The following is a 56054-nucleotide window of genomic DNA, read 5'->3' as shown; positions in this document are numbered from 1 at the left end:
GGCGGCTTTGGGCACGTTGGCAGCAGCGGGGCGGGGCTGCGGGCGAACAGCGGGGGCGGCCTCGGGAGCCGGCGCGTTGGGGCGCGGCTCGTTGCGCCGATTGGCTTTGGGCTCGTTCGGGCGGTTAGCCGAGGGGCCGGCGGGAGGGGTTTTATAACGATTATCGGCCATTCGACGGGTGCAGAAAGGTCAAATTTACACAATGCGGGCGGGATGTGAGAGAACGGGAATAGACGAATTGGGGGCAGCTGTCATCCTTCGCTGCGCTCAGGATGACACTTCCATTCCCTTATTCCCTATTCCTCGCCTCCCCCACCCCATCAACTACGCGGATGAAACTCGGTAATCACCTGCCGCAGGAAGTCCCGGTCCAGGTGGGTATAAATCTCGGTGGTAGTAATGCTGGCGTGGCCCAGCATCTCCTGCACGGCGCGCAGGTCGGCCCCGCCCTCAATCAGGTGCGTGGCGAAGGAATGGCGAAGGGTGTGCGGGCTGATGGTTTTGCGCAGGCCCGCCTGCTCGGCCAGCTTTTTGAGCGTGGTGAACACGGTGATGCGCGAGAGCGGCCGGCCACGCTGGCTCAGAAAGGTAAAGTCCTCACTACCGGGTTTGATGTCGAGATGCCCGCGCACGCCACTGAGATAGAAATTGAGCTGCTTGAGGGCCTCGCCCCCCACGGGCACCAACCGCTCCTTATTGCCCTTGCCCACCACTTTCATAAATCCCTCGTCGGCGTAGATGTTGCTCAGGCGCAGGTCGCAGAGCTCGCTCACGCGCAGGCCGGACGAGTACAGCACTTCGAGTAGGGCGCGGGTGCGCAGGCCTTCATCGGTGCTCAGGTCGATGGCGGCGAGGAGCTGCTCCACCTCGGGGTAGCTGAGGGTGTCGGGCAGGTGGCGGCCGGTTTTGGGGGCTTCGAGGGTGTCAGTGGGGTCAACTTTCAGCAAGTCTTCCATGATGAGGAAGCTGAAAAACGCCTTCAGGCCCGAGAGCGTGCGGGCCTGGGAGGTGGCGCTCAGGCCCAGGCCTTGCAGGGTGCTGAGGAATTCGCGCAGTACCTCGGTGCTCACCTGGGTGGGGCCAAGATGCAGCTTTTGGATGATTAGAAACTGCTGGAGCTTACTGATGTCGCGCACGTAGGCCTCCACCGAGTTCGGCGAGAGCGACTTTTCGAGGCGCAGGTAGCCGTCGAACTGTTTGAGGGCTTGGGGCCAGGTCATGGGTTGGGGGAAGAATTTCGGAGTTCAAAGAACGTCATGCAGAGCGCAGCGAAGCATCTTGCCCGCCACCAGCAATCCAATCGGATGAGTTAGTTATTACGGGCAAGATGCTTCGCTGCGCTCTGCATGACGTTCTTTTGTACCCCACCTCATTCCCTCACCGCCTCTCCAACATGGACATTCTCATTCTCAACGGCCCCAACCTCAACCTGCTCGGCCGCCGCGAGCCCGGCATCTACGGCAACCGCTCATTCGAAGACTTTTTCCCCGAGCTCGAAGAAGCCTTCCCGCAGCTGAAGCTCACGCAGTTCCAATCGAACCACGAAGGCGCAATTATGGATAAGCTGCACGAAATCGGCTTCACGCACCACGGCATCGTGCTCAACGCCGGCGGCTACACGCACACCAGTATAGCCCTGGCCGATGCCGTGGCCGCCATCAACACGCCCGTGGTGGAAGTGCACCTGAGCAACCTGCACGCCCGCGAAGACTTCCGCCAGAAAAGCCTATTTGGGCGGCACTGCGCGGGCAGCATTAGCGGCTTCGGGCTGGAAAGCTACCGGCTGGCCGTGCAGTGGTTCGTAAACCAGACGCCCAAGCGGGTCGGATTTCGAGTGTAGGCCGAGCCACTGATGCAGCGGATTCGGCCGATTAGTCGGATTCAGTGGGTGACGCTGCCTGGTGGAGTACTTCCGGCCATTTATTGATGGGGCGAAAGGATGACGGCGGCGATGAATAAACGGCCGTGCAATACGACCTTTGCCGCGACCGTTCCCCCAGGAGCCGTCCCCAAAATCCGATAAATCCGATAAATCCGCGGTTCAGATAAATGTATACTTTCAATCCCGGGCCTTCGGCCATATATCCCGCCGTTCGGCAGTACCTCACCGATGCATTTGACGAGGGCTGGCTCTCGGCCCCGCACCGCTCCGAAAAGGTGACCGCCCTGGTGCGCCAGACCGTGACCGACCTCAAAACCAAGCTCAACGTGCCGCAGGACTATACCATCCTGTTCACCGGCTCGGCTACCGAGTGCTGGGAAATTCTGGCCCAGAGCCTCACCCCGCGCCGCTCGTTACACATCTACAACGGCGACTTCGGCGAGAAGTGGTATAAGTACGCCAAGGCCATTCGGCCGGCCAGTACGGGCCTGAGCTTCGGGCTCGATGAGCTGCCCGACATTGCCAGCCTACCCTTCGCCCCCGACGATACCGACCTGGTGTGCATCACCCAGAACGAAACCAGCACCGCCACCCAGCTCCGCGAAGGCTTCATCCTGAACCTGTACAACCGCCTCGGCGGGGCCCTGCTGGCCGTGGATGCCACCAGCTCGCTGGCCGGCCTGAACCTGAAGTACATCAAAGCCGACATCTGGTACGGCTCGGTGCAGAAGTGCTTCGGACTGCCCGCCGGGCTGGGCGTGATGATTTTGTCGCCCCGCGCCGTGGCCCAGGCCAAGCTGGTGAACGACCGCAGCCACTACAACGGCCTGCCCGCCATGCTGAGCCAGATGCTCAACCACCAAACCAACTACACGCCCAACGTGCTGGGCATCTACCTCCTGAGCCGCGTGCTGGCCGACCGCGAGCCCATCAAAACCGTGCACCAGCACCTCGCCGACCGCGCCGAAAAGCTCTATGCTTTCTTCGAGCAGGCCACCCCGCTCACGCCCCTCATCAACAACTACGAAACCCGCTCCACCACCGTCATCGGCCTGCGCGGCGATGCCGGATTAATTGATGCAATCAAAGCCAAAGCCCGGGAAGCCGGCCTGCAGCTGGGCAGCGGCTACGGCCCGCTCAAAAACACCACCATCCGCATCGCCAACTTCCCCGCTGTGCCCGATGCCGCCATGGAGGCGCTGGTGCAGTTCTTCGCCAAAGAGTTTCCGGGATAATGCGCCGTAGGATGCGGGGCTTGCCCCCGCCCGCCGCCCGCGCCGCGCCAACGATTTGGTTCAATGGCGGGCGGGGGCAAGCCCCGCACCCTACCCTTAAGTCCTTCTCCGTATGCTCAATCTCCAGCAAATATTCTCCGTCACGCTCACACTCTTCGCCGTGATTGACATTATCGGCTCCATTCCCATTATTATTCAGATTCGGCAGCGCGAGGGACAGATTAAAGCCGAGCTGGCTACCATTGTAGCCGGCTGTCTGATGGTGGCGTTTCTCTTTCTGGGCCAGAGCATTCTGCATCTTTTTGGGGTCGATAACGAAAGCTTTGCGCTGGCCGGCGCGGTCATCATCTTCCTCATCGGGCTCGAGATGATTCTCGGCGTCGAGCTTTTCAAGTCCGACCTCACGGCCAGCACCGGCTCCATTGTGCCGCTGGCGTTTCCGCTCATCACCGGGGCCGGCACCATGACCACGCTACTCTCGCTCCGCGCCGCATACACGCTGCCCAACATCCTGGTCGGCATTATGCTCAACCTCGTGTTCGTGTACGCCGTGCTCAAAACCAGCCCCTGGATTGAGCGCAAGCTCGGCAAAGCCGGCGAGGACGTGCTGCGCCGCGTGTTCGGCGTGATTCTGCTGGCCATTGCCATCAAGCTGTTTAAAGCTAATTTTTAAATTAGATGTAAAAAATATGGAAATGTGGTAGGTGTGATAATGAAGTTGTTTAGAGAGTCACAAAAGGTACTCAAGCGGTCATGCAGCGCGCTGCATGACCGTTCGGGGACTTTCTAAACAACTCCAATAGAAACCTTCCGTAGTCGCTGCATTTTCACATTTCGCATATTCGTCACATTTCTCACATCATCCCCTTGATTCACCTGTTCACCGACGGCTCGGCACGCGGCAACCCCGGCCCGGGCGGCTACGGCGCCATTTTGCGCTACGGCCCGCACGAAAAAGAGCTCACCCAGGGCTTCCGCCACACCACCAACAACCGCATGGAGCTGCTGGCCGTGATAGTCGGCCTCGAAGCCGTGACCCGCCCCGACCTGCCCATCCGCGTCGTCTCCGACTCCAAATACGTGGTCGATTCCGTGGAAAAAAAGTGGGTTTTCGGCTGGGAGAAAAAGGCCGATTTCGGTAAAAAAGCCAACGAGGACCTGTGGCGGCGCTTCCTGCGCATCTACAAGCAGCGCAAAGTCACCTTCCACTGGATAAAAGGCCACGCCGGCCACGCCGAAAATGAGCGCTGCGACGTGCTGGCCGTGCAAAGCGCCCTGGGCAAAGGCCTGCTGGTGGATGAAGGGTATGAGAAAGGAGTTTTGAATGCTGGGGGTTGAATGTTGAGTTAAAAAGTATCATTCAACCCCCAGCATTTAAAAATCAACACTTCCAAGTTGCCCAACGACTACTTCCAGTTCCAGCAGTTCCGCATCGAGCAAAGCGCCTGCGCCATGAAGGTGAGCACCGATGCCTGCCTGCTCGGCGCGGCCGCCGACCTCACCGGGGCCACGCGCCTGCTCGATATCGGCACGGGCACCGGTCTACTGGCCCTCATGGCCGCCCAGCGCCACGCTACCGTCGCAATCGAAGCGGTAGAGATTGATGCCGCCGCCGCCGCTCAGGCAGCGGCCAATGCGGCAGCCTGCCCGTGGGCCGGGCGCATTCGGGTGCGGGCGCTAAGCCTGGCTGAGTACGCGGCGACGGCCCCTACCCCGTTGGCTGACGCCGACTTTAAGTTCAGTCACATTATCTGCAACCCGCCGTTTTTTCGGCAATCGCTGCGCTCGCCCAATGCGGCGCGCACCACCGCGCGCCACGAAGATGCCGGTTCGCTTTCCTTTGCAGCACTAGCGGCTTTCGCGGCGAATTTTCTGGCCGTGGCTGGTTTACTCACGGTGCTTCTGCCACCACCCGAAATGCGGGCATTTGAGGCCGTTGCGGCGCAAGTCGGACTATATCCGGCTACGCGGCTGGTGGTACGGCATCGGCCCGGCAGCCGGCCACTGCGGCACATCACGGGTTTCCGGCCAGGGGCATCAGCAACACACGAAACCGAGCTAACGATTCGGACAGCGGAGAATGAGACAGAATACTCGGCCGCGTTCGAGGCATTGCTGGCCGGGTTTTACCTGGCGCTGTAGCCCCCTGTGCTACAACGGGCTACACCAGCCCCGCCAGCAGGCCCAGCTTCTCACGGTGCAGGCTATCGAGCAGGTCGGCCTCCAGCGTACCGAATTCCGCCGCCAGATAATGGCGCTGTACACGCCCATCCACCAGCACCGAGATTTCATTGCAGGTTTCGATGAGCGCACCCAGGATGTGCGAGGTGAGCAGCATGCCCGTACCCCGGTCGCGCAGCCGCTTCAGGATTTCCTTCAGCAGCAGGTTGGCTTCCAAGTCGAGGCCGTTGAAGGGCTCATCGAGAATGAGGTAGCTGAACTGCTGCACCAGCAACGCAATCAGGGCCAGCTTCTTGCGCATGCCGGCCGAGTATTCGTCGGCATACTGGTCGAGGGGCAGCTCCAGGATTTGGTTCCAACCCGCAAAATCCATGATGGCGCGGCCCCGAGCCTGCAGGCAGAATTCCAGGTACTCGCGCCCGGTGAGGCGCGGGTAGAAATACGGCTCGTAAGGCAGCAGCCCGCAATGCTCGCGCACAGTCGCCCCGGCTGTATCGCGGATGGTACCGGCAAAGTCGCTTTCCAGCCCATAAAGGCAATTAATAAGCGTAGTCTTTCCCGCACCATTGGCTCCTACCAGCCCGTGAATAGTGCCGGGAAGCAAGTTCAGGCTCACATCGTGCAGCACAACGTGCGGGCCGTAAGCCTTGCGCAGATTAAGAATTTCGAGCATTCTATAATTCAGTTAAAAGTTGAAGTTGGAATGAATTTTTAACTTTTAACTTTTAACTCCCGATTCCCTTCCCCCAACACTGCCCGCAGCCGCCGCTGGCTCTGCCAGATTAAGCCGCCCACCGCTACCAGCAGCAGCACCGGGTACACCGGATGCGCCATCAGGGCGAGCGCTACGCCCACCACCAGCGCCTGCGTGGTGCGGATGTGCACGGCATTGGGGTAGAACGCATACTTGGTAAGAATGAGCAGCGCTACCAGCGCCAGCCAGAACGCGGCCACGGCCACGGCCCCGCCCCTACCGGCCGGCCCCGCTGCCAGCAACCAGAAAAACGGGGCGGCCGAGAGCGGCCGCGTAGCCCACGCCCAGCCCCAGCCGCCGCCGCAGAAACTGCTTTGGCGTGCGCGTTGCCAGCACCAGCATCGTCACCGGCTCGGGAGTGCCGGACAGGCCAGCAAAATAAATAGCCACCCCACCAGGGCCACGCCCGCCCGCCCCCCCGGCCCGCAGCCCGCTCACCCATTCAAACGCTTCGCTCCGAAACAGGCTGCGGGCGCGGTGCCGCACGCGCTGGCTTTCGCGGCGCGCGGGCAGCCACGCCGCCAGGCAGGACAGGGCCAGCGTGAGCATGGCCGCGCCCCAGTCGTGAAAGCTGGCCAGGGCCCCTGCTACGGGCAGTACCAGCAGCAGGTATTCCACGGCCAGCCAGCGCCGGAAGCGCGGCGCGCTGGTGGCCAGAAAACGCCAATCGGCCCGCTGCCGGTGGGCCGATGCCAGCAGCAGGAAACTAAACGACTATGGACTGTAAGTCCATAGGTTTGGATTGCGAATGAAATTCGCGGGTTTCGGCTCAAGCCGACTGAAAGACAACCACTGTAAGTGGGCTATTCCAGAATGAAATTCTCGTCCCCATTGGGCTGGTCCTTGTGATGATTCAAATACGCTTCGAGTAGCTCGTCTGTGATGTTACCGACACTCCAGGCCCCGTAGCCAATGCCCCAGAAATGACCGCCCCAATACCGCCGCTTCAACTCGGGAAACTCTTGCAAGAGCAACTTGGCGCTGCGTCCCTTCAAGCGACGCATTAATTCGCTCACAGCCAAGGCGGGCGGATACGAGACCTGCAAATGGATATGGTCTTTGCTCACTACCCCTTTCAAGATGCCCACATCCAGCGTGTTACACGTCTGACGCAGCAAGTCCCGGCAGCGCAGTTGCACATCCCCCGTCAGCACCTGGTAGCGATATTTTGTGCTCCACACCAGATGCACTTCCAGCTTGTGAACCGAATGGCTGCCTGTTCGCTGCTTCATCTCACAAAGGTACCCGACGCCTGGAAGTGAGTAGCAACTAAAGTCTTGCCCTAAAGGGCATAGCTTTAACTAGCGTGCTTAAAAAGTCAAAAAAGGCACCGCCCACTGGCCCGCCGGGTGCGTGCCGGCCAGCACCAGCCCACGGCCCACGGCCGCCAGCAGCACCGGGGCCAGCAGCGCCAGCCGCAGCCCGCTAACTTCGCGCAGCAGCCGGAGCAGCAGCGTGAGGCGCATTTTCAAATAAGCCCGGAGTGCCTTCATGCCGCGCCCCAACGCCCTATTACGGCCGCGTATTGTCCGGCCGCTCCCACTATGCTTCTTCTTCGTGGAAGCGGATGCCGTAATCGGCGGCCAGCTCGTCCAGAATGGGCTCGTGTAAGTCGGCTCCCACCGGAATCAGCACGCCGCGCTGGGGCACTTCGCCGCGCAGCAGGCGGCGCACGGCCATGCCCAGGGGCAGGCCCACGGTTTTGGCCATGCCGGTATGGGTGGCGTCGTCGCCCTCCACGGCCAGCGACGACGTGAGGCGGTGCGTGGTGCCGTTCAGCTCAAACTCGAAGAGGTGCTGCATCACAATCAGGTCCTGGTCGTGAGGTTGCAGCTGCCACTTTTCGGCCAGCAGGCGCTCCAGCAATTGGGCCGGCGTGGCGTGAGCATGGCCCACGGGCCGGTCCGAAAACAAGCCCAGCCAGTGCAGGCGGCCCATTTCTTCGCCGGTGGGGTTCAGGCCAAGGTAGGCCGCCACCCGCGCCGCCAGGTCGAGGTGCAAAATGAGTGATGCGGGTAGATAGGCCACCACCAGCTCGGCCCAGGTCATGGTGGCGGGGTTGTCGAGGTTCACCGAGTCATCGGTCAGGCCGAGGCGCACGAGGGCTTGCCAGGCGGCGCAGTAGCCCGGCCGCCGCAGCGTACCGCGCAGGATGGTCGGAATATCCTCCAGCCCATACGGCGCGCGGTAGCTCAGCGAATCCCGGTTGGCGTAGCCTTCAAACTCGCCGTATTCGGGCAATGTCAACGTCTCAATCCGACTAAAAAGCTGCTGGTACGGGATGAAGCGCGGCAACCCGTTCTCTAGAAATTTAGCCGTACTCTGGCCCGCCAGCACCACGTTGCGCGGGTTCCAGGTGAACTTGTATTTCCAGGGATTATCGCCCTCCGCCGCCGGAGCCAGCAGGCCCCCGCAATAGCTTTTGAAGCTGGTAATGACCCCGCCCCGCCCCCGGATGTGCGCAATGGCCCGCATCGCCGACATGTGGTCGAGGCCGGGGTCCAGGCCGCACTCCATGAGCAGCGTCACGCCGGCGGCCTCAGCCTCGTCGTGCAGCGCTCGAATCTCAGGGCTCACGTAGCTGGCCGTGGCCAAGTGGCGGCCCTGGCGCACGCAGGCCCGTGCCACCACTGGGTGCAGGGCGGCCGGCAGCATCGAAATCACGGCATCGGCCTGGCTCACCAGCTCCTCTAGCTGGGCCTCATTGGCCAGGTCGAAGGGTACGGCGCGGGCGTACTCGGTGTGGGCCGCCAGCACCGGCACCAGATGCGCCGGGTTCACGTCGGCCACGGTCAGATACCAGTTTTCGGTAGGCGCGTGGCGCAATAAGTACTGGATAAGGGACGAGGCCGAGCGGCCGGCCCCAAGGAGCAAAAGGCGGGAAGTCATGCGGCAAAAGTAGAACGCTGCGCTTAATGAGGGATGAGGCATTGCCGCTGGCCGCAGTTTAGCGCGCAGCGCGTAATTGCTGGCTAACCCGTAACGCGAGTTTGCAACTCGCTGCCTCAAAGCGGCAATCCCGGTAGGCGAGTCGCAAACTAGCATCACCAATCAGCCAGCAGTTACGCGCTGCGCGCTAAACTGCAGCCAACGGCAAGTGCGGCCCGCAACCACGCCAAATCAGAATCTGCAAAAAATCCATTCCCATTTCTCAATTATTAATTCTTCATTAAGCCCAACGTATTACCTTCGCCGCCCCCTAATCCCATCCACATGGCCCGCAATTCCCGCCAGCAGCTTATTACCTTCGAAGAGCTGGACGCCGCTACCGACCTCACGCCGGCCGAGCAAACCACCTGGCAGGCCGCCCGCGATGCCACCACGCACGCCTACGCGCCTTATTCCGGCTTCCACGTTGGGGCCGCGCTGCTCCTCGCCGATGGCACCATTTTCACGGGCACCAACCAGGAAAACGCCGCCTACCCCTCCGGCCTGTGCGCCGAGCGCACGGCTTTGTTTGGCCTCGCCGCCGCGCAGCCCGGCCACGCGCCCATTGTGGGCATGGCCGTGGCTGCCCGCCCCAATCACGGCGATTTTGGCCCCGCCATGCCCTGCGGGGCTTGCCGCCAAGTGATGCTGGAATACGAAACGCGCCAGGGCCAGCCCATTCCGCTGCTGCTCCCCAGTCGCGATGGCACTATTCTGCGCTTCAGCGCCCTCAGCGCCCTCATGCCCTTCTGCTTCTCGGCCGATGACCTGCCGCCCGCCGGGTAGCCGGCCCCCTCGGTCTTTATGGAACACCACCTCACCGTTGCCCGCACGGCCCGCTACCAGCAGCTGGGCAAATTATCGACCCAAACGCGCCATGTGTGGTTTGTCTGCCACGGCTACGGGCAGCTGGCCGCGTACTTTATCCGGCACTTTGCTTTTTTAGTCGAAGCCGACCCCAGCACCGTCATCATCGCGCCCGAGGGTCTGTCCCGCTTCTACCTCAGCGGCAACGGCGGCCGCATGGGCGCCAGCTGGATGACCCGCGACGACCGCCTACACGAAATCAACGACCATATCGGCTTCCTCAACCAGCTGGCCGAAAGGGTACTCGCTGAGTGCCCACCCTATGTGCAAGTTACCGTGCTGGGCTTTTCCCAAGGCACCGCCACGGTCAGCCGCTGGCTGACGCAAGCGCGTTTCAGACCCGCTCACCTTGTCCTATGGGCCGGCAGCTTTCCCGATGATATAGATGCCACCGTGGCACAAAGCCTCCTGCACGCCCTTAAGCTAACTATTGTTATCGGTTCTGATGACGAATACATCACCCTCACCCAGGCAGAACAGCAGTTCCAATATCTTGAACAATTCGCCGCTTTAACGCACCTCGTCACATTCCCCGGCAAGCACGAATTGAGCCGCGCCATCCTGAAAAAGTTAGCGGCTTCGAATCAATAAAAAAGCCCCGCCGGCTGCGCAAATGCACAGCCAGCGGGGCTCGTTTGTTCAAAACAACTACTTCCGGTTAATCGTAGTGGCCGCGCCCTGCGCGCCGGCCAGCACCAACACTTCGGCAATGGTTACGTGCGGCGGGCGCGTCACCATAAACACAATTACCTCGGCAATATCCTCCGGCTTCAGCGGCTCAAATCCTTCGTACACCTTAGCGGCCCGCGCCTCATCGCCCTTGAAGCGTACCTGCGAGAACTCGGTTTCCACTGCTCCAGGGTTCACCTCGGCTACCCGCACACCGGTGGGCAGCAGGTCGAGGCGCATGGTTTTGGTGAGCATCTGCACGGCGGCCTTGGTGGCGCAATACACGTTGCCGTTGGCATACGCTTCCTGCCCGGCAATGGAGCCAATGTTCAGGATGAAGCCCGTTTGGCGGGCCGTCATGCCCGGCAGCAGAGCGTGGGTCACGTTCAGCAGGCCGCGCACGTTGGCATCCAGCATCTGGTCCCAGTCGGCGGGGTCGCCGGCCTGAATGGGGCTCAGGCCGTGTGCGCCGCCGGCGTTGTTCACCAGCACATCGGGAGCACGCAGGGCCTCGGGCAAGCTCGCCACGGCCGCATCCACCGCCGCGCGGTCGCGCACGTCGAACGTGAGCACGTGTACCGGCACCGGAGCCAGCTCTGCCACCAGCTCATCGAGCCGCTCACGGCGCCGCCCGGTCACCACCAGCTGGTAGCCGGCCTTAGCCAGTGCCACGGCCGTAGCCCGGCCAATGCCCGACGATGCGCCGGTTACGAAAGCAGTTTTCATTTTGTTGAAATAAGAAATCGGTATTAGGAAATCAGCAGTCAGACATATTTTTCCAACTACCGGCTCCCCAATACCGACTACTGAAAAATTAGTTTTGAATATTGATGTACAGCGTCACCGAATTGGTGCTCATGTACTGCAAGCTGTTGCTGAACACGTCGTTGTGCCCCACCAGCAGGTTTTTCAGGCCGTGCGAAAACCGCAGCTCTGGTGCCAGCTTAAACAACGGGTAAAACAGGTCCAGGCCCACGCCATACTCCAGCGTCAGGTCGCTGTTGAGCGCCTGCAGCTGGTTGCGCAACGGGTCGCTACGACGGTTGCTGGCCGTGATGCTCGGGCTGATACCGGCAATCATATACATCCGCGCATTGCGCCGCCGGTCCGACTGGTATTTAATCAGCAGCGGAAACTGCACCACCGTCGAGGTCACTTCCTGCGTCACAATCGAGTCTGGCACCGGGTAGTTGCGCGGCGTGAATTCCACTTTCCGCGTCAGGAAATTTATCCCGGGCGCAAAGCGAAAGATAAACGGTGAGCGGGGCCCGCCAAGCCGCGCATCGCCAATAAAACCTACCCCCAGACTCGGGCTGTAGATGGAATTGGCCGTCACGTACTGGCTGGAGATGTAGGCGCTCGATTGCTCAATCACAAACCGCGAAGCCGAGCCGCTGATGTACATGCCCGGGTGAAACCACCGGTCATCGTAGCCAGGAAGGTTCTGCACCGTGATGGATTTGATAGTGCCATTTTTGCCCCGGTTGGCCCGCGACTGAGCTTTGCGCTGTGCCATTGCGGCCGTGGGCAGCAGCAGCGCCAGCAAACCAAGCAGCAGCAGGCGCTTTATTTCTGCGCGGTGTAGATGGAGCTTATTCCGAAGGTGAGTGGTTGCCATGCAGGTTCTTTGAAGCCGACCTTAGCGAGAATAGCTAGGAAATCGGGACCGTCGGGGAAGGCCTGCACCGAGGCCGGCAGATAAGTATACGCCGACTGGTCTTTGGAAATCATCTTACCAAAGACCGGCAGTACCCGACTAAAATAAAAATTATACGCTTGCTTAAGGGGAAATGCACTGGGCTTACTGAATTCCAGGATAACAAGCTTACCCCCCGGCCGCAGCACCCGCCGCATTTCGGAAAGGCCGGCTTCGAGATGCGCAAAGTTGCGCACCCCAAAAGAGGCCGTCACCGCGTCAAACTCACCGTCCTCAAACGGCAGGTTCTCCGAGTCACCGAGTTCCAGCTGAATGCGGTGGCCCAGGCCTTTGGCGGCCAGCTTGCGCCGCCCAACTTCCAGCATTCCTTCCGAGATGTCGACGCCCGTTATCCGGGCATCGGGAGCGGCGGCCCGCAGGGTTTCAATGGCGAAATCGGCGGTGCCGGTCGCAATATCCAGAATGCGGGCCGGGCGCAACGCTTTCAACTCATCTACCGCTTTGCGCCGCCAGTAAATGTCGGTGCCTGCGCTGAGAAAATGATTGAGAAAATCGTACTTGCCCGCGATGGAGTTAAACATCTGGGCAACCTGCGATTTCTTATCGGCGGAATTGTCTTTGTAGGGTACGACGGCCATGTGCGGGCGCAAAGAACGTTAATGAAGCGGGAAAATTGTTCTCCCCCAACGCCCAATCGGGCTGGTTTGTTAGCGGGCACTACCATAAAAGAACAGCAGCGCTCCCGAACGCATGATAATAAAAAGCGGGCCGGACAAACTGCCCGGCCCGCTTCCCAATTTAACTGCCTGAACGATAATTAGTTCTTGGCTTTCACTTTGGTTTTTTTGCCGTTGGCGTCTTTGGCTTTGGCATCGAGCTCACCGTTTTTAGTCACGGTCTTCGACTTCTCACCAGCGCTGCCTTTGGTTTTAACCTTCACTTTATCCGAATCCTCGTCCACCTTGGTTTTCACCTTGGTGCCATCGGCCAGTTTCACCTTGCTCTTGCCGGGGCTCAGCGGAGCAGCTGTTGTGGTCGTGGTGGTCGTCGAACCGCTCATGCCAGTGTCGGTAGCGCTGGTCGGAGCCGTCATGGTCGGCATGGCTTCGCCTTCCTTCAGCACCACTTTAAACTCGTCGCGGCGGTTGAGCTGCATGTTCTCGGGCGAATCGTTCGGCGCGGCCGGACGACGCTCGCCGTAGCTCACGGTCGTCATGCGAGCCTCGGCAATGCCCTGCTTCTTCAGGTAGTTGAAGGCGGCGTTGGCGCGGTTCTGGCCGAGTACCATGTTGTACTCGTCGGTGTTACGCGAGTCGCAATGGCCTTCTACCGAGATGTTGATGCCGGGGTTAGCCATCAGCACCTGGCTGATTTCCGTCAGGGTCGTAATCGACTCCGGACGCAGCTTATACTTGTCGGTATCGAAGTAGATATTCTTGGTAGCAAACATGTTCGTTTGCGTCGTATCTACATAGTTGATGTAGAAATTCTTCGTGATGGTCGTCGAATCATTCGTCGAAACCGGCACGGCAAATTCCTGCGTCTCAATCGGCTTACCGTCCTTGCTCACAGCCACCTGGTAGGTACGGCCCGAAAGCACAGCTACCTGATAAGCGCCATCGGGCTTGGTTACGTCGCGGAAGCTCAGTGCCGTTTTATCAGCCTGCGAACCGCTGAACACCAGCTCCACACCCGGAATTACTGTGGTGCTGTCTTTCGACGAGAATACCTTACCAACGATGTTGGCGTTCTTGATGTAGTTGATGGTGTAGATGTCCTTCTCACCGTAGCCGCCAATGCGGTACGAGCTCAGGTAAGCGTAGGAGCCATCGGGGCTCAGGCGGTAGTAGGAGTCATCGTCCGGCGTGTTCACGGGGTAGCCCATGTTCTGGGCCGGGCCCCACTTGCGGCCGGCTTCGTCGTAATCCGACTTGAAGATGTCGTAGCCGCCCATCGTGTTGTGGCCGCGCGACGAGAAGTACAGCGTCTTGCCGTCCTTGCTCAGGTAAGGGCTGTCGTCGTCGTACTTGGTATTGATGTTGGCACCCAGCGAACGGGCCGTACCCCAGTCCGAACCCGTCGAAGTGCGGGTAGAGGTGTACAGGTCCAGCGTACCATCTTCCGAGTATTTACCGGTCGAGAAGTAGATGGTCAGGCCGTCTGGCGTAATGAAGGCATCCGACTCGAATGCTTTCGAGTTGATGTTGCCATCCAAAGCCTTAGGAGCCGTCCAGTCGCCGCCGCTTTTGTCAGTTACGAAGATGTCGCCGTTGTTATCGTTGCGGTACATCAACATCTTGGTATCGTTGTCGAACAGCTGGATGGAGGCATCGTGGCCTTTACCGTTCAGCACGCCGCTCAGCGAGCGGGGCTTCTGCCAATTCTCGTCATCCACGCGGGCGGCTTCGAAGATGTCTTCGTAGTATTCGCCATCGGCAGCTACGCTCTTGTTCTTTTTGTCCGAAACCTTGCCAGTGGCACCGGTCACGTTCTCACCCCGCGAGGTGAAAATGAGCATTTTGTTATCCGACGAAATTACGGGGCTGTGCTCCGAGAACTGCGTGTTGATGGTGGGGCCCAGGTTCTTCACGAAGATGTCCTTGGGCGAGTTGAACTGCACCTTGGCATTCTTGCTGTGCTGAATGAGCTGTGCCAGCTCTTCTTTGCGCTGGTCGTTCTTCTTCAGGGTAGCGTTGTAGGCCTGAAAGTGGGCCACGGCCTCGTCGAAGTTGTAGTTGAGGTGGTCAACCCGGCCGAGCCAGTATTCCACGTCCTTCGAAACTTTCGGCTTCAGCTTCTGCGCTTTGTAGATGTAGTCGCTGGCCTTCTCCTTGTCGAAAGACATGTAGGAAATGCCGGCATTAAACAGCGCTTTGGCGTTGTTCGGGTCTTTGGCCAATACCTTTTCGTAGTAAGGAAGGGCAGCGCGGTAGTTTTCCTGCTCGAAGAACTTGTTGCCGGTTTTAAGGTCCTTACGCGTGCTTTGCGCCTGTGCCGGGGAGGCAATTGCGGCGGTGAGGGCAACGGCGCACGACGCTTGCAGTAACCTTCTGGATAAGTTGTCCATTTGAGGAGAGATTTGAAAAAAAGAAATTTCTGAAGGGATTGTAAGGAAAGAGTGCGCCGCCGGAGCAGCGGCAGAAAACTATATTTTGGGCTTATACTGAAAAAACGCGATAGGGTTAGGCTTTAATGCGCATTTGCGCAGAAGGTAACCGACTATCGGGCCAAAAAGCCCACACGAAACCACGCCATGGCAAAGCCAATGACGGGCAAAGATAGGCTGTTTGGATGCGAAAAGCGGTTTTCGGCAAAATTTCGGCCATTCAGGTGTGGTCGAGTTCGGCGGCAGTGGCTGGCTGGCTGGCTTGACTGGCATGCCGCGCAAATATAGAAGCACTAATTAAATAGCCATCCCCTGACGCATTTTTATTTATTCGGCGTTAGGTGGCATTCCGGCGTAATTTTACGGCTTGTTAATTCCCCGTTTATTCTCCGCCTTATCTATGGTTATTCACGACGCGCGCTTTCTGATGAGTAATTCACGGGCCGACTTATGCCCCGCTCCTACGCTGCCCGAATACGCTTTCATCGGCCGCTCCAACGTGGGAAAGTCGTCGCTTATCAATATGCTGACGGAGCGCAAGGGGCTGGCCAAAACGTCATCTTCGCCGGGCAAGACGCAATTAATTAATCATTTCGTTATTAATGACACTTGGTTTCTGGTCGATTTGCCGGGCTACGGCTACGCCAAAGTGAGCAAAACCTCGCGCGCCGAATGGGCCAAGATGATTAACTACTACCTGCGCAACCGGGCCAACCTGATGTGCGTGTGCGTGCTGATTGACTCGCGCCACGCGCCGCAGACCGCCGATTTGGAATTCATGGAAAAGCTGGGCGAAGAGGGCATTCCCTTCGTGATGATTTTCACAAAGGCCGACAAGCAGTCGACGGCCCAGACCAAGGCCCTGCTGACCGAGTACCTGCGCAAGATGAGCGAAATCTGGGACGAGCTGCCGCGCTACTTCCTGACCTCGGCCGAAACCGGCCTGGGCCGCGACGAAGTCCTGGATTTTATTACTGACGTGAACGAACAATGGGTGGCCGAGGCCGCCGCCAATGCGTAGATTGGCCCCGAAATTGCCAACCACCCACTGGCCCGCATGGGCTGCATTCCCCCCCTGTTTTCCTCCGCCCTTTATGAACATCATGACCAAAAATATTTCTATACCGCAGCTGGCCCTGGGCCTGCTGCTGCTGGCCGCCGCGCCAGCCGCCGCCCAAACCACTCCCAATATTGCGCCGCCCAAGTCGCAGGCCGAGAAGGGCACAGGCATTGGGTCGGCCGGCAAGGTGATTCCGGTGGCTGAATACTACGAAGGTGGCCAGGCGGCCATGTACGACTTCATTGGCAAGGAACTCAAATACCCACTAATGGCTAAGCGCAACCGCATTCAGGGCCAGTGCATTGTGAGCTTTATCCTGAATCCTGACGGCACCATGTCGGGGGTGAAGCTGGTGAAGCAGGTGGGCGGCGGCACGGGCGAGGAAGCCCTGCGCGTGGTGCGCCTGCTGAAGTTCAAGGCCCCGGAATATCCGATTCTGACCAGCCTGCCCATCGTGTTCAAGCTCGGCGTGACGGGCTCGAACGCGACGGAAGGACAATAATCCGTAGTTTTGCGCTGAAGAAGGAGGAATGAGGAATGAAGTTGGTGAAATGGCCCCACGGCGTTTCTTGCTTCATTCCTCATTCTTTCTTCCTCGTTCTTCATTCTCAATATTCCCAAAAATGCCCTACGAATTGCAAGAATTGGCCGCTATCAGCGGCATGCCCGGCCTGTACCGCCTGGTGCGCGCCGCCCGCCACGGCGTATTGGTCGAAAGCCTCGACGAAAAAGCAACCCGCACGTTGGCCCCGGCCCGCAACAAAGTGTCGCTGCTGTCGGAGATTTCCATCTATACCCAGGACCCCGAAGAGACGGTGCCGCTGACGGAAGTATTCGAGCGTATCTACCAGAAGCATGGCGCGGCATCGCCCGTGACGGCCAAGTCGAGCGAGGATGAGCTAACCAGTTTCCTGGCCGGCGTGATTCCCGACTACGACCGCGACCGGGTGTATCTGTCCGATATCAAGAAGCTGGCCAGCTGGTACGGCATCGTGAGCAAGCACCGCCCCTACCAGGAGGCAGCCGCTGCCGAAGCCATCGAAGAAGCACCAGCAACGACAGAAGAAGCACCGAAGCCCAAAGCCAAATCGGCCAAAGCCACCAAAGCCGACACCGAGCCCAGCGCCGATGAGCCCCTGAGCACCGGCGGCGTAATTGGCGCAGCCGACGAAGCGCCGACCGCCGAAGGCAACCCGGAGGCTACCGCCCCGGCCAAGAAAAGCCGCAAGAAGGCCGAGTAGTTCGACCTTTTTACAACAAAAAAGCCGTTCCTGATATCAGGAACGGCTTTTTTATTATCGAACAGGAACGGTCATGCCCATCTGGCGTCCGCGTAGCCGAAGCATCTCTACCGCTTCGTTGATTCAGCATTGATTACTAAAGCATGCGAGATACTTCGGCTACGCGGACGCCAGATGGGCATGACAAGGTGCTTATTTAGCATCGGCTTTGATTTTGGACTCTTTGGCGGGCTGCTCTTTGGCCTGCTGATACTGAGCAATCAGGGCTTCGGCCTGCTCCACGAGGTCTTTGCTGCCGATGAAAACGGGGCAACGCTCGTGCGGCGTCTGGGGCTCGATTTCCATGGTGCGGCGTTGGCCGTTGCTACTCTTGCCGCCGGCCTGCTCCACGATGAACGCCAGTGGGTTGCACTCATACATGAGGCGCAGCTTGCCGTTGGGGCTTTTGGCGGTGGCGGGGTAAATGTAGATGCCGCCCTTGAGCAGGTTGCGGTGAAAATCGGCCACGAGCGAGCCGATGTAGCGGGCTGAAAAGTGCTGGTCTTTGCACTGCTTCACGAAGGCCGCTACGCCGGGGGCGAACGATTCGGAGCTGCCCTCGTTGATGGAGTAGACGGTGCCGGTTTTGGGCGTCTGAATGTCGGGGTGCGAGAGGAAGAACTCGCCCAACGAATGCTCGTAGGTGAAGCCATTCACGCCGTTGCCGGTCGTGTAGACCATCATGGTGCTGGAGCCGTAGATGACGTAGCCAGCGGCCACCTGGTGGGTGCCGGGCTGCTGGCAGTCGGCCACGGTGCCCTCGCGGCCGGTGGGCGATACGCGGCGGTAGATGCTGAAAATGGTGCCGATGCTCACGTTTACATCGATGTTGCTCGACCCGTCGAGCGGGTCGATGGCCACCACGTACTTACCCTGGTTGTTGCCGGTCTGAATCATCTCATCGTCCTCCTCGGAGATGATGGTGCAGACTTCGCCCCCGTTGCGCAGGGCGCGGATGAAGCGGATGTTGGCAATAACGTCGAGCTTCTGCTGGTCTTCGCCCTGGATGTTCTGGCTGCCGTAGGCACCGGCAATATCGATGAGGCCGGAGCGGTTAATTTCGCGGTTTACAATCTTGGCAGCCAGGGCGATATCGCGCAGTAGCTGGGAGAGCTCACCCGTGGCGTAGGGGAAATCTTCCTGCTTGCGCATGATGAAACGGTCGAGGGTAGTGCCGACGGGTAGGGCCAGTTTATTGTGGTCCATAAGCGAGTTGGGAGTCGAAATGAGGTAGTGGGAATGCTCAACAAAGCTACTCTAGCGGGGGCGAAGTGCAATCGGTTGCGTTTGCGGCGGCCTCTGGAGGAGCGGTAAAAATTGCTCACGGTACGGTATTCTGCAAGGATGGCAGCACCCGATAAAACCGTAGTGAAGCGCCTGAAAAACCGCATTTACGGCCGGCGGCGCTACTTTTGGGGCCTATGGATACAGCACAGGGACTTCAGGTGTACAAATTTGGCGGGGCGTCGGTGAAGGACGCGGCGGCTATTCTCAACCTCTGCCGCATTGTGCAGGATTTTGGGCCAAAAGGGCCGCTGGTGATTGTGGTGTCGGCGATGGGCAAGACGACCAATGCGCTGGAGGAGATTTATGATTTGGCGTATGCTGGACAGGCTTACACTGAGAAGCTACGGACCTTGGACCAGTTTCACTGCGGGGTAGCCGATGCCATGGCTTCCGAGCCCGACGACAAGTTTGGGGTGCCGGGCCTGGGCTACGGTGCGGTCACTCTGGGCACCCTGCTGGAAGAATTGCTGGAGCGGCTGGGCGGCGTGATGCCCGGTGACTATGACCAGCAGTACGACCAGATTGTAGGCTACGGCGAGTTGCTGTCGTCGCTCATCATGGCAAAAGCCTTAGGGGCGCAGTGGCTCGACTGCCGGTCCCTCATCTGCACAGACGACAACTGGCGCGAGGCCCGTGTGGACTGGGCCGCCACCGAGCGCAACATCGGCGCGGCTCTGCCCCCACTCCTGGCAAGGGGCTTAGTAGTGACCCAAGGCTTCCTGGGCGGCACCGCCGATGGCCGCACCACCACCCTCGGCCGCGAGGGCTCCGACTATACGGCCGCCATCCTGGCCTACTGCCTGCGGGCCGAGTCGGTGACCATCTGGAAAGACGTGACGGGCCTGCTGAACGCGGACCCCAAAATCTTCCCCGACACGGTGCGCTACCCCGAAATCAGCTACCGCGAAACCATTGAGATGGCATATTACGGCGCGTCCGTCATCCACCCCAAAACGCTGAAACCGCTGGCCGACCGCAACATTCCGTTGCGCGTGAAGTCGTTTCTGGACCCCGAGGCGGCAGGCACGCTCATTCACGACTGCCAGCATGCTGCGCTGGCCCCGGCCTTTATCCGGAAGACGGACCAGGCGCTGCTGTCCTTTGCGAGCAAGGATTTTTCGTTTATCTCGGAGGAGAATATGGCGGTGATTTTCGGGGCGCTGGCGCAGGCCAAGCTCAAGATTAACGTGATGCAGAACTCGGCCATCAGCTTCTCGGTGTGCGTCGATTTTTCGGAGCGGCGGGTGCACCAGCTGCTCGATTTACTACGCGAGCAATTCACGCTGCACTACAATACCGGGCTCACGCTGTTCACCATAAAGAACTACGATACGGCCAGCATTGCGCGCCTCACGGCCGGCAAGCGGCTGCTGCTGGAGCAGCGCACGCGCCATACGTTTCAGTTTGTGTGCCAGGGCTGAGAGCACAACCTCCGCACCGCAGATGCAGTAAAGCGCAGGCCCGGCTGATGGCGGTGGCTGAGCGAATTTTCCATCAATATGGGAGCGAAGCGCCGCTTCGCTCCTACTTACACATCCTGACATGGCAGTTCTCGTGGGCAAGCGCGCCCCTTCCTTCAAGGCCACAGCCGTGATTGGCGGCAAGACCGAAGAAGAATTTTCGCTCGACCGCTACCTGGGCAAGAAGCACGTATTATTCTACTTCTACCCGGCCGATTTCAGCCGGGTATGCCCCACCGAAATCCTGGCATTTCAGGACCGACTGGCAGAGTTTGAGCGCCGGGGCGTGGCCGTGGTGGGCTGCTCTACCGACTCGCACTACGTCCACCTGGCCTGGCAGGAAACGCCCCGCGACCAGGGCGGCATTGCCGGCGTGGCCTACCCGCTGGTGGCCGATGCCACCAAAACCATTTCGGCCAACTACGACGTGCTGGGCGGCCACTACGACTACACCGAGCAGGGCGAAATGACCTTCGTGGGCTCGCCAATGGCCTATCGGGGCCTGTTTTTGATTGACCGCGACGGCATTGTGCGACACCAGCTGGTGAACGACCGGCCGCTGGGCCGTAGCCTTGGCGAAGCCCTGCGCATGATTGATGCCCTGCAATTCTACGAGAACAACGGCGAGGCCTGCCCCGTGGATTGGGAAGCCAATAAGGATATTTAACCGTGGCCCGAAACATCGACTGGGCGCGTAGTGCGTAATTTTGGGCCTTGCTTTTCCTCTACGATACCGCCCTTGGCCTGTATGGCCTGTTGCTCCGGCTGTTAGCGCCGTTTGTGCCCAAGGCCGCCGCCTGGGTGGCGGGCCGGCGCGGGCTGCTGGCCCACATTCGCCAAACCATTGGGGCCGATGCCGCGCCCCGCGTGTGGTTTCACTGCGCCTCGCTGGGCGAGTTTGAGCAGGGCCGCCCGCTGATAGAAGCCTACCGGCAGGCGCACCCCGGCACCAAGGTGGTGCTCACGTTTTTCTCGCCCTCGGGCTACGAAATCCGCAAAAGCTGGCCGGGCGCCGACTACATTTTCTACCTCCCCCTGGATACCCGCGCCAATGCCCGGGCTTTTCTGGATGCGGTGCAGCCCCGCCTAGTGGTGTTTGTGAAGTACGAGTTCTGGTATCATTTCCTGGATGAGGCGTTTCAGCGCCACATTCCGGCCATCGTGGTGTCGGCTATTTTCCGGTCCGAGCAGGTGTTTTTCAAGCCCTGGGGCGGCTTTTTTCGAAAAATCCTCGGACGCTTCACGCATATTTTCACGCAGAACGAAGCATCGGCCCAGCTGCTGCGTGGCGCGGGGATTAAACAGGTGAGCGTGGCCGGCGATACCCGTTTCGATACCGTGGTGGCCACTGCGCTGGCCCCGGCCCGCTCGCTGCCGCTGGTTGATGCCTTTGTGGCCGACGGCGCACCCGTGCTGGTAGTGGGCAGCAGCTGGGCCGAAGACCTGCCCGTACTGCGCCCGCTGCTGGCACGCTACGGTCCGGAGCTGCGCGTGCTCATCGCCCCGCACGAAGTGACGGAAACCAACCTGCGCCTAGTTGAAACCACGCTGCCGGGGCCGGTGCAGCGCTACTCGCTGGCCGACATGGCTACCGTAGCCCAGGCCCGGGTGCTGCTGTTTGATAACGTGGGCTTGCTCAGTCAGCTCTATCGGTTTGGCGAATACGCCTACGTGGGCGGCGCGTTCGGCAAAGGCCTGCACAACACGCTGGAGGCGGCCGCGTTCGGCCTGCCGCTGTTTTTTGGGCCTACATACGGCAAGTTTCAGGAGGCCGTGGAGCTGGTGGCGATGAAAGGCGCGTTCCCCGTGCACAGCGGCGCCGAGCTGGAAGCTGCCTTCACTTACCTCTGGAACACCGACGAGGCCCGCCTGCGCCTTCAGGATACCATTCTCGATTACGTGCACGACCAGGCCGGGGCCACGCGCACCATCATGGCGGCCCTGCGCACCATCACTCCCGCATGACAACGACAACCACCGCCGATACCTACCTCCCCGATGGCCCCACCGGCCTGCTGCACGGCATCGTGGTGAAGTCCACGGGCTCGTGGTACATTGTGCGCGGCCTTGGCACCGGGCAGCTCTACCGCTGCCGCCTACGCGGCAAGTTCAAGATTAAGGGCCTGAAAGCCAGCAACCCGCTGGCCGTGGGCGACCTGGTCGATTTCAGCATTGAGGCCCAGACCGAGGGCGCGGGCGTTATCTCGCACATCGCCCCGCGCCGCAACTATATCGTGCGCCGCTCGGTGCACAAAACCGGCCACGTTCACATCGTAGCGGCCAACCTCGACCAGGCGCTACTGGTAGTTACGCTGGTGTCGCCAGCTACTTCGTTCGGATTTATCGACCGGTTTCTGGTGACGGCCGAGGCCTACCACATTCCCGTCACGCTGCTCTTCAACAAAACCGATTTGTACGACGAGGACGGCTTCGAGTACCAGGCCCAGATTGCGGGCATGTATGCCAGCCTGGGCTATCCCAGCCGCACCTGCGCCGCCACTACGGGCGAGGGCGTACCCGAAATCGACCACCTGCTCGATGGCAAAGTGAGCTTGCTGGCCGGCCACTCTGGCGTGGGCAAAAGCACGCTCATCAATGCCCTGGTGCCCGACCTCGACCTGAAAACCGCCGAAATCAGCGAATTCTCCGATAAAGGCGTGCACACTACTACTTTCGCCGAAATGCTGGAAGTGCGCCCCGGCACCTTTATCATCGACACGCCCGGCATAAAGGAGCTGGGCCTCGTGGATTTGCCGCCCGCCGAGCTGGCCGGCTACTTCCCCGAGTTCCGCGCCCTGCTGGGCCAGTGCCGCTACCACAACTGCCAGCACACCCACGAGCCCGGCTGCGCCGTGCGCGAAGCCGTGGACCAGGGCCGCATTGCCCTGCCCCGCTATGACAGCTACCTGAGCATGCTGGCCGGCGAGGATAACCGGCACTAGCGCTTGCGCCTCAATAAAAAGGAGGAGTGATGAACGAGGAATTACCAGCTGGCAATTCCTCGTTCATCACTCCTCCTTTTTATTGAGGCGCAAGCGCCGTCGTATTACTTGGCAACAGGCAGCACGACAGTGTCAATTACGTGGGTCACGCCGTTGCTCGAAATTACGTCGGCGATTTGTACGGTAGCGGGGGCATCTTTGCCATTGCCAACCATAACCTGGCCGTTTTTCACCGTAACGTACAGCTTTTCGCCGTTCACGGTGGTCAGCTCCTGACCGTCTTTCAGGTCGGCAGCCACGAGGCGGCCGGGGATGACGTGGTAGGTGAGCACAGCAGCCAGCTTGGCTTTGCTGGCGGGGTCCATCAGGCCGGCTACGGCACCTTTGGGCAGTTTGTCGAAGGCAGCGTTGGTGGGGGCAAACACGGTGAAGGGACCCGTACCGCTCAGGGTTTCAGCCAGGCCAGCCTGCTTCACAGCGGCAACCAGCGTGCTTACGCTCTTGGCACCGGCAGCATTCTCCACGATGTTTTTATCAGCCGTCATGGCCACGCCGTCTACCATCACGCCCTCGGGCTTGGCCATGCGGGCCGAATCGCCGGCCATCGATGCGATAGAATCAGCTGGATTCACGGTGCTAACAGTTTTGGTTTCGGTGGTGGCGGACTTGTCATTGCCGCAGCTAGCCAGCATGAGGGAGGTAGCCAGGGCAACCAGCAGGGGAGCAAAAGATTTTTTCATGAAACAGGTTGGTGTGAAAGAAGAAAAACAGGTAGGCAAAAAATAATTCTTGCCGTAAACGAATCTACGACTGTTAGCTTACGAAGCAATAGCCTACCCCGGATGTTTCGTAAGCCCATCAAATTATTACCTTCGCCGGCCGAAAGCAGTGTCTGCTTTCGGCAAAATTGTTTAATCCGCTAAAAAAACGCGATTCATGAAAACTGCCGCAATCCACACCAAAAAGGGTGTAATGAAAGTTGAGTTCTACGAGCAAGATGCTCCGAACACCGTTAAAAACTTCACCGACCTCGCCGAGAAAGGCTACTACGACGGCCTAAAATTTCACCGCGTCCTCCCGAATTTCGTTATTCAGGGCGGTTGCCCCAACACCCGCGAAGGTGCTAAGGGCCAGCCCGGCACCGGCGGCCCCGGCTACAAAATCGACTGCGAAACCAGCGGTGGCCACCAATACCACGAGCGCGGCGCGCTGAGCATGGCCCACGCCGGCAAAAACACGGGCGGCTCGCAATTCTTCATCGTGCACTCGCGCGACAACACCGCCCACCTCGACCGCGTGCACACCGTGTTCGGTAAAGTGGTAGAGGGCCTGGACGTTATCGACCAGATTTCGCCCAATGATGAGATTGAGAAAATCGTGGTGACGGAGGCGTAAACAGCCTCCTGAACAAGAAAGAACGTCAGGCTGAGCGTAGCCGAAGCATCTCTACTGCAACACTAATCCAATCAAGAGGAATAGTTGCGCGGCAGAGATGCTTCGACTACGCTCAGCCTGACGTTCTTTTTTTCGGATGCTCCGCCCAGCCCTATTTCTTCCCCTCCGGCGTCGGGTTCTCAATTTCCTGCACCAGCTGCCCGTACCAGCCCTCGCCGTACTTGCGAATGAGCGGCTCCTTGAGAAACTGGTACACTTTCACGCCCAGCTTGCCGCCGAAGTCACAGGCCGGATTGCAGATATTCCACCGGTCGTAGTTCAGCGCGTCGAAGCCTTCGTACTTCGTGATGCGAATGGGGTACAGGTGGCAGCTGATGGGCTTTTTGAAAGTGGTTGCGCCGGCCAGATAGGCCTGCTCGATGCCACATTTCAGGATGCCGCGCTCGTCCCAGAGGGCGTAGGCGCACTCCTTGTCCTCAATGGTAGTGGTGCTGAAATCGCCCTCCCAGTCCTTGATATACAGGCCCTGGGCTTCGATAGCAGCCTGCCCGGCCTCGGTGAGGAAGGGCTTGATGTTGGCGTATTCCTGCTCCAGAATCCGTAGCTCGGGCTCTTCGAGCGGCGCGCCGAGGTCGCCCTCCACGCAGCAGGCTCCTTTGCAGGCGTCGAGGTTGCAGACGAAAAAGTTGTCGGCGATGTCATCGGAAATGACCGTTTCCTGGATAATAATCATTCACAAAGATAACCCCGGCGGCGCGCGCCCGAAATGATGCCCATCCCCTGCCCGGACCTCCGTACCTTTGTAGACCCACTCAAAAAGTGGCTTATTCGCACATGGCACTAGATTATCTTTCCCTCCTCAATCCGTCGCAAGCCGCTGCGGTGATGCAAACCGAAGGCCCTTGCATGATTATCGCCGGGGCTGGCTCGGGCAAAACCCGGGTGCTCACCTATCGCATCGCCAATCTGCTCGAAAAAGGCGTCGACCCGTTCAACATCCTCGCCCTCACTTTTACCAACAAGGCCGCCAAGGAAATGCGCGCCCGCGTAGAAAAGGTAGTGGGCCCGGCGGCCCGTAGCCTGTGGATGGGCACATTTCACTCGGTTTTTGCCAAAATCCTGCGCTCTGAGGCCGATAAAATCGGTTATCCGCGCAGCTTCACCATCTACGACTCGCAGGATTCGAAAACCCTGATTGGCCAGATTGTAAAGGAGTTGGAGCTCGACGACAAGCTCTATAAATCCAGCCTAGTGCTGGGCCGCATTTCGGCCGCCAAAAACAAGCTGATTTCGCACAACCAGTACCTGAACGATGCCGCCATCAAGGCCGACGACGAGGCGACGATGCGGCCCAAAATCGGGATTCTGTACCAGCAGTACCAGCAGCGCTGTTTCAAGGCCGGCGCCATGGATTTTGATGACCTGCTGTTTAATACCAACGTGCTGTTTCGCGACCACGCCGACATTCTGAATAAATACCAGAATATGTTCAAGTTCGTGATGGTGGACGAGTATCAGGACACCAACTATTCGCAGTATTTAATTACCCGCAAGCTCGCGGCAAAAGAACGAAATATCTGCGTGGTGGGCGACGATGCGCAGAGCATTTACGCTTTCCGGGGGGCGGATATCACCAATATTCTCAATTTTGAGAAAGACTATCCCGAATTGCAGGTATTTAAGCTGGAGCAGAATTACCGCTCCACGAAAAACATTGTGTGGGCCGCCAATTCCGTCATTAAAAACAACCAGGCGCAATTACGCAAAGATGTATTTTCGGAAAATGAGGAAGGCACGCTGATTGAGGTACTAAAAGCTGCTTCGGACAACGAGGAGGGCAAATTAGTGGCCAATTCTATCTTCGAGGATAAGATGAACGGGCATTTGTCGTACGACAATTTTGCTATTCTTTACCGCACCAATGCGCAAAGCCGCGCGATGGAAGAATCGTTGCGGAAGTTAAATATCAAATACAAAATTGTTGGGGGCCTGTCGTTTTATCAGCGCAAGGAAATCAAGGATTTGGTGGCCTATTTACGGCTTACCGTTAACCAGAACGATGAGCAGGCTATTCGCCGGGTAATTAATTACCCGAAGCGCGGAATTGGTGATACCACCATCAGCAAACTGATTACGACGGCCGACGAAGCCAACCATACGCTGTGGGAAGTAGTGGCCCACGCCGACCAGTTTATGGCGGCGCGGGTGAGCAACCCCGTAGTAGGCTTCGCCGAAAAAATCAAGAGCTACATCGTGGTTGCCGAGAAAGAGGATGCTTTTGAAGCGGCCAAATTCATCGCCAAAAACTCCGGCATGCTGGAGGAGCTTTACGCCGACAAAAGCATCGAAGGCCTCTCGCGTTACGAGAACATTCAAGAGCTGCTGAACGGCATCAAAGAGTACGTAGACGACCCCGAGCGCGAAGACAAAAGCCTCGGCGCTTTCCTGCAGGATATTGCGCTGGTGACGGATTCGGACCTGAAAGATGCCGCGCAGGAAGGCGAAGCCGTGACGCTGATGACCATTCACTCGGCCAAGGGCCTGGAATTCCGCAACGTGTACATCGTGGGCATGGAGGAAAACCTCTTTCCGAGCCAGATGATGATTACCTCGCGGGCCGATTTGGAGGAAGAGCGCCGCTTATTCTACGTGGCCATCACGCGGGCCGAGAAAAAGCTGACGCTCAGCTACGCCACCTCGCGCTACCAGTGGGGCAACCTGCGTAGCTGCGAGAAAAGCCGCTTTCTGGATGAAATTGACCCGCGCTTTATCGATTTCAAATTTTCCTCCGGGCCAGGACCGGCCGAGGGCTCGCCGTTCCAGCACGTATTCGAGCGGCGCTCAAACCTGATTCCTACGCCACCGCGCAAGGTGCAGGCCACCAAATACGTAGCTCCGGCCGACTTCGCGCCCTCCGACACTTCTAAGCTGCAAACCGGCCAGCGCGTGGAGCACGCCAAGTTCGGCTTCGGCATGGTAAGCGCGCTCGAAACGCAGCAGGGTACTACCAAAGCTACTATCCAGTTTGAGGAAGTGGGCGAGAAAGTGCTGCTGCTGAGCTTTGCCAAGCTGCGGGTGCATTAATCTGGCAGCCCTTACAGCACGTCATGCTGAGCTTGCCGAAGCATCTCTACCGCTTCGTTGCAACGATTTAATTGCTCCTGCGGTAGAGATGCTTCGGCAAGCTCAGCATGACGTTCTTTTATGTACCACGCGACACCCCCCACGCCGTATCTTTGGCCTGAGCCCCGCCCCCGGCGGCCTCCCTCCTGCTTTTTATGACCGATATTAATTCCCTGCCCTTCCACCTGCAGCTGCTGGTGCGCGAATACGGGCACAGCACTTACCAGCTCATTCAGGGCCTCAAAGACATTGAGGACGTGGCCGAGCGCACCAAGCGCGCCACCGCCATTGTGCAGCTCATGCTGCGCCTGCAGCCGGCCCTGCGCGACCTGCCCGAAATCCAGACCCGCCTCTGGAACCACCTGCACGCCATGGCCGGCGAGGACGTGGCCCTGGAAGCCCCCGTGGCCCTGCGCAGCCTCACGGTACGCACCGAAAAACCCGGCCGTGTGCCTTACCCGCGCACCGCCCCCAAGCTGCGCGTTTACGGCGCAGCCATCGAAGCCCTGATTGCGAAGGCCCTCACCCTGGAGGATGCTGACGAGCGCGAGCAGGCCACCATCCAGATTGGGCGGACGATGAAGTTCCTCTACCGCCAGCACAATAAGGAAAACGCCAAAGATGTAACCATTCTGAAGCATTTGGGCGAGCTTTCGGGCGGTAAGCTCACACTCGACCCGACATTGGTGGACAGCGAAAACCTGTTTGAGATGCCGGCGGCACCAGCCGGGACGAAGCCGTTTATCGTGCCCCAGCCGCAGCCCCAGCAGCGCGAAGGCCAGAACCGCGACCGCCGCGAAGGCCGCGACCGCGACAACCGGGGCAGTGGCTTTGGCAACAAAAACGGCAAAAAGCGCAAGAAAGGCCGTAGCCAGGAGCCGCAGCAGCCCCCGCAATAATTGCTTTAGCTGTTAGCTGACAGCTATATAGTCGTCAGCATTTTAGTAAAACAAGTCGAATTTATTTACCCAAAAGCTAGCAGCTAACAGCTATTAGCTAACAGCTCAAACAAAATGGCTGCATTTGAAGTACGCGGCGGCAAATCCCTGCGCGGCGAAATCACGCCCCAGGGCGCTAAAAACGAAGCCCTCCAGATTCTCTGCGCGGTATTGCTGACGCCGGAACCCATTACCATCAGCAACATCCCCGATATCCGCGACGTCAACAAGCTCATCGAGCTGCTGCGCGATATGGGCGTGAAAGTGGGCAAGCTGGCAACGGACACCTACGTTTTCCAAGCCGAGAATATCAACCTCGACTACATGGACACGCCCGAGTTTGTGGCCCAGGCCGGCGCGCTGCGCGGCTCGGTGATGATTCTCGGGCCCATGCTGGGGCGCTACGGGCGCTGCCAGCTACCCAAGCCAGGCGGCGATAAAATTGGTCGCCGGCCAATGGACACCCACTTCCTGGGCCTCGAAAAGCTGGGCGGCAAGCTCACGCTGGAAGGCACCGATTTCTACCGCATCAAGGTCGATGGCAAGTTGACGGGCGCCCACATGCTGCTAGACGAAGCATCGGTAACCGGCACGGCCAACATTCTCATGGCCGCCGTGCTGGCCGAAGGTACTACCACCATCTACAACGCCGCCTGCGAGCCTTACTTGCAGCAGCTGTGCCGGATGCTGGTGCGCATGGGCGCTAACATCCAAGGCATTGGCTCCAACCTGCTCACCATCGTGGGCGTGGATAAGCTGGTCGGCACCGAGCACCGCATGCTGCCGGACATGATTGAAATTGGCTCCTTTATCGGCCTCGCGGCCATGACGGGCTCCGAAATCACCATTAAGGACTGCCAGATTCCCGAGCTGGGCCTCATCCCCGATACTTTCCGCAAGCTGGGCATTCAGCTTGAATTCCGGGGCGATGATATTTTCATTCCGGCCCAGCCGCACTACGAAATCGCCACCTACCTCGACGGCTCCATTCTGACAGTGAGCGACCACACCTGGCCGGGCTTCACCCCCGATTTGCTCAGCATTGTGCTCGTAGTGGCCTGTCAGGCCAAGGGCACGGTCCTCATTCACCAGAAGATGTTTGAGTCGCGCCTGTTCTTCGTCGATAAGCTCATCGACATGGGCGCGCAGGTTATTCTTTGCGACCCGCACCGCGCCACCGTTATCGGCCTCGACCAGCGCACGCGCCTGCGCGGCATCACCATGACCTCGCCCGACATCCGGGCCGGCGTGGCCCTGCTCATCGCCGCGCTGTCGGCCGAGGGCAAAAGTACCATCGAAAACGTGGAGCAGATTGACCGCGGCTATCAGAATATCGATACGCGCCTGCAAGCGCTGGGGGCTGATATTCGCCGCCTGTAACGCAAGCGCTGCTTGATGCAAAAAATGCCCGGCCTTCCTGCCGGGCATTTTTTGTTGCCAGCTATATGGGTTACTTCTGCTTGTGCGCTGGCATAAAAGCAGCTGCGCAGCTACTGTTTCTGGTTTCACTTTATCATTGAATGAATCATGAAATACTCCCTTGGCATTGCCCTGGGGCTGGTAGCCCTGCTATGCGGCTGTAGCCACACCAAGAATGATGCAGAAGCCGTTGCCGACGTAGCTCCGCGCTCGCCACAGTACCTGATGAGTGCGCCAGCTCCCCTACAGGAGAGCCCAGACGCTGATGATGAAGCGGCTACTGCCGACGTTATTCCGGGCCCCCGGCCCTATACCGAATCAATCGTTGCCCCCCTCTCGCCTGCTCATTTACCACGCCGATTTACGCCTGAAGGTGGCCAACCTGCCGCGTGCCAGCGCCCGCCTCGACAGCCTTGTGCACCGCAACGGGGGGTACCTCAGCGCTGCTACCGAGGTGCGGGCCGAGGGCGAATGGCGGCAGGCGATAACCATTCGGGTGGCCCCGGCCCGCTTCCAGCCGCTGATGGCCGCGTTGGGTGGTTTGGGCACCGTGGAAGAAAAAAAGCTAACTACCGACGATGTGACGGCCCAGCACGCCGACGTAGCCGCCCGCCTCGCCACCAAGCGCGCCGTCGAAAAGCGCTACATCGACCTGCTGGCCCGCGACCGCAAAATCAGCGAAGTGCTAGAAGTGGAAGGCAAAATCGGCGAGGTGCGCGAAGAAATTGAGAGCACCGAAAGCCACCTCAAAACGCTCAACGATGAAGTAGCTTATTCCATCATCTCGCTCACCTGCTACCAGCCCCTGCCCCAGCCCGTACCCGAGGCCCCGGTCGTATCATTCGCCAGTCGCCTCGTAGAATCTTTCTATACCGGCTGGACGCTGATTACCAGCCTGCTGATTGGCATGGCAGCTATCTGGCCCTTCCTGCTGCTGGGCGGAGCCGGCTGGTAGGCCGTGCGGCGCTGGCGGCGCACGGCCTACCAGCCGAGGTCTGAAAAACCCAAAAAGCCCCGCCGCAGCACCAGTTATGGTACCGCAGCGGGGCTTTTCAGCTCAAGGCCAAAGTCGGATTTAATCCATTACCAAGTCCACCACGGCATTTACCACCGACAAGGCCAGGCTGAATAAGAGCGCATTCAGCAAGCCGTGGACATCGAAGCTACTCATCAGGAAATCGGCCAGCTTTACGATGATGACGTTGATAACCAACAGGAAAAGGCCCAGCGTGAGCACCGTAATGGGAAAGCCCAGAATTTGCAGAATGGGTTTCACAATGGCATTCAGAATGCCCAGCACGATAACCAGAATGGCCGCGCTGCCCATGCCACCCAGCACCACGCCCGGCAGCACCATGCTGAGGCCATACACCAGCACAGCGGTAAGAATGAATTTGAGAATGAATCCTAACATGGCAACAAGGGTAAAAGTGAAAGAAGGTTACTCGGCGTGCATGCCTTTGGCCGGCAGCCGTCCCTGCGATACGGCCATCCAGTTGCAAAGCTGGTAGAGCAGGCGCGCGCCCACAATGGCGTTCCACTCGGTGTCGCCGGGCGCTACTTCGTTCAGGTCGCAGCCGATGATTTGGATGCCCGCCCGCACGATGGACCGCAGCAAATACGTGGCTTCCTCAAACTCCAGGCCGCCGGGTACGGGCGTACCGGTACCGGGGCACAGCTTGGGATCGAGGCCGTCGATATCGAAGCTGATGTAGACCTTTTTGGGCAGCTGTGCGATGATTTTGCCGCATACCTTCTTCCACGACTTCTTGGAAAACTTCTCGTCGCTCAGGAACCGCTGGCTGAATAGCGCCACCCGGCCGTTGGACTGGTCGATGAATTCGGCCTCCTGCTGGCAGAAATCCCGGATGCCCACCTGCACCAGCTTCTTCACCTGCGGCAGCTGCAGTGCGTTGTGCATAATGCTGGCATGCGAATACTTAAAGCCCTCGTAGGCAGGCCGCAGGTCGCAATGGGCGTCAAACTGCAGAATAGCAAATTCCTGGTGGCGCTCGGCCAGTGCATGCAGGTAGCCCAAAGGCGTGCTGTGGTCGCCACCCAGCACCACCACGCCTTTGCCGGCATCGAGCAGGGCACCCGTTTTGGCCTTCAGCCACTGTATCATCTTGTCGCCGCCGGCCGTAGCCTGGGCGGGCACGCTTTCGTGCTTTTTGCGGTCGGCTTCGGGCTGGCCTTCTTCCAGCCAGCCGATGTAATCGGCGGCAAGAGGGCGCAGCTTGCGGCTGGCTTCGGCAATGGTTTCGTCCTCCGCCTCCATGGCCAGGCCGAGCTTCCAGGCATTGGGCACGTCAGAATCGTACAGGTCCACTTGCAATGAAGCTTCGCGGATGGCGGCCGGGCCGGCGGCCGTACCGGCGCGGTAGCTCACCGTTACCTCCCACGGCACGGGCACTACCACTACCTGTGCCTCCTCGGGCGTGAAAGGCAGGCCGAACAGGCCGCTATCTACATCGCCGGGCGCGTTGGGGTCGAAAGAAGCTATTTTTTGGGCTAAGGCGTCCGCGTTAGACATTGGAGGTGCTGCGTAGGTAAATAGTAAAGTTGAAGGCGAAAAAGAACGTCATGCCGCACCGGCCGCTGCAACTCCCGGAAGCAGTGGCCCAAGTTCAGCGAACGGGCCGGCGGGAGAATTGCAACGGCCGGCGCGGCATGACGGGCCGGAACGCGGTCAGGCATTCCTAAAACAGGTATCAGGCCGACATCTGGCTGCCCAGAAAGTCGTAGCTACGGATTATTTCTAGAATTTTACCGAACGTCACCCGGTCAAAAAACAGCATCAGCGGCAATTCCACCGTATTGTCGCGGTCCGAGAACTGCGTGATAACCGAGAAGATGAGGGGCTGTAGCTGCTGGTCTGGCAGCAGGCTCTGCAGGTTTTCAGCTATGTCACCTTTGGGGGCTACCGGTGGGGCACCGTAGATATTGGCTTTCAAAATATTGGCCAACTGCGTGACCAGTGCCCCGGTAATGATATTGCTGATTTCAAGCAGCAGCGACTCCTGCAGCTCATTTAGCTCCAGGGTTTCGGACGTTTGCATGCGCAGGCATACCCGTGAGAGGCGCTGAACGTGCTGGCCCGAGAAAAACATGAGCGTCGTACCGTTGAAATCACCCCGGATATCGGACTGAATGGGCACGTGCCGTGTCTGATAATCGCGCACGCGGTGCAGAATATCGTCGCTCATCAACAGGTCGATATTGGGCACCTCGAGTAACACCCGCTCCTGGGCGATAACGGCGAATGAATCGGCGGCGCGGGCCAGGCCGATATTTAGAATCTCGCGGATTATATCACGCTCTAAATCAGTCATCGATAAATCCATAACGTCGAAGATAGGGGAAAGTGCAGCTGCGAGGACTGGGATGAAAGAAAGGAAAATTAAGGACGTTTGGTCAGAAACAGGCGAGTCAGGGCTGGCACATCCAGCACCAGGCACACTTGCCCGCTGCCGAGCAGGGTTACGCCACCAAACAGGTCAATGGTATCCAGGGGTTTACTTAGGGGCTTGATGACAATGTTTTGCTGCCGGATGAACCGGTCAACCAACAAGCCCAGACGGCGGTTATTATAATTCACAACCAGAACCTGCTGAGCACCAGTCATATCAGCTTTATCGGCGAAGGGCAGCAGTTCATCGCCCTCGTCGTGCAGCAGCATTTGCAATGGCACCAGCGGCACGGCCTGGCCCTGCACATGCGTTACAAGCATGCCGCCTACCACCGAAATCTGCTCGGGTTGCAAGGCCAATACGGTATCGGTGTGCATCAGCGGGATGGCATAGGGGCGTTCCTCTACTTCTACCAGCAGTGCGCCCTTTACGGCAATGGACGTGGGCAACACCAAGGTGAACGTAGTACCCTGGCCCAACTGCGATTCCACCCGCAGCTGGCCACCCAACGAGTCAAGGGCCATCTTCACCACATCGAGGCCCACGCCGCGGCCCGAAATATCGGTAACCTTGCTGGCCATGGAGAAACCGGGCTCGAACAGAAGCGCCCACACCCCTTGCTCGTCCAGGGCGGCGGCGGCCGTGGTCAGGCCACGCTCAATGGCCTTGCGGCGCACGGCTTCGGTATCGATGCCCCGGCCATCGTCGCGCACCTGAATGAGCACGTCGTCGCGCTCGGTCAGGGCCGAAAGGGTGAGGTGGCCAACGGTAGGCTTGCCAGCCGCTGCCCGCTGGGCAGTGGTTTCGAGGCCGTGGCTGACGGCGTTGCGCACCAGGTGCAACAGCGCGTCGGTGATGATTTGCAGGATGTTGCGGTCAATCTGCACATCCTGACCGCTGAGGATTAGCTCCACTTCTTTGTCTTCGGCGCTGGCTACATCGCGCACAACCCGGGGAAACTTATTCAGCAGCACCCCCACGCCCACCAGGCGGGCATCCATCACACTATACTGCAAGTCGTCGGAAATGCGGAACAGGTGCTGAGCAGTGGCCAGAAGCGCAGGATTACCGATTTCCTGTGCCAGCGTCATAATCCGGTCGCGGTCAATAACCAACTCCCCTACCAGATTCAACAGATTGTCAAGCTTTTTGACCTGAATATACACCAGGTCCGAAAGCTCCATTTTCTTGCCTGACTCTTCCTCCGACTCCGCCGCTTCGGCTTCTTCCAGAATCGGCTCCTCGCCCCGCACCAAGCGGTCAAGGTTGTCCAGCAAGGCGGTGGCATCGGGCAGGGCCTGGTCGGCTCCCACTGCCCGAATCATGTTGCCCAAGGCATCAACCCCGGCAAAAACCACCTTGATGAGCGCCCCGCTGAATGTGCGCTCCTGGTCCCGAATCAGCCCAAACAGGGTTTCGAGGTGGTGCGCCACTTCGCCCAAATCGGCAAAGCCCATGGCGCGGGCATTGGCTTTGAGGTTGTGCATGAGCCGGAACAGCTCATTAAGGGCCGGGCCAGCATTGGGGTTGCGCTCAAGCTCGCTCAAATGGCGGCTCATGGAGTCGTAATACTCTAGCGCTTCGGCCATGAAAAGCTCCCGGTATTCTTGGTCGCGCGTTTTCATTGGGCCTTAGAAATTAAATAGATAAACCAACATTCCGGCGCACTCAGGCACATCCCATCGTTTCCGAAGGAATATGGCAGGGCAACGAAACGTTGTCGCAGCACCTTACGCAGCCTGTTCTGAGGCGTCGTTTTGCAGCGCCGCACCCACGATTTCCAGTACTTTCTCTTCCGAGAACGGCTTCACGATGTAAGCCAAAGCCCCATTTTCAATGGCTTCCGTAACGATAGCCTCCTGGCCTACCGCGCTGCACATCACTATTTTGGCGGAGGGCTGAATCTGGCGGAGGCTTTTCAGCACGTCCAGTCCGGTGTTATCGGGCAGAATCACGTCGAGGGTAATGAGGTCGGGGGAAGTTGAAGCGGCCATTTCCACCGCCTGGGCACCGTTTGCAGCCTCGCCCACTACTTCGTAGCCGGCATCGGTGAGCATATTTTTGAGCATCGTGCGCATGTAAAATGAGTCGTCGACGATGAGGATGCGCTTATTCATGGAATTGGGGAATATTAGATTTAACGGGTAGCCGGACGTAGTTGCGGGCCACCCTTGTACGGGGTCGGCGCTATGAAGATGCCGTTTTGCCCGGCAGGCGCATCACTTCGCTTGGAGTCAGCAGCTTGCGCATGTCTAATACGATGATAACGCCGCCCTCCGGGAGTTTGGCGATGCCTTCGAGGTACTTGTCGCGGGTGCTGGAATCCTGCACGAACTCCGGCGCAGGTTCAATCTGGCTCAGGGGCATGGTGAAGGGGCGCGGCACTTCGCGCACCATCAGGCCGAGCACATAGTCGGCCGCTTCCACGGCAATGGTGTAGCTGCGCTCGGGAATGGGCCGGCCGGCCGGCCGCAGCCGAAACCGCTCTTCCAGGTCCAGAATGGCAATAATATCGCCGCGCAGGTTGGCAATGCCCTTGATGAAAGGCGGGGTTTTGGGCATGCGGGCCACATCGGGCGTCACGGTTACTTCCTTCACCTGCTCAATGCGAATGCCGTAGTCCTCATCGCCGAGGCGAAACACGATAAGCTGCACCAGTTCGGCGGGCTTGGCGCGTCCGGGCTTGGTAATGGGCGTGGGTACTTCAGTCTCAGCCATGCAGGGTTAGTCGAAAAAGGGCTAAACGAATAGATTGAGAGTTATTTAGCTTTTGATTTGGCTGCCGTCTTACTGGTTTGAGCAGTTTTTACAGCTTTGCCATTTTTCGTCTCTTTGCCGGTAGCGGCTGGCGCGGGGCGGGCTTCCTCCACCTGGGGAACTGCTCGTGCACGAATCGGGCGCTCCCGGCGGATGGGGGCCGCAGGCGCCAGAGGTGCGGCGGCTTCGGGCCGGACCCGACGAGTGGGGATGGACTGCCGACTGGATTCAGCAACCGGCGCAGCCGCGCCCCGGCTCTGGGAACGGCGGGCAGCCATGCCATGCTGCGGTTGCGGCGCAGGGGCATATGATTCGCGGGCACGGTAGATGTCGCGGGCTCCCCGGCGCACGGGTTCCGGCTCGGGCTCCGGCTCGTAGGAGCTGAGGCGGAAGGTTTCGAGGCCAGCCTGGAGGTCGTCGGCAATGTCGGTGAGGCGCTGCGAGCTGGTGGTCAGCTCCTGCATGGCCGTCGAGAGCTGCTTGGCAGTCCCGGCTACCTGTTGGGTGCCGGTGGCCGTTTGCTCGGCAATGGCCACCACTTCCTCCACGTACTTCACCACGTCACTAATCGAAGCTTTCTGAACTTCGGTAGCCGTGAGAATGTCGCGCGAGGTGCGGAGCGTTTCGCCGCTGCTGGTAGCAATGTTCTTAAAGGCCGAGCTGGCTTCGAACGTGGCGTTCTTGCCTTTCAATACCCGATTTTCCATGGTCGAAATGGCCGTGGCGGCCGTGGTCGTATCCTTCTTAACGTCGTCAACCAGTGTGGCAATTTCGTTGGCCGAGCGGCGGGAGCTTTCGGCCAGCTTCCGGATTTCCTCGGCTACTACGGCGAAGCCACGGCCGGCTTCGCCGGCGCGGGCAGCTTCGATAGCGGCGTTTAGCGCCAGCAGATTGGTCTGCGAGGCGATGTCAGTGATTACGCCCAGCGACTTGCTGATTTCGCCTGAGCGGGTGCTCAGTACTTCAATGGTGCGCGAGGTTTGCGAAGCAGCGCTGGATATTTCTTCCATGTTTTTCACCACTTCGGCCACCGTTTTCAGGCCAAGCTGCGAGGTCTGCTCACCCAGGATTGCCGATTTGTTCACGACATCGGCCTTGTTGGCCGTCTCCTTGGTGGCCTGCATGATTTCTTCAATCAGCTTGAAAGCCTGGTCGGTTTTCAAGGCCTGGTTCTGAGCGCCTTCGGCCATTTGCTGCATGGCCAAGGCCACATCGACGGTTACGCGACTCATTTCCTGGCCTTTACCGGCCATTTCTTCCGAAGAAGTGCCCACAATCTGCGACGAGTCATTGATTTCGCCGAGCAGCTCGTTCAGGTTTTCGACGGCCAGGTTCAGGGCATCGGCCATGGCCAGAATGTCGCCCGTGGTGGGCACGTCTACGCGCTGGGTCAGGTCGCCTTCCGAGATGGCGCGCACCACGCGGGCCACTTCCAGCACCGGCGAGGCGATGGATTCGAGCAGGGCATTGAGCGTGTCCACCAGCTCTTTCCAGCTGCCCGATACGCCGCCTACCGTGGCGCGCTCGGTCAGCTTGCCTTCCACCCCGGCCACTTTGGCCACGCGGCTCACTTCGACGGCGAGACGGTTAAGGTCGTCCACCATGCTGTTGATGGTGTCGGCCAGGTCGGCCACTTCGCCTTTGGCTTGCAGCGTCAGCTTCTGGGTCAGGTCACCTTTCGATACGGCCGTTACTACTTTCACAATGCCCCGCACCTGGGTGGTGAGGTTGGAGGCCATGTAGTTTACGTTGTCGGTCAATTCCTTCCACACGCCGGCCACATTTGGTACGCTGGCCTGCCCGCCGAGCTTGCCCTCGGTGCCCACTTCCTGCGCCACGCGGGTTACCTCACCGGCGAAGATGTTCAGCGAATCAACCATCTGGTTGAGGTTGTCCTTCAGGTCCAGCAACTCGCCTTTTACATCGACGGATACTTTCTGGCTAAGGTCGCCGCGCGATACGGCGGTAGCCACGTTAGCAATGTCCCGTACCTGCGAGGTCAGGTTACTGGCCATCGTGTTCACGTTGTCAGTCAGGTCTTTCCAGGTGCCGCGCACGTTGGGCACTTTGGCCTGGCCGCCGAGCTTGCCTTCGGTACCTACTTCGCGGGCCACGCGGGTTACCTCGTCGCCGAAGATGTTCAGCGAGTCCACCATCTCGTTGAGGTTTTCCTTCAGCTGGAGGAGCTCACCGCGCACATTCACCGTGATTTTCTGACTGAGGTCGCCTTTGGCTACGGCGGTGGCCACGTTGGCAATGTCCCGCATCTGCGAGGTCAGGTTGCTGGCCATCGTATTCACGTTGTCCGTCAAGTCCTTCCACGTTCCTGATACCTTGGGCACGTTGGCCTGACCGCCGAGGATACCCTCGGTGCCCACTTCGCGGGCCACGCGGGTTACCTCGCCGGCGAAGATGTTGAGCGAGTCCACCATCTGGTTCAGGTTGTCCTTCAAATCCAGCAGCTCGCCTTTTACATCGACGGTAATTTTCTGCGAAAGGTCACCTTTCGATACGGCGGTGGCCACGTTGGCAATGTCCCGTACCTGACTGGTCAAGTTGCTGGCCATCGTGTTCACATTGTCGGTCAGCTCTTTCCAGGTGCCGCCTACGCGGGGCACCACGGCCTGGCCGCCGAGCTTGCCTTCGGTACCTACTTCGCGGGCCACCCGGGTTACTTCGTCGCCGAAGATATTGAGCGAGTCCACCATCTGGTTGAGGATGTTCTTCAGCTCCAGGATTTCGCCCTTCACGTTCACCGTCATCTTCTGGCTGAGGTCGCCGCGAGCTACGGCCGTGGCTACGTTGGCAATATCCCGCACCTGCGAGGTCAGGGCCGCTGCCATATCGTTTACGTTGTCGGTGAGGGCTTTCCACACACCGGCCACGTTCGGCACACTAGCTTGGCCACCTAGTTTCCCTTCGGTGCCTACTTCCTGCGCCACGCGGGTTACCTCACCGGCAAACAGGTTGAGGGACGCCACCATCTGGTTCAGGTTCTGCTTCAGCTGCAGGAATTCGCCCTTTACATCGACGGTTACCGTCTGGGTCAGGTCGCCTTTGGCTACGGCCGTCGCCACGTTGGCAATGTCCCGCACCTGACTGGTCAGGTTGGAGGCCATGTAGTTCACGTTGTCCGTCAGGTCTTTCCATACGCCGGCCACGCTCGGTACCGAGGCCTGGCCGCCGAGGCGGCCTTCGGTGCCCACTTCCTGGGCCACGCGGGTTACTTCGCCGGCAAACAGGTTCAGCGAGTCCACCATCTGGTTCAGGTTCTGCTTCAGCTGGAGCAGCTCGCCTTTCACATCGACGGTTACTTTCTGGCTCAGGTCGCCTTTGGCTACGGCCGTGGCTACGTTGGCAATGTCCCGCACCTGACTGGTCAGGTTGCTGGCCATGTTGTTTACGTTGTCCGTCAGCTCCTTCCACACGCCGGCCACGTTAGGCACGCTGGCCTGGCCGCCCAGCTTGCCCTCGGTGCCCACTTCGAGGGCCACGCGGGTTACTTCGCCGGCAAACAGGTTCAGCGAGTCCACCATCTGGTTCAGGTTCTGCTTCAACTGCAGGAATTCGCCCTTTACATCAACGGTGATTTTCTGCGACAAGTCGCCTTTGGCTACGGCCGTGGCCACGTTGGCAATGTCCCGCACCTGCACGGTGAGGTTCGAGGCCATGTTGTTCACGTTGTCGGTCAGGTCTTTCCAGATGCCGCCCACGTTAGGTACTGAGGCCTGGCCACCGAGCTTGCCCTCGGTGCCCACTTCCTGCGCAACGCGGGTTACTTCACCGGCGAAGATGTTGAGGTTGTCAATCGTTTTGTTGATGGTTTCGGCCATCAGCTTGAAGTCGCCCGACACCGGAATCTGAAAGCTTTCGTCCAGATTACCGCGACTGATGTTCTTCAGTACTTTGCCCACTTCCAACACTGGCACGGCGATGCTGTCCACCAGGCCGTTGATGTTGTTAATCATATCGCGCCAGAAGCCGGCGGCCCCGTCGGCCGAGGCCCGCGCCTTGAGGTTGCCCTCTACCCCAGCCACTTTCGAGATGCGCGACACCTCGCCGCCTACCCCGGCAATCATGTCCACCATCGAATTATAGGCTTCCGCGATTTCGGCAAAAATATCGTCATTTTGCTTGGTAAGCCGCACCGAAACATCGCCCTTCTTAAAGGCATCGAGGGCGTAGAGCACCCGGTTGAGCTGGTCGTTGACGTAGCCCGGGTCCTGGGTATCGACGGAACCGCGCGAGCCGCCCCGTTTGCGGGTCAGGTCGTTGTTGGTACGCACCACATCGAGCGACGAAACCGCACCGGCGTCCGGCGTAGTGCTGTCGGTGGCATCCGTAATAGTTGCGGAAACACGCCGGGCCTTGGGTCGCGGATTCTGGGGGGAAGCCATATATAGTACGAGTATCGAGTCGGGAAGGGGAAAGCTAATCGGGAGGGCGAAGTACGGGGGTTAGCCGCGAATAAGCAAAGGTAACGCCACCGGCTACGGCGCTGAACCCGTTGGCCCGCCGACTCGTTCCCGGGGCGTGTCTCCGGCCGGATTATTGCTCCCGGATGCTACTGCTAAGAATTAAGCGGCATCTTTGCGGCCAATTTTAACTTTTCGGCGCAGCTGGTCGTTTCATCATTACAGTTTCTCCATTCCTACTGCCGCACCCCTTTACCCGCCCACATGGTCAAGAATTTAGTTATCGTCGAGTCGCCGGCCAAGGCGAAAACCATTGAAGGCTACCTCGGCCAGGATTTCGTGGTGCGTTCCAGCTACGGCCACGTCCGCGACTTGCCGAAGGACAATAATGCCATCGACATTGCCAATGGTTTCAAACCTACTTATGTTGTTTCGCCCGACAAACGGGAGCTCATCGCGCAGCTGAAAAAACTTTCGAAGGAAGCCGAAACCGTCTGGCTGGCGAGTGACGATGACCGCGAGGGTGAAGCCATCTCATGGCACCTGGCCGAAACGCTGAACCTGCCCGAAGCTAAAACGCGCCGCATCGTATTCCGCGAAATCACCAAAAACGCCATCCTGGCCGCCATTGCCGACCCGCGCACCGTGAACCAGGATTTGGTGAACGCCCAGCAGGCCCGCCGCGTGCTCGACCGCCTGGTGGGCTTCGAGCTGAGCCCCGTGCTCTGGAAAAAGGTGAAGCCCGGCCTGAGCGCCGGCCGCGTGCAGAGCGTGGCCGTGCGCCTGGTAGTAGAGCGTGAGCGCGAAGTGGCCAGCCACCTGAGCGCCAGCGCCTACCGCGTAGTGGCCCGTTTTGATGCCGGCCGCGGTGCGGTGCTGGAGGCTGAATTACCGACCCGTTATAAGGTACAGGCCGAAGCCGAGGCTTTCCTGGAGCGTTGCGTGGGTGCGTCGTATCAGATTGAGAGCCTTGATAAGAAGCCCGGCAAGCGCAGCCCGGCCGCGCCATTTACCACGTCTACGCTGCAGCAGGAGGCCTCGCGCAAGCTGGGCTTTTCGGTAGCCCAGACGATGAGCGTGGCCCAAAAGCTATACGAAGCGGGCAAAATCAGCTACATGCGGACGGACTCGGTGAACCTGTCGGGCGAGGCCATGGCGGGCGCGCAGACGGCCATCACGGCTGCTTATGGGGCCGAGTACCACCACACCCGGACGTTCAAAACCAAGTCAGCTTCGGCCCAGGAGGCGCACGAAGCCATCCGGCCCACCGATTTCGCTTTGGTGAAGGCAGGTTCCGACTCGTCGGAGCAGCGCCTGTATGACCTGATTCGCAAGCGGGCCATGGCTTCGCAGATGTCGGAGGCGGTGATTGAGCGCACCACGGCCATGATTGGCATCAGCACCCAGCCGGGCGTCACGCTGTCGGCGACGGGCGAGGTGATTACGTTTGAGGGCTTCCTGAAAGTGTATGCCGAGAGCAAGGACGACGAGGACGAGGACGACGCCAAAGATGCCGAATCGAGCTTCTCGCGCGGCCTGCCACCGCTGAGTGTGGGGCAGGATTTGCCCCTGCAGCGCTTCAGCGCCACGGAGCGGTTTTCGTCGCCGCCGGCGCGCTACACCGAAGCCTCTTTGGTGAAGAAGCTGGAGGAAATGGGCATCGGCCGGCCTTCTACTTATGCTCCCACCATCAGCACGGTGCAGAAGCGCGGCTATGTGGAAAAAGACACCCGCGAAGGCAAGGAGCGCAAGTTCCACGTGCTGACGCTGGACGGCAGCGCGGTGACTACCGAAGTAAAAACCGAGAACTACGGCGCGGAGAAAGCCAAGCTATTTCCGACGGATACGGCGATGGTGGTGAACGACTTTCTGGTGGCCCACTTCCCCACGATTGTCGACTTTCAGTTCACGGCCAAGGTGGAGGACGAGTTCGACCAGATTGCCAACGGCCACGAGGACTGGACGAAGATGCTGAGCGGCTTCTACGGCAAGTTCCACGCGACCATCGAGGCCGGGCAGGACATTGACCGCAGCACCGTGGGCGCCACCCGCGAACTGGGCGTGCACCCCGAAACCGGCGAGCGCATCTCGGCCCGACTGGGCAAATACGGCCCCTACGTGGCCCTGGGCGATACCGAAGGCGAAACCAAACCTGCCTACGCCAACCTGCGCAAGGGGCAGTTCATCGAGAGCATCACCTTAGAAGATGCGCTGGAGCTGTTTAAGCTGCCGCGCGTGGTGGGCGAGTTTGAGGAGAAGGCCATGACAGCCGCGCTGGGCCGCTTCGGTCCCTACATCCGGCACGACAGCAAGTTTTTCTCCCTCACCAAGGAGCAGGACCCGCACACCATAACGGCCGAAGAAGCGGTGACCCTGATTGAGCTGAAGCGCAAAACCGATGCCGAGCGCCTCATCAAGAGCTTCGCCGAAAATCCCGACATTCAGGTGCTGAACGGCCGTTTCGGCCCCTACATCGTGGCGGGCAAGAAGAACGTGAAGATTCCCAAGGGCGAGGAGCCCACGGAGCTAACCCTGGAGCGCTGCGTGGAGCTGGCCGACGCCACCCCTGACAAACCCGCCAAGGGTGGCCGCTTCGGCAAGAAAGCTGCGCCCGCCAAGGAAGAAAAGAACACCGACGCACCGACCAAAAAGGCTGCTAAAGCTACTGCTGCTAAAAAGCCGGCCGCCAAGAAAGCCACGACCAAAGCGGCCGCCATGAAGAAGCCGGCCACCAAAACAGCAGCCGCGAAAAAGCCGGTGGCCAAGATGAAATAATTCGTAATGCCTGACGTTAGCAGTTTCGAGTAAAAAAGCCCGCGTAGTGCGGGCTTTTTTCTTTTTCATTGAACCGATGCGCGTCCTTCCCTCCTTCCTGTGGCTGAGCGCTGCCGCCCTTTGCAGCTTCGATTATCCAGGCCGTGAGGTGACTCCGCAGCGGCCAAGGGCGCTGGTTTATGCCTGGCAGCCACAGACACAGCAGGCACTGGGCGCCCGCTTCCCCGCTCCCGCCGGCTGCCGGCGCGTGCCCGTGGCGGCTGGCAGTTGGGGCGAGTGGCTGCGCTGGCTGCCGCTGAAACCCGCCGGCACCAAAGCCCGCCTCTACAACGGCCAACTGAAAGACCGGCAGGACGTGGTGGCCGCCGTGGTCGATATCGACGTGCCGCCCCAGGATTTGCAGCAGTGCGCCGATGCCGTGATTCGCCTGCGGGCCGAGTACGTCTTTAGCCACGACCCCAATAAGCTGCATTTTCACCTCACCACGGGGTACGATTTTTGGTTTTCGGATTTCGTGGCCGGGCGCACGTTTCGGGTGGCCAACGAGGAGGTATTGCCCGCCACCCGGCCCGCCGAAGCGCCCACCCACGCGGCGCTGGCCCGCTACCTGGTGCCCACGTTTGGCTACGCGGGCACGCTGTCGCTGAGCCGGGAACTGCGGACGGTACCGCTGGCGCAGGTGCAGCCCGGCGATGTGCTCATTCACGGCGGCGCGCCCGGCCATGCCGTGCTGGTGGTGGAGGTGGCCGAAAATATGGTTTCGCATCAGCAATACGTGCTGCTGGCCCAGAGCTACATGCCGGCCCAGAGCATTCACCTGCTGCGTAACGTGGACGCACCCGCCCTCGGGGCATGGTTCGCGGTACCCGGGCCGAATGAGGCCGAATTTGATACGCCCGAATGGACGTTTGCCCGCCAGGAGCTGAAGCGGTTTGAGTAGCACCTAGCCCGGCTCGATGGCTTCAATGGCGGTGGCGCTAAGCTCGTCGAACTGCCGGATGATGCGGTCGGCCTGATGCAGGTCCTGTCCGACGGAGTGCGGGCTGGCGTAGGCAATGCAGTAGATGCCGGCGGCTTTGGCGGCCGTCACGCCGTTGGCGGCGTCTTCAATAACGATGCACTCCGCGACGGGCGTTTCGGCCAGCTCGGCGGCGCGTAGGAAGATGGCCGGATTGGGCTTTGATTCGGCAAAATCTTCGCCGCTGAGGCGGTGCATAAAGTAGGCATCCAGCTCGAAGCGGTCGAATACCCGGGAAATGGTGGCTTTGGAGGCGGAGGACGCTACGACCAATTGCAGGCCGTGGCGGCGCAGGTCTTCGATGAGGGCGCGCACGCCGGGTAGCAGGTCGAGCGTGGTGTCTTCGTCGAACGCCTGGTTGAACAGCTCGCGCTTGCGCATCACCATGGCTTCTACATCTTGCGGAAGGTTATAGCGCTGCTTGAGTAGCTGGAATACGTTGCGCGTTGACTTGCCCAGAAACGTGGCGTATTCGGCAGCCGAAACGGGGATGCCCAGCTCGGCAAATTCGGCCAGGAAAGCGTGGTGGTGCAGGGGCTCGGTGTCGATAATGACGCCGTCCATGTCGAAAATGACCGTACGAATCATGCGGGGCAGGCAAAAGGATGATGGCGGGTAAAGGTACCGGCTGGCAATTCGGCACCGCTTCCCTCCCCTGCTGAGAAAGCAGGAAAACTTTTTTACCAGAACAATGTATAGACATTAAATGTATATACATTTTTCAAATCAACGCATCTAATCACGCCCCCTATCATGGCCCGCACCGTTCTGCATCTTGCCAACACCCGCGGCCACGCCAACCATGGCTGGCTCAACTCCTTCCACACCTTCAGCTTTGCCGGCTATAACAACCCCGAGCGCGTGCACTTCGGCGCATTGCGCGTGCTGAACGACGACACCGTGGCCGGCGGCATGGGCTTCAGCAAACACCCGCACGACAACATGGAGATTATCTCCATCCCGCTTTCCGGCGACCTGGAGCACCAAGATTCGATGGGCAACAAAACCGTGATTCGTGAAAACGACGTGCAGGTGATGACCGCCGGCACCGGCGTGGCCCACTCCGAGAAAAACCACAACAGCAAGCAGGAAGTGAAGTTTCTGCAAATCTGGGTGTTCCCCAATCAGCGCGGCATCAAGCCCAACTACGGCCAGCAGACCTTCACCCCGGAGGCCCGTCACAACCAGCTTTTGGAAGTGGTGTCGCCCACCGCGGATGGCAGTAGTGTGCACATTCAGCAAGACGCCTGGTTCTACCTCGGCAATCTCGACCAGGGCTTTACCACCGACTACGCCGTGAAAAAAGCCGGCAACGGCGTCTACGCCTTCGTGCTGGAGGGCGACGTGACCATCAACGGCCAGGCCCTGCACCGCCGCGACGGCTTCGGCATCTGGGAAACCGATAAGCTGGAAATCAGCGCCGACAGCAAGGCGGAGCTGTTGCTGATGGAGGTGCCGATGGAGTTTTAAGGCTTTTTGAACGAGCCTGTTTGAACGTCATGCAGAGCACAGCGAAGCATCTTGCCCGCAGCAAGTAACTCAATCAACAGGATTAGTGGTGGCGGGCAAGATGCTACGCTCTGCATGACGTGCTTTTTCCTTTCGTTCTTTTCGCGCATCCGCAGCCAACAACATGAACCACGCCCCCACGACCTACCCCGTTCACGACCTTATCCGCAGCCGCTGGAGCCCGCGCTCCTACTCGGCCCAGCCCATTGCGCAGGACACCCTGAATCAGGTTTTCGAGGCCGCTTCCTGGGCCTTTAGCGCCATGAACGCGCAGCCATGGCAATACATATATGCTCATAAGGCCGACACGACGGCATTCCAGAAAATCCTGGATACGCTGATGCCCGGCAACCAGCCCTGGGCCAAAAATGCCCCGGTGCTCATTATTGCCCTGGCCAAAACGCAGTTTGACAACGGCCAGCCCAACGGCGCGGCCCTGCACGACCTGGGCGCGGCCAACGCCACGCTGTTTCTCGAAGCCACCGCCATGAGCTTGCACGGCCACGTAATGGGCGGTTTCGACCGCGAGAAGCTGCGCCAGAATTTCAACCTGCCCGACAATGTGGCCCCGGTGGCGGTGCTGGCTCTGGGCTACCTCGGCGAAGCCGAACTGCTGGAAGAGCCTTTCCTGAGCCGCGAGAAAGCCGCCCGAAACCGCAAGCCCCTGGCCGAGTTTGTATTCCACAACGAACTCCCCGCTACCGTATGAAAACCCGCCTCACCCGCGCCGCCGAGCGCGGCCTCAAAGACATTGGCTGGCTGAAAAGCCACCTCTCGCTCAGCTTCGGCCCCTACCCCGACCCGGAGCGCAGCGGCTTCGGCCTGCTCCGCACCTTCAACGACGACGTGGTGCAGCCCGGCGGCGGCTTCGGCATTCACGGCCATGCCAACATGGAAATTATCTCGGTGATGCTGGCCGGCAGCATGAACCACAAGGACACCCTCGGCTATACCGAAGTGGTGCACCAGGACTGGGTGCAGATTATGAGCGCCGGCAGCGGCCTGCGCCACGAGGAGCACAACGTGGGCGACGACGACGTAAATTTCCTGCAAATCTGGATTGAGCCCAAGCTCCAAAACATTGGCCCGCGCTACCAGCGCCGCCAGTTCCCGGAAGCAAAACGCGAAAACCAGCTCACCACCATCGTGAGCAACGAGGAAGGCCAGGTCCACTGCTGGATAAACCAGAACGCCAGGCTCTCGCTGGGCTACTACACCGAAGCCCAAACGATGGACTACGCCTTCAAGCCGCTGAATAAGCTGCTGTTTCTGTTCGTCATCAGCGGCTCCGTGACGGTGGCCGGGCAGCTTGTGGGCACTCGCGACAGCCTCGGTATCTGGGAAACGGACAGCGTAAGCATCGAAGCCGCGGCCGGTACGCGGTTCTTGTTGATAGAGTGCCCCATTAACCACTAACGGGAATTATCGGGGCGGGCTTTTCAGGTCAGGCTGTACCCCCCAGCCCCCTGGATGCGTAGGAGGATTCAATACCTTCACGCTTCTCCTCATCAATCCCACCATACATGTCCGACAACACTGCTTCGCTTCCCAATCAGGATGGCCTGGTTTTCCGTCAGAACACTCATAACCCGCCCCTGAGAAACGGCCTCACCCCGCGCCAGCGCGTGCAGCAGGCCGCTTTTTATGGCCATGATGTGCGCAACGACCCCGAACGCCGCGCGGCCTACGGACAGCATACGGATGAAATCCTGCGCTCGCCCTACTCCGTGGCCGTGGCCGACTACCTGAATGCCCCCAACATCACCAACGTCGATTTCAGCAATTACCATGGGCGGGTGGGCGATGATATTCTGGTGCAGGCCAGCGACGATTTCGCCATTCACCACGTCCACGTCCTCATTCAGAATCCGGATGGCAGCACCGTAGAAGAAGGCAATGCCGTAGCCGAATCGGACGGCACAACGTTTCGCTACGTGGCCACCGCACACAACGACTCGCTGGCCGGCGACAAGATTACCGTGACCACCGCTGACTATCCCGGCAACGAAACAACTAAGCAGGAAGTCCTGTAGCGCGAATGCTGTAGTTCGCGTCCCTGCGCCTGTCGCGACGTTCCAAAACGCTGCCTACAAAACCCACACTACTAAAAACGCGCCGCTGCTCCCGTAACTGGAGCGGCGGCGCGTTTTTGGTTCCAACCGGCCCACAGTGTAGCCTAGCCGCCTATCTTCGCCCTATCACCGACTTCAATTCTCATGCTCACTTCCCTCCGCATTCAAAACTTCCGCAGCATCCGCGACGCTTCCGTAAAACTTATGCGGCTTAATTAGCGGGATTCGCGCGCTCGTGTGCGAGATAAGCCCGGTGTGGGCTGCGGACGCGCAGGTTATGCAGCCCGCAGGCCACCACCATGACCGTATCGCGAAACCAGTCGCCGCGGACCCGCAGCTTGTCGCGCACCATGCGCAAGCGTTTGATGCCACTGTGCACGTGCTCAATCACCACGCGTAAGGGACTCAGCAGCTGGTTGTAAAGTTTCTGGGAAAAGGTCAGTTCGCCCTTCGGGGGCTTCTTGTGCGGCATCTCGACCAGCACCCCCGGCGGGCGATGGCCGAGCAAACCCAAATCCTGCCGCAGCACGCTGCCCGCCGGCAGGTGCAAGGGGTATTCGTCGGCCACTTTTTTGTCGTGCATGCGCCCTGATTCCGTGGGCGAGAGGTAGTGCAGATACTGCGTATCGTCGCACAAGGTGTTGTTTTTCAAGGCATGGACTTTTTTTTAGCACTATACTCTTCTTCTTGCCCTTCCCGGTCCGCGTTGCGCGGGATACCGCGTTCCACCCCGTCGTAGGTAAAGATCTTATCGGGGTGCGCGGCCAGGCGCTGGGCCAGTTGCGCGCCGTCGCGCACGGGCGACAGGCCGCGGGCGGCCAGCGTTTGGTTGAGCACGTTGAGCAACGGGCCCGTCAGGCGGCTGACGCGGGTCTGCGAAACGCCAAAGCTGGCGGCTTGGTGCTCTTGCAACGAATTGGTTTTGAGATAGGTCAGCAAGAAGAAAAGCTTCGTGTCGGTACCGGACAAGGTCGCATTGGCCCGCTCCCGATGGGCCGGGATGCGCCGCCGGGTGCCGTCGAGGGTGTGGTAGCGCTGATGCCGTTCCCAACGGGGCGCAAAGTCGGTGAGCAGGTCGTCAAATTCGGCGGGCAGCAGACTGGTTAAGGCCAGAAACTGCGTCGGCCGCTCGCGTAGGGCCAAATAATTCATCCCCAAAAGTACGGCCCGGTCTCACGCACCAGTATAGCTAACTTTACCGCATCAGCACTCGTGAAGCTGGGGCAAGTCAATTTATTTATTGGACCGAATAATTCGGGGAAGTCGAATTTTTGAAGGGTATCTCACTAATGGCGGAGTTGTTTACAGTACTCTACCCTACTATTTTAGTTAATTGATAAAGAGTTAGTTGGCAAATAATCCATCGAAACACGGCGTTCATGTTAGCAATGAAGGCCGGGTCAGTGCTGCGGCCGGGCCGCGTGTATTGCCGCAGAGCGTTGAGGCCGTGGCGGCTGAAACTGGCGCGTTTGTAGCCGTTGTTTTTGGTTTTGATGGGTTGCACCTTTTCGTGGAGCCAGGTGCCCACGCTGACACACAGCGCGTAGGCCAGGCTCACGAGGCCAACGAGTTTTTTGAGCTTGCCGCGGCACTGCAAATGCGTCCCGCGCAAGGCAAAGCCGCGCCCTTTCAGGTTCTGAAAACAGGCTTCGATGGTCCAGCGCTTGCGGTAGAACTGGCCCAAAAAAGCGACGTTGGCCGTGCCGAAAAGGAACAGGTACTCGCCCCCGGTCAGGGCCGTGACCTGCGCCCCACCCCAGACCCCGTCGACCTGGCACGCGGCCAGTTGGCGGCACTGGCCCGGGTGCAGGCCCCAGTCGGCCACGGCGTGACGGCGGCCGTGGCGGTCGGTGAGCAAGTAGTGCTTGGGCAGGCGCATGACGAAGAAAATGCCCTTGTCTTTGAGGTACTTGAACCACGCATGGCCCACAAATTCCCGGTCGCCCACCACCAACCCCACCCGGTCGGGGCCCAGTACCCGGAGGCAAAAATCCAGCAGCGCGGCGCGGTCAGCCGCGTTGGAATTACCGCTGCGGTTGTCGAGTAATTCCCAGTACAGCGGCCAGTGGCAGTCGCCGCGGCCCACCGTGACGAGCAGAATGTTTACCTGGCACTTGCCGAAGTCCCACTCCGTGCGGTCCAGGCACAGGCGCAGCTTGCCCGTGCCCGGCAGCAGGCCCACCAGTAGCACAGCCAGGGCCAGGTAATCCAGGTCGACCTCGCGAAAAAAGTCCTGGATGCGCGTCTCGTTCGAGGCCAGTTTTGCGCCGTCGTTGAGATGCTGCGCCACTTCGCAAAATTGTACGTTTCGACTTTTGAAGAGACCCAGCACGAAGCGGGCAATGAACTTCTTGCGGGCCAGGTTCCGCACCAGCGGGGCCGAATGCAAAAGGGTCGTAATTTTGGCAACGAGGCAATGCTTCACGGGAAGGGGTGCTTTTGGCAGTTGAGGAACTACAAAGGTCGAACCTTCCCGTTTTTATGCCCGATTTTTAGTAGGGTAGAGTAGTTTACAGTCAATGATTATCCTAATAAAACGCTGAAAAACTAGGGCCATTGCACCAAATGCGTAGTTAGCGTTGCTATAGTTGAGCTAATATTCACAACGCATTGACCAATAACATGCTTTGAATAAGGCAAGTTGTGAGGAAGCTGTTGTAACTATTTGAGCAGCCAGTAAATCATTTCACCGAATCCTGGCCCTGGAAAGGGCCTTCCGATTCAGCAATCGACACATGTTTTTTTAAGCTCAACCTGAAAACGCTAACTACGCATTTGGTGCAATGACCCTATACGGTGAGCGATATCACCGAGAATCCGCACGTCAGCCTCGTCTTTTCCGGTCCCGATTGGCTGTACGTGTCCGTGGTGGGCACCGCCACTCTCATTCGCCAACGCGCCACCCTCGAAAAACATTGGCTGCCCGAGCTCAAGCGCTGGTTCAAGGACGGGAATTGATACGCCCGGTATCGTGCTCATCCGTGTGCAGGCCCGGCGCATCAAGTTCTGGCACGGCGAAGAGGATGGCGAAGTGACGCTGTAGCGAGCAGGCATTATTATGAACGAAGCCGGAACGTTTTCAGGAACGTCATGCCGAGCGCAACCGAGGCATCTAGCGTGCGGCAGTAACCCTTTTTCAACGATTGATTTACTACTACACGCGAGATGCTCCGGCTGCGCTCGGCATGACGCTCAACCAAGCCCCTAAGACCCTAACTCTACAACATGAAACACCTCGTTGTCCTCACCGGAGCCGGCGTGTCGGCCGAGTCCGGCATCCGCACGTTCCGCGACACCAATGGGCTGTGGGAAGACCACCGCGTTGAGGACGTGGCCTCCCCTGAGGGCTTTGCCCGCAATCCCGCTTTGGTGCTCGATTTTTACAACCAGCGCCGCGCTCAGGCCCGCACCGTGCAGCCCAACGCCGCTCACCTGGCCCTGGCCGGCTTCGAGGAGCAGCCCGGCTGGCGCGTGAGCATCATCACCCAAAACGTGGACGACCTGCACGAACGAGCCGGCTCCACCGATGTGCTGCACTTGCACGGCATGCTGAACCAAATGCGCTCCGTAGCCAGGGAAACCACCGTCTACGACTGCTCCGACGACATCAACCTCGGCGACCTGGCTCCTGATGGCCACCAGCTGCGCCCGCACATTGTATGGTTTGGCGAGATGGTGCCCGCTATTGAGGAAGCCGCCGAAACCGTGGCCACCGCCGATGCCCTGCTCATCGTGGGCACTTCGCTGCAAGTGTACCCGGCGGCGGGCTTGCTGCACTACGCCCCCTCTGCCTGCCCCGTCTTCGTCATCGACCCGCACCAGCCCGAAGCCGGCCGGCGCGGCGTACGCTACGTGGTGGAAGCCGCCAGCACGGGCGTGCCCAAGGTACTGAAGGAACTAGTGCAGTAACGCCGATTTGAAGGTTCAAGAGCCATATAAAACGTCCTGCTGAGCTGCTGGCGTGCTAGTTTACTCAAAAAACCGCTTCCAAATACCTTCTGTTTTCTATCTTAGCGGCATGTACAGACTCGTCACCAAATACAGAATCTTCGGCCTCCGGCACGAATACGATACAACCAACCACACCAACCATATGGTGCTCAAGCCCGTTAGCGCGGCTCCGCAGGAGTTCGAAACCAAGCTGGCCGCTACCGACTGGGCCCTGGCCAACCACGATGATATGCTGCACCACCCCGACTTCGTGGTAACGCCGGTGCACCACATGGTACTCACCTGGCGCCCCGAAGATGAGCCGGCCATCTAGTACGCGCGGCTTCTGGGGGGAGTTCTGGCCCAAGGCCCTCATCCTCGTTGCCGTCATCGCGGCCCTGTGGCTGCTCGAACACTACGGCGTTATCCGGCGCTGGTAAACGCATTCTCTTTGCGCTGGTCCGTCTGCCTTTGGCAGGCGGACCAGTCGCTTTTTATTCCTGCTCATGGCTTACGCATTTGGCCACGCCGCGCTGGGGGCCACCCTGGGTAAACTCCTGCTCCCCAACCGCCGGCACTGGCCATACTGGATAGCGGCGGGCATCTGCGCCGCTTTGCCCGATGTAGATTCGGTGGGCTACCGCCTGGGGGTGCCCTACGACAGCCTTTGGGAGCACCGGGGGCTCACGCACTCGCTGCTGGCGGCCGTCGTAGTGGCTGCAATAGGCACCTTACTGGCCCAGCTGGCCCGGCCCGGCCAGCGGCCCGCCACCGGGCGGCTGGCGCTGCTGCTATTTCTGGCCACCGCCTCGCACGGCCTGCTCGATGCCCTGACAACTGGCGGGCTGGGCGTGGCTTTCTTTAGCCCCTGGCACCTGGAGCGCTATTTCTTCCCTTTCCGGCCCATCAGGGTATCGCCCCTGAGCATCCGGAGTTTCTTCGGAGCCAAGGGCTTGCGGGTGCTGGCCAGCGAAACTATTTGGGTGGGACTGCCGTGCCTGCTGCTACTGGGCTGGCAGGCATTGTGGCCGTTTTCAAACAGGAGGCGCCCGGCGTGGCACTAATGGAGCTGTTTGGCTGAAGTAGGGCCGCCTGCTTAGCCCAAGCTGCAGAGTAGTCGCGGGGCGGCGGAAAATTGGTAGCGGCACCAAAGCGTTTTACCCGTCACGCAGTAGGGTGCGCTGCGTTTTCGCATGCCACTTCGTGATGAGCAAGGGACGGAAAATGCTGCCAATGCTGGCATCGCTGGCACGGAGCCAACGCGCATCAGGCCCGAGGGACCGGTCCGGCAATCAGGGCATCAGACGGTTCTATGCTCGGCAATCACTGAGATAATGGGTAAACAAAAGCGGAAAATTGGGCTTTGAGCCTCCTTTAAAATAACCAAATTTCGCCTCTCTACCGTAGAAGAAGGCCCTAACCCTTCGCTTATGCTATTTCGCTACGTTCGCGCCCTTTTTATTGGGCTCAGTATCGCCGCTACTGCTCCTGCCTTCGCCCAGGCCCCGGCCCACACTGTTTTCCTGCTGGGCAACACTGCCCAGGCCGAGCTGCCTGCTACCCGCCTCAAGCTGCTGCGCGCTACCCTGGAGCAGCAAACTGGTCCTTTCACAGTAGTGCATTTGGGTGATATTGTGGCAAATGAGGGTTTGGCCACTAAAAGGGATACCGCCGTCAGCCAACAGGCCCGGGACCGCGCCGATGACCTGATTGCCCTGGTAAAGGGACTTCCGCAGGGCAAAATCTATTTCCTGCCCGGCGATAAGGACTGGGCCAACTCCGGCCCCGCCGGCCTCAAAGCCGTGCGCCGCCTCGAAAAATACATCGAGAAGCAGCTGCCCGGCCAGAATGCCTTTATCCCCACCAATGGCTGCCCCGGCCCCGAAGTGGTAGACGTGGCCCCGCTGGTACGCCTCGTGGCCATCAATACCCCTTGGTTCACGCACCCCTTCGACCGGCCCGAAGCGCCCGATACCGACTGCAAGACCCTGACCAAGCAGGAGTTCCGCGAGCAGCTGCAGGACCTGATTGACGAAACCAAGAACCGGAACGTGCTGCTGCTGGGCCACCACCCCGTGGTGACCAACGGCGTGTACGGCGGCCACGAGCCGCTTTCGCGCCACCTCAGCCCTCCAGTATTCGGCACCATCTACGCGGCCTACCGCCAGAACGTGGGCACCCCGCGCGACCTGGCCAACCCGCGCTACCAGGAGCTACGCAAGGAGCTACTGAACACGTTGCAGAGCAACCCCGGCGTGATTTATGCCGCCGCGCACGATTTCAGCCTGCAAATCACTCCTTTCCAGGGCAACTACCACATTGTGAGCGGCAGCTTTGTAGAAAGTGAGCATGTGGGGGCCAAGGGCCAGTCGCTCTACAGCAAAAGCGAGGAAGGCTACACTACCCTCGAATACTTCGCCGATGGCACCGTGAAGACGCACGTTTTCACCTTCGGCACTAGCGACCAAGCTCCAAAAGTTGCTTATACAGCAAACTTATTTAGTTCTGCCTGTGACACACCTGAACACTCAGGGTTGATTGTTGAGGACAGAGGCCCCATCAATCCGTTCATCAATGCCTGCCCTGGCGTGCCCAAAGTCACCGCCGTTGAAACTGCTGCCACTCCTTTCCAGGCCACAACCGTCGTGGTGCCCGGCCCCGAGTACAAGCCTACCGGCAGCCGTAACTTCTTCATCGGGAAAATTTACCGCGCTGCCTGGCTACAGCCGGTAACGGTGAAAACGCTGGATTTGAACACCGAAAAAGGCGGCCTGCGCCCCACCGGCAAAGGTGGCGGACGCCAGACGACTTCGCTCAAGCTCATTGCGGCCGACAGCTCGGAGTACGTTTTCCGCTCCGTGGACAAGGACGTGACCAAGATTCTGCCGCCCGAGCTGCGCAATTCCATTGCCTCGGATGTGCTGCGCGACGTGACGGCCACGGCCAACCCGTACAGCAACCTGCCCATCAGCTACATGCTGGACCAGACGGACATTCTGCATGCCCGGCCGCGCCTGTTTCGCCTGCCCGATAACCAGCAGCTCGGGAGCTACCGCGAGCAGTATGCCGGCCTACTCGGCACCCTCGAAGACTCGCCCAAAGACCCCAAGCCCAACCTGCCCGGCTTCGGCGGCTCCGATGAGGTGAGCCGCAGCTTCAGCCTATTTCGCAAGCTGTACAAGGACCACGACAACCGCGTGGATGGGCCGGCCCTGGCTCGCGCCCGCGCCTTTGATATGCTGGTGGCCGACTTCGGCAAGCACGAGGATAACTGGAAATGGGCCGGCTACAAGCAGCCCAACGGCGGCCTGCTCTACCGTCCCATCCCGCGCGACCGCGACCAGAGCTTCACGCTCTGGAACGGCTTCCTCAGCTACCTGGCCAACCGCGAGTGGGCCGTACCCAGCATCGAGGGCTTCAACGACCAGTTTGAGGACATGAAAAGCCTGAACTGGCCCGCCCGCCACCTCGACCGGTTCCTGCTGCAAAATCTGAGCCGCGAAGACTGGCAGACCGCCGCCAAGTACCTGCAGGCCAAAATTTCCCCTACCGTCATCGACGGTGCCACAGCCCAGCTGCCGCCCGAAATTCAGGATAAATCCAGCAAGAACATCAACCGCAAGCTGAAGGCCCGCATTCAGGAGCTGCCCAAGGCTATTGATGAATATTACCTGCTGTTGGCCCGCCGCGTCGATGTGGTGGGTTCGAACAAGGGCGAGGTATTCCAGGTAAACCGGCTGCCCGACGGCCAGGTGCACGTGCAGATGTTTGACCGCGCCGGCGACACCGACGCCGCCAAGGGTCCGGCCCTGTTCGACCGTACCTTCAAGCCCGCTGAAACCGAGGAAGTGTGCCTCTACGGCCTCGGCGGTAAGGATGTATTCACCGTCACCGGCGAGGGTGGCAGGCACAGCGTGCTGGTGCGCGTGATTGGCGGCGATGGCAAGGACAAAATCACCGACAATTCCACGGCCACCGGCCTACG

Annotated in this window: 57 protein-coding genes (2 of these 57 cut by a window edge); 31 read left to right on the top strand and 26 right to left on the bottom strand. The window is 59.6% G+C overall.

The annotated features are described in order from the left end of the window. Positions 1 to 171 carry the 5' end (the start) of an FtsK/SpoIIIE family DNA translocase gene (locus KQ661_RS12165; RefSeq protein WP_216727154.1) on the bottom strand. The gene continues 2841 nt to the left of window position 1, outside the view, so the window shows 171 of its 3012 coding nt (coding positions 1–171); its start codon is at positions 169 to 171; its stop codon lies beyond the left edge, outside the window. Positions 172 to 320: 149 nt separating this feature from the next. Further along, positions 321 to 1220, bottom strand: a complete 900-nt coding sequence (gene xerD, locus KQ661_RS12160) for a site-specific tyrosine recombinase XerD (RefSeq protein WP_216727153.1) — start codon at positions 1218 to 1220, stop codon at positions 321 to 323. A gap of 173 nt (positions 1221 to 1393) precedes the next feature. On the opposite strand from xerD, the gene aroQ reads away from it, so the two are divergent. The 5 genes from aroQ to KQ661_RS12135 all read left to right on the top strand — a co-directional run bounded on the left by aroQ (position 1394) and on the right by KQ661_RS12135 (position 5259). After that, on the top strand, positions 1394 to 1840 hold the full coding sequence (gene aroQ, locus KQ661_RS12155; protein ID WP_216727152.1) for a type II 3-dehydroquinate dehydratase: 447 nt from the start codon (positions 1394 to 1396) through the stop codon (positions 1838 to 1840). Positions 1841 to 2049: 209 nt separating this feature from the next. Then, positions 2050 to 3117 carry an aminotransferase class V-fold PLP-dependent enzyme gene (locus KQ661_RS12150; RefSeq protein ID WP_216727151.1) on the top strand — a complete coding sequence of 356 codons (1068 nt, stop codon included), beginning with the start codon at positions 2050 to 2052 and terminating at the stop codon, positions 3115 to 3117. Between the two features lie 112 nt (positions 3118 to 3229). Next, complete coding sequence (locus KQ661_RS12145) at positions 3230 to 3790, top strand: MarC family protein (protein WP_168674278.1); 561 nt, start codon at positions 3230 to 3232, stop codon at positions 3788 to 3790. Positions 3791 to 3984: 194 nt separating this feature from the next. Further along, a complete protein-coding gene (gene rnhA, locus KQ661_RS12140) occupies positions 3985 to 4455 on the top strand; it encodes a ribonuclease HI (RefSeq protein ID WP_216688598.1) in 471 nt (156 codons plus the stop codon). Positions 4456 to 4512: 57 nt separating this feature from the next. Continuing rightward, positions 4513 to 5259 (top strand): tRNA1(Val) (adenine(37)-N6)-methyltransferase, encoded by a 747-nt coding sequence (locus KQ661_RS12135; RefSeq protein ID WP_216727150.1) that lies wholly within the window; start codon positions 4513 to 4515, stop codon positions 5257 to 5259. A 19-nt stretch (positions 5260 to 5278) separates the two neighbouring features. Here the strand turns inward: KQ661_RS12135 and KQ661_RS12130 are convergent, their stop codons facing one another. From KQ661_RS12130 to KQ661_RS12105, 6 genes are all read right to left on the bottom strand, one after another. After that, positions 5279 to 5971: an ABC transporter ATP-binding protein gene (locus tag KQ661_RS12130; protein ID WP_216727149.1), complete on the bottom strand. Its 693-nt coding sequence runs from the start codon at positions 5969 to 5971 to the stop codon at positions 5279 to 5281. A 38-nt stretch (positions 5972 to 6009) separates the two neighbouring features. Beyond that, the gene (locus KQ661_RS12125; protein WP_216727148.1) at positions 6010 to 6294 is read right to left on the bottom strand and encodes a hypothetical protein; all 285 of its coding nucleotides are present in this window, start codon (positions 6292 to 6294) and stop codon (positions 6010 to 6012) included. Beyond that, a complete protein-coding gene (locus tag KQ661_RS12120) occupies positions 6269 to 6670 on the bottom strand; it encodes a hypothetical protein (protein WP_216688594.1) in 402 nt (133 codons plus the stop codon). The genes KQ661_RS12125 and KQ661_RS12120 overlap by 26 nt, the downstream gene beginning before the upstream one ends. A 185-nt stretch (positions 6671 to 6855) precedes the next feature. Next, on the bottom strand, positions 6856 to 7284 hold the full coding sequence (gene tnpA / locus KQ661_RS12115) for an IS200/IS605 family transposase (RefSeq protein WP_216727147.1): 429 nt from the start codon (positions 7282 to 7284) through the stop codon (positions 6856 to 6858). A 78-nt stretch (positions 7285 to 7362) separates the two neighbouring features. Further along, on the bottom strand, positions 7363 to 7518 hold the full coding sequence (locus tag KQ661_RS12110) for a hypothetical protein (protein ID WP_216688592.1): 156 nt from the start codon (positions 7516 to 7518) through the stop codon (positions 7363 to 7365). 76 nt (positions 7519 to 7594) lie between these two features. Then, positions 7595 to 8941 carry a saccharopine dehydrogenase family protein gene (locus KQ661_RS12105; protein ID WP_216688591.1) on the bottom strand — a complete coding sequence of 449 codons (1347 nt, stop codon included), beginning with the start codon at positions 8939 to 8941 and terminating at the stop codon, positions 7595 to 7597. A gap of 324 nt (positions 8942 to 9265) precedes the next feature. On the opposite strand from KQ661_RS12105, the gene cdd reads away from it, so the two are divergent. Next, positions 9266 to 9766, top strand: coding sequence for a cytidine deaminase (cdd, locus tag KQ661_RS12100; RefSeq protein WP_216688590.1), 501 nt, complete (start codon positions 9266 to 9268; stop codon positions 9764 to 9766). Positions 9767 to 9784: 18 nt separating this feature from the next. Next, on the top strand, positions 9785 to 10438 hold the full coding sequence (locus KQ661_RS12095) for an alpha/beta hydrolase (RefSeq protein WP_216725987.1): 654 nt from the start codon (positions 9785 to 9787) through the stop codon (positions 10436 to 10438). A 57-nt stretch (positions 10439 to 10495) separates the two neighbouring features. Here the strand turns inward: KQ661_RS12095 and KQ661_RS12090 are convergent, their stop codons facing one another. The 4 genes from KQ661_RS12090 to KQ661_RS12075 all read right to left on the bottom strand — a co-directional run bounded on the left by KQ661_RS12090 (position 10496) and on the right by KQ661_RS12075 (position 15240). Beyond that, positions 10496 to 11242: an SDR family NAD(P)-dependent oxidoreductase gene (locus KQ661_RS12090; protein WP_216727146.1), complete on the bottom strand. Its 747-nt coding sequence runs from the start codon at positions 11240 to 11242 to the stop codon at positions 10496 to 10498. An 88-nt stretch (positions 11243 to 11330) separates the two neighbouring features. After that, positions 11331 to 12134, bottom strand: a complete 804-nt coding sequence (gene porT, locus KQ661_RS12085) for a type IX secretion/gliding motility protein PorT/SprT (RefSeq protein ID WP_216688587.1) — start codon at positions 12132 to 12134, stop codon at positions 11331 to 11333. Beyond that, the gene (ubiE, locus tag KQ661_RS12080) at positions 12083 to 12811 is read right to left on the bottom strand and encodes a bifunctional demethylmenaquinone methyltransferase/2-methoxy-6-polyprenyl-1,4-benzoquinol methylase UbiE (RefSeq protein WP_216688586.1); all 729 of its coding nucleotides are present in this window, start codon (positions 12809 to 12811) and stop codon (positions 12083 to 12085) included. Before ubiE ends, porT begins: the two co-directional genes overlap by 52 nt. 179 nt (positions 12812 to 12990) lie before the next feature. After that, positions 12991 to 15240 carry an OmpA family protein gene (locus KQ661_RS12075; protein WP_216727145.1) on the bottom strand — a complete coding sequence of 750 codons (2250 nt, stop codon included), beginning with the start codon at positions 15238 to 15240 and terminating at the stop codon, positions 12991 to 12993. A gap of 439 nt (positions 15241 to 15679) precedes the next feature. Here KQ661_RS12075 and yihA point away from each other — a divergent pair, with 439 nt between their 5' ends. From yihA to KQ661_RS12060, 3 genes are all read left to right on the top strand, one after another. After that, on the top strand, positions 15680 to 16300 hold the full coding sequence (yihA, locus tag KQ661_RS12070) for a ribosome biogenesis GTP-binding protein YihA/YsxC (protein ID WP_216688584.1): 621 nt from the start codon (positions 15680 to 15682) through the stop codon (positions 16298 to 16300). 82 nt (positions 16301 to 16382) lie between these two features. Further along, complete coding sequence (locus KQ661_RS12065) at positions 16383 to 16841, top strand: energy transducer TonB (protein ID WP_216725985.1); 459 nt, start codon at positions 16383 to 16385, stop codon at positions 16839 to 16841. Positions 16842 to 16962: 121 nt separating this feature from the next. After that, entirely contained in the window at positions 16963 to 17580 is a 618-nt protein-coding gene (locus tag KQ661_RS12060; protein WP_216688582.1) for a DUF5606 family protein, read from the top strand. A 192-nt stretch (positions 17581 to 17772) separates the two neighbouring features. Here KQ661_RS12060 and fbp read toward each other — a convergent pair whose 3' ends face one another. After that, complete coding sequence (gene fbp, locus KQ661_RS12055; RefSeq protein ID WP_216688581.1) at positions 17773 to 18825, bottom strand: class 1 fructose-bisphosphatase; 1053 nt, start codon at positions 18823 to 18825, stop codon at positions 17773 to 17775. A gap of 215 nt (positions 18826 to 19040) precedes the next feature. Here fbp and KQ661_RS12050 point away from each other — a divergent pair, with 215 nt between their 5' ends. From KQ661_RS12050 to rsgA, 4 genes are all read left to right on the top strand, one after another. Then, positions 19041 to 20327 (top strand): aspartate kinase, encoded by a 1287-nt coding sequence (locus tag KQ661_RS12050; RefSeq protein WP_216725983.1) that lies wholly within the window; start codon positions 19041 to 19043, stop codon positions 20325 to 20327. 121 nt (positions 20328 to 20448) lie between these two features. After that, the gene (locus KQ661_RS12045) at positions 20449 to 21033 is read left to right on the top strand and encodes a peroxiredoxin (RefSeq protein WP_216688579.1); all 585 of its coding nucleotides are present in this window, start codon (positions 20449 to 20451) and stop codon (positions 21031 to 21033) included. Positions 21034 to 21080: 47 nt separating this feature from the next. After that, positions 21081 to 22331, top strand: a complete 1251-nt coding sequence (locus KQ661_RS12040; RefSeq protein ID WP_216727144.1) for a 3-deoxy-D-manno-octulosonic acid transferase — start codon at positions 21081 to 21083, stop codon at positions 22329 to 22331. Beyond that, positions 22328 to 23308: a ribosome small subunit-dependent GTPase A gene (gene rsgA, locus KQ661_RS12035; RefSeq protein ID WP_210428086.1), complete on the top strand. Its 981-nt coding sequence runs from the start codon at positions 22328 to 22330 to the stop codon at positions 23306 to 23308. Before KQ661_RS12040 ends, rsgA begins: the two co-directional genes overlap by 4 nt. Before the next feature lie 104 nt (positions 23309 to 23412). On the opposite strand, the gene KQ661_RS12030 is transcribed toward rsgA, so the two are convergent. Beyond that, complete coding sequence (locus tag KQ661_RS12030) at positions 23413 to 24048, bottom strand: fasciclin domain-containing protein (RefSeq protein WP_216688576.1); 636 nt, start codon at positions 24046 to 24048, stop codon at positions 23413 to 23415. Positions 24049 to 24244: 196 nt separating this feature from the next. On the opposite strand from KQ661_RS12030, the gene KQ661_RS12025 reads away from it, so the two are divergent. Continuing rightward, positions 24245 to 24703: a peptidylprolyl isomerase gene (locus KQ661_RS12025; RefSeq protein WP_216688575.1), complete on the top strand. Its 459-nt coding sequence runs from the start codon at positions 24245 to 24247 to the stop codon at positions 24701 to 24703. A 151-nt stretch (positions 24704 to 24854) separates the two neighbouring features. Here the strand turns inward: KQ661_RS12025 and KQ661_RS12020 are convergent, their stop codons facing one another. After that, positions 24855 to 25436: a DUF3109 family protein gene (locus KQ661_RS12020; protein WP_216688574.1), complete on the bottom strand. Its 582-nt coding sequence runs from the start codon at positions 25434 to 25436 to the stop codon at positions 24855 to 24857. Positions 25437 to 25537: 101 nt separating this feature from the next. On the opposite strand from KQ661_RS12020, the gene KQ661_RS12015 reads away from it, so the two are divergent. From KQ661_RS12015 to KQ661_RS12000, 4 genes are all read left to right on the top strand, one after another. Further along, on the top strand, positions 25538 to 27787 hold the full coding sequence (locus KQ661_RS12015) for an ATP-dependent helicase (RefSeq protein WP_216688573.1): 2250 nt from the start codon (positions 25538 to 25540) through the stop codon (positions 27785 to 27787). Positions 27788 to 27981: 194 nt separating this feature from the next. Next, complete coding sequence (locus KQ661_RS12010; RefSeq protein ID WP_216688572.1) at positions 27982 to 28725, top strand: DUF4290 domain-containing protein; 744 nt, start codon at positions 27982 to 27984, stop codon at positions 28723 to 28725. Positions 28726 to 28839: 114 nt separating this feature from the next. Further along, a complete protein-coding gene (gene murA / locus KQ661_RS12005; RefSeq protein WP_216688571.1) occupies positions 28840 to 30144 on the top strand; it encodes a UDP-N-acetylglucosamine 1-carboxyvinyltransferase in 1305 nt (434 codons plus the stop codon). Between the two features lie 364 nt (positions 30145 to 30508). Next, positions 30509 to 31138: a DUF4349 domain-containing protein gene (locus KQ661_RS12000; RefSeq protein WP_216727143.1), complete on the top strand. Its 630-nt coding sequence runs from the start codon at positions 30509 to 30511 to the stop codon at positions 31136 to 31138. A 120-nt stretch (positions 31139 to 31258) separates the two neighbouring features. Here KQ661_RS12000 and KQ661_RS11995 read toward each other — a convergent pair whose 3' ends face one another. The 7 genes from KQ661_RS11995 to KQ661_RS11965 form a co-directional block, all read right to left on the bottom strand. Continuing rightward, on the bottom strand, positions 31259 to 31597 hold the full coding sequence (locus KQ661_RS11995; RefSeq protein ID WP_216688569.1) for a phage holin family protein: 339 nt from the start codon (positions 31595 to 31597) through the stop codon (positions 31259 to 31261). A 27-nt stretch (positions 31598 to 31624) separates the two neighbouring features. Further along, positions 31625 to 32716 carry an agmatinase family protein gene (locus tag KQ661_RS11990; RefSeq protein ID WP_216725978.1) on the bottom strand — a complete coding sequence of 364 codons (1092 nt, stop codon included), beginning with the start codon at positions 32714 to 32716 and terminating at the stop codon, positions 31625 to 31627. A 178-nt stretch (positions 32717 to 32894) separates the two neighbouring features. Next, positions 32895 to 33515 (bottom strand): chemotaxis protein CheC, encoded by a 621-nt coding sequence (locus tag KQ661_RS11985; RefSeq protein WP_216690676.1) that lies wholly within the window; start codon positions 33513 to 33515, stop codon positions 32895 to 32897. Between the two features lie 68 nt (positions 33516 to 33583). Beyond that, on the bottom strand, positions 33584 to 35218 hold the full coding sequence (locus tag KQ661_RS11980) for a chemotaxis protein CheA (protein ID WP_216725977.1): 1635 nt from the start codon (positions 35216 to 35218) through the stop codon (positions 33584 to 33586). A gap of 105 nt (positions 35219 to 35323) precedes the next feature. Then, entirely contained in the window at positions 35324 to 35710 is a 387-nt protein-coding gene (locus tag KQ661_RS11975) for a response regulator (protein ID WP_216725976.1), read from the bottom strand. Between the two features lie 70 nt (positions 35711 to 35780). Then, positions 35781 to 36311 (bottom strand): chemotaxis protein CheW, encoded by a 531-nt coding sequence (locus KQ661_RS11970; protein ID WP_216688566.1) that lies wholly within the window; start codon positions 36309 to 36311, stop codon positions 35781 to 35783. 41 nt (positions 36312 to 36352) lie between these two features. Further along, a complete protein-coding gene (locus tag KQ661_RS11965) occupies positions 36353 to 40747 on the bottom strand; it encodes a methyl-accepting chemotaxis protein (protein WP_235726968.1) in 4395 nt (1464 codons plus the stop codon). Between the two features lie 282 nt (positions 40748 to 41029). Between KQ661_RS11965 and topA the strand changes: the two genes are divergently transcribed. Together topA and KQ661_RS11955 are read left to right on the top strand one after the other, a co-directional pair. Then, complete coding sequence (topA, locus tag KQ661_RS11960) at positions 41030 to 43540, top strand: type I DNA topoisomerase (protein ID WP_216725974.1); 2511 nt, start codon at positions 41030 to 41032, stop codon at positions 43538 to 43540. A 76-nt stretch (positions 43541 to 43616) separates the two neighbouring features. Next, positions 43617 to 44480 carry a DUF4846 domain-containing protein gene (locus tag KQ661_RS11955; protein WP_216725973.1) on the top strand — a complete coding sequence of 288 codons (864 nt, stop codon included), beginning with the start codon at positions 43617 to 43619 and terminating at the stop codon, positions 44478 to 44480. A 3-nt stretch (positions 44481 to 44483) separates the two neighbouring features. Here KQ661_RS11955 and KQ661_RS11950 read toward each other — a convergent pair whose 3' ends face one another. After that, on the bottom strand, positions 44484 to 45146 hold the full coding sequence (locus KQ661_RS11950) for an HAD family hydrolase (protein WP_226915541.1): 663 nt from the start codon (positions 45144 to 45146) through the stop codon (positions 44484 to 44486). A gap of 165 nt (positions 45147 to 45311) precedes the next feature. Between KQ661_RS11950 and KQ661_RS11945 the strand changes: the two genes are divergently transcribed. From KQ661_RS11945 to KQ661_RS11930, 4 genes are all read left to right on the top strand, one after another. Then, a complete protein-coding gene (locus KQ661_RS11945; RefSeq protein ID WP_216688563.1) occupies positions 45312 to 46028 on the top strand; it encodes a pirin family protein in 717 nt (238 codons plus the stop codon). Between the two features lie 163 nt (positions 46029 to 46191). Then, on the top strand, positions 46192 to 46776 hold the full coding sequence (locus tag KQ661_RS11940) for a nitroreductase family protein (RefSeq protein ID WP_216727142.1): 585 nt from the start codon (positions 46192 to 46194) through the stop codon (positions 46774 to 46776). Then, positions 46773 to 47483 carry a pirin family protein gene (locus tag KQ661_RS11935; RefSeq protein ID WP_216688561.1) on the top strand — a complete coding sequence of 237 codons (711 nt, stop codon included), beginning with the start codon at positions 46773 to 46775 and terminating at the stop codon, positions 47481 to 47483. Before KQ661_RS11940 ends, KQ661_RS11935 begins: the two co-directional genes overlap by 4 nt. Before the next feature lie 107 nt (positions 47484 to 47590). Then, complete coding sequence (locus KQ661_RS11930) at positions 47591 to 48100, top strand: hypothetical protein (RefSeq protein WP_216725971.1); 510 nt, start codon at positions 47591 to 47593, stop codon at positions 48098 to 48100. A gap of 250 nt (positions 48101 to 48350) precedes the next feature. Here KQ661_RS11930 and KQ661_RS11925 read toward each other — a convergent pair whose 3' ends face one another. The 3 genes from KQ661_RS11925 to KQ661_RS11915 form a co-directional block, all read right to left on the bottom strand. Beyond that, positions 48351 to 48791: a transposase family protein gene (locus KQ661_RS11925; protein ID WP_216679188.1), complete on the bottom strand. Its 441-nt coding sequence runs from the start codon at positions 48789 to 48791 to the stop codon at positions 48351 to 48353. Then, positions 48788 to 49291, bottom strand: a complete 504-nt coding sequence (locus KQ661_RS11920; protein ID WP_216727141.1) for a transposase family protein — start codon at positions 49289 to 49291, stop codon at positions 48788 to 48790. The genes KQ661_RS11925 and KQ661_RS11920 overlap by 4 nt, the downstream gene beginning before the upstream one ends. Positions 49292 to 49451: 160 nt before the next feature. Then, positions 49452 to 50564 carry an IS4 family transposase gene (locus tag KQ661_RS11915; protein WP_216727140.1) on the bottom strand — a complete coding sequence of 371 codons (1113 nt, stop codon included), beginning with the start codon at positions 50562 to 50564 and terminating at the stop codon, positions 49452 to 49454. A 371-nt stretch (positions 50565 to 50935) separates the two neighbouring features. Here KQ661_RS11915 and KQ661_RS22155 point away from each other — a divergent pair, with 371 nt between their 5' ends. The 6 genes from KQ661_RS22155 to KQ661_RS11890 form a co-directional block, all read left to right on the top strand. After that, the gene (locus tag KQ661_RS22155) at positions 50936 to 51097 is read left to right on the top strand and encodes a pyridoxamine 5'-phosphate oxidase family protein (protein WP_216688558.1); all 162 of its coding nucleotides are present in this window, start codon (positions 50936 to 50938) and stop codon (positions 51095 to 51097) included. A 267-nt stretch (positions 51098 to 51364) separates the two neighbouring features. Continuing rightward, entirely contained in the window at positions 51365 to 52048 is a 684-nt protein-coding gene (locus tag KQ661_RS11905) for an SIR2 family NAD-dependent protein deacylase (RefSeq protein WP_216688557.1), read from the top strand. A gap of 109 nt (positions 52049 to 52157) precedes the next feature. Continuing rightward, entirely contained in the window at positions 52158 to 52403 is a 246-nt protein-coding gene (locus KQ661_RS11900) for a hypothetical protein (RefSeq protein ID WP_216727139.1), read from the top strand. Beyond that, complete coding sequence (locus KQ661_RS22585; protein WP_262898299.1) at positions 52387 to 52509, top strand: hypothetical protein; 123 nt, start codon at positions 52387 to 52389, stop codon at positions 52507 to 52509. The genes KQ661_RS11900 and KQ661_RS22585 overlap by 17 nt, the downstream gene beginning before the upstream one ends. A 66-nt stretch (positions 52510 to 52575) precedes the next feature. Continuing rightward, positions 52576 to 53133: a metal-dependent hydrolase gene (locus KQ661_RS11895; protein WP_216727138.1), complete on the top strand. Its 558-nt coding sequence runs from the start codon at positions 52576 to 52578 to the stop codon at positions 53131 to 53133. Positions 53134 to 53499: 366 nt separating this feature from the next. Next, a protein-coding gene (locus tag KQ661_RS11890) for a BamA/TamA family outer membrane protein (protein WP_216688554.1) crosses the window boundary here: on the top strand, positions 53500 to 56054 show its 5' portion. The gene runs 1183 nt beyond the window's last position; 2555 of the gene's 3738 nt are visible here — the first part of the coding sequence; its start codon is at positions 53500 to 53502; its stop codon lies beyond the right edge, outside the window.

This window comes from Hymenobacter siberiensis (genome assembly GCF_018967845.1).
Lineage (GTDB): Bacteria > Bacteroidota > Bacteroidia > Cytophagales > Hymenobacteraceae > Hymenobacter > Hymenobacter siberiensis.
This window is presented reverse-complemented; position numbering and strand designations above follow the sequence as displayed.

Bases quoted from the DNA above. Each gene is read 5' to 3' on its own strand.
- KQ661_RS12050 (WP_216725983.1), top strand. From the start codon at position 19,041: ATGGATACAGCACAGGGACTTCAGGTGTACAAATTTGGCGGGGCGTCG.
- KQ661_RS11985 (WP_216690676.1), bottom strand. From the start codon at position 33,515: ATGACTGATTTAGAGCGTGATATAATCCGCGAGATTCTAAATATCGGC.
- KQ661_RS11995 (WP_216688569.1), bottom strand. From the start codon at position 31,597: ATGTTAGGATTCATTCTCAAATTCATTCTTACCGCTGTGCTGGTGTAT.
- KQ661_RS12015 (WP_216688573.1), top strand. From the start codon at position 25,538: ATGGCACTAGATTATCTTTCCCTCCTCAATCCGTCGCAAGCCGCTGCG.
- KQ661_RS11900 (WP_216727139.1), top strand. From the start codon at position 52,158: ATGTACAGACTCGTCACCAAATACAGAATCTTCGGCCTCCGGCACGAA.
- murA (WP_216688571.1), top strand. From the start codon at position 28,840: ATGGCTGCATTTGAAGTACGCGGCGGCAAATCCCTGCGCGGCGAAATC.
- rsgA (WP_210428086.1), top strand. From the start codon at position 22,328: ATGACAACGACAACCACCGCCGATACCTACCTCCCCGATGGCCCCACC.
- tnpA (WP_216727147.1), bottom strand. From the start codon at position 7,284: ATGAAGCAGCGAACAGGCAGCCATTCGGTTCACAAGCTGGAAGTGCAT.
- KQ661_RS12075 (WP_216727145.1), bottom strand. From the start codon at position 15,240: ATGGACAACTTATCCAGAAGGTTACTGCAAGCGTCGTGCGCCGTTGCC.
- porT (WP_216688587.1), bottom strand. From the start codon at position 12,134: ATGGCAACCACTCACCTTCGGAATAAGCTCCATCTACACCGCGCAGAA.
- KQ661_RS11940 (WP_216727142.1), top strand. From the start codon at position 46,192: ATGAACCACGCCCCCACGACCTACCCCGTTCACGACCTTATCCGCAGC.
- KQ661_RS11950 (WP_226915541.1), bottom strand. From the start codon at position 45,146: ATGATTCGTACGGTCATTTTCGACATGGACGGCGTCATTATCGACACC.
- KQ661_RS11935 (WP_216688561.1), top strand. From the start codon at position 46,773: ATGAAAACCCGCCTCACCCGCGCCGCCGAGCGCGGCCTCAAAGACATT.
- KQ661_RS11980 (WP_216725977.1), bottom strand. From the start codon at position 35,218: ATGAAAACGCGCGACCAAGAATACCGGGAGCTTTTCATGGCCGAAGCG.
- KQ661_RS11965 (WP_235726968.1), bottom strand. From the start codon at position 40,747: ATGGCTTCCCCCCAGAATCCGCGACCCAAGGCCCGGCGTGTTTCCGCA.
- cdd (WP_216688590.1), top strand. From the start codon at position 9,266: ATGGCCCGCAATTCCCGCCAGCAGCTTATTACCTTCGAAGAGCTGGAC.
- KQ661_RS12105 (WP_216688591.1), bottom strand. From the start codon at position 8,941: ATGACTTCCCGCCTTTTGCTCCTTGGGGCCGGCCGCTCGGCCTCGTCC.
- KQ661_RS12110 (WP_216688592.1), bottom strand. From the start codon at position 7,518: ATGCGCCTCACGCTGCTGCTCCGGCTGCTGCGCGAAGTTAGCGGGCTG.
- KQ661_RS22585 (WP_262898299.1), top strand. From the start codon at position 52,387: ATGAGCCGGCCATCTAGTACGCGCGGCTTCTGGGGGGAGTTCTGGCCC.
- KQ661_RS12065 (WP_216725985.1), top strand. From the start codon at position 16,383: ATGACCAAAAATATTTCTATACCGCAGCTGGCCCTGGGCCTGCTGCTG.
- topA (WP_216725974.1), top strand. From the start codon at position 41,030: ATGGTCAAGAATTTAGTTATCGTCGAGTCGCCGGCCAAGGCGAAAACC.
- KQ661_RS12095 (WP_216725987.1), top strand. From the start codon at position 9,785: ATGGAACACCACCTCACCGTTGCCCGCACGGCCCGCTACCAGCAGCTG.
- KQ661_RS11930 (WP_216725971.1), top strand. From the start codon at position 47,591: ATGTCCGACAACACTGCTTCGCTTCCCAATCAGGATGGCCTGGTTTTC.
- KQ661_RS12010 (WP_216688572.1), top strand. From the start codon at position 27,982: ATGACCGATATTAATTCCCTGCCCTTCCACCTGCAGCTGCTGGTGCGC.
- KQ661_RS11905 (WP_216688557.1), top strand. From the start codon at position 51,365: ATGAAACACCTCGTTGTCCTCACCGGAGCCGGCGTGTCGGCCGAGTCC.
- KQ661_RS12025 (WP_216688575.1), top strand. From the start codon at position 24,245: ATGAAAACTGCCGCAATCCACACCAAAAAGGGTGTAATGAAAGTTGAG.
- aroQ (WP_216727152.1), top strand. From the start codon at position 1,394: ATGGACATTCTCATTCTCAACGGCCCCAACCTCAACCTGCTCGGCCGC.
- KQ661_RS12130 (WP_216727149.1), bottom strand. From the start codon at position 5,971: ATGCTCGAAATTCTTAATCTGCGCAAGGCTTACGGCCCGCACGTTGTG.
- KQ661_RS12150 (WP_216727151.1), top strand. From the start codon at position 2,050: ATGTATACTTTCAATCCCGGGCCTTCGGCCATATATCCCGCCGTTCGG.
- KQ661_RS12060 (WP_216688582.1), top strand. From the start codon at position 16,963: ATGCCCTACGAATTGCAAGAATTGGCCGCTATCAGCGGCATGCCCGGC.
- KQ661_RS12020 (WP_216688574.1), bottom strand. From the start codon at position 25,436: ATGATTATTATCCAGGAAACGGTCATTTCCGATGACATCGCCGACAAC.
- KQ661_RS11990 (WP_216725978.1), bottom strand. From the start codon at position 32,716: ATGTCTAACGCGGACGCCTTAGCCCAAAAAATAGCTTCTTTCGACCCC.
- KQ661_RS11975 (WP_216725976.1), bottom strand. From the start codon at position 35,710: ATGAATAAGCGCATCCTCATCGTCGACGACTCATTTTACATGCGCACG.
- KQ661_RS11970 (WP_216688566.1), bottom strand. From the start codon at position 36,311: ATGGCTGAGACTGAAGTACCCACGCCCATTACCAAGCCCGGACGCGCC.
- KQ661_RS12045 (WP_216688579.1), top strand. From the start codon at position 20,449: ATGGCAGTTCTCGTGGGCAAGCGCGCCCCTTCCTTCAAGGCCACAGCC.
- KQ661_RS12090 (WP_216727146.1), bottom strand. From the start codon at position 11,242: ATGAAAACTGCTTTCGTAACCGGCGCATCGTCGGGCATTGGCCGGGCT.
- KQ661_RS11895 (WP_216727138.1), top strand. From the start codon at position 52,576: ATGGCTTACGCATTTGGCCACGCCGCGCTGGGGGCCACCCTGGGTAAA.
- fbp (WP_216688581.1), bottom strand. From the start codon at position 18,825: ATGGACCACAATAAACTGGCCCTACCCGTCGGCACTACCCTCGACCGT.
- xerD (WP_216727153.1), bottom strand. From the start codon at position 1,220: ATGACCTGGCCCCAAGCCCTCAAACAGTTCGACGGCTACCTGCGCCTC.
- KQ661_RS11955 (WP_216725973.1), top strand. From the start codon at position 43,617: ATGCGCGTCCTTCCCTCCTTCCTGTGGCTGAGCGCTGCCGCCCTTTGC.
- yihA (WP_216688584.1), top strand. From the start codon at position 15,680: ATGGTTATTCACGACGCGCGCTTTCTGATGAGTAATTCACGGGCCGAC.
- ubiE (WP_216688586.1), bottom strand. From the start codon at position 12,811: ATGGCCGTCGTACCCTACAAAGACAATTCCGCCGATAAGAAATCGCAG.
- KQ661_RS12030 (WP_216688576.1), bottom strand. From the start codon at position 24,048: ATGAAAAAATCTTTTGCTCCCCTGCTGGTTGCCCTGGCTACCTCCCTC.
- KQ661_RS12145 (WP_168674278.1), top strand. From the start codon at position 3,230: ATGCTCAATCTCCAGCAAATATTCTCCGTCACGCTCACACTCTTCGCC.
- KQ661_RS11945 (WP_216688563.1), top strand. From the start codon at position 45,312: ATGGCCCGCACCGTTCTGCATCTTGCCAACACCCGCGGCCACGCCAAC.
- KQ661_RS11920 (WP_216727141.1), bottom strand. From the start codon at position 49,291: ATGAATTATTTGGCCCTACGCGAGCGGCCGACGCAGTTTCTGGCCTTA.